48 protein-coding genes (1 of these 48 running past the window's edge) are annotated in these 57,671 nt (G+C 50.9%); 16 read left to right on the top strand and 32 right to left on the bottom strand.

Features of this window, described 5'->3' with window-relative positions:
• From M0R47_RS03975 to M0R47_RS03965, 3 genes are all read left to right on the top strand, one after another.
• Positions 1-3,782 carry the 3' portion of a hypothetical protein gene (locus tag M0R47_RS03975; protein ID WP_292550635.1) on the top strand. The gene continues 301 nt to the left of window position 1, outside the view, so only the last 3,782 of its 4,083 coding nucleotides appear in the window; its start codon lies beyond the left edge, outside the window; the stop codon is at positions 3,780-3,782.
• A 106-nt stretch (positions 3,783-3,888) separates the two neighbouring features.
• Positions 3,889-4,632 carry a methyltransferase gene (locus M0R47_RS03970; RefSeq protein ID WP_292550632.1) on the top strand — a complete coding sequence of 248 codons (744 nt, stop codon included), beginning with the start codon at positions 3,889-3,891 and terminating at the stop codon, positions 4,630-4,632.
• A gap of 288 nt (positions 4,633-4,920) precedes the next feature.
• Complete coding sequence (locus tag M0R47_RS03965) at positions 4,921-5,562, top strand: DedA family protein (RefSeq protein WP_292550629.1); 642 nt, start codon at positions 4,921-4,923, stop codon at positions 5,560-5,562.
• Positions 5,563-5,709: 147 nt separating this feature from the next.
• Here M0R47_RS03965 and M0R47_RS03960 read toward each other — a convergent pair whose 3' ends face one another.
• The 3 genes from M0R47_RS03960 to M0R47_RS03950 form a co-directional block, all read right to left on the bottom strand.
• Positions 5,710-6,105 carry a glycine zipper family protein gene (locus M0R47_RS03960; RefSeq protein WP_292550626.1) on the bottom strand — a complete coding sequence of 132 codons (396 nt, stop codon included), beginning with the start codon at positions 6,103-6,105 and terminating at the stop codon, positions 5,710-5,712.
• A gap of 174 nt (positions 6,106-6,279) precedes the next feature.
• Positions 6,280-8,763, bottom strand: a complete 2,484-nt coding sequence (locus M0R47_RS03955; RefSeq protein WP_292550624.1) for an FtsX-like permease family protein — start codon at positions 8,761-8,763, stop codon at positions 6,280-6,282.
• A 254-nt stretch (positions 8,764-9,017) separates the two neighbouring features.
• Entirely contained in the window at positions 9,018-9,806 is a 789-nt protein-coding gene (locus M0R47_RS03950) for an ABC transporter ATP-binding protein (RefSeq protein WP_292550621.1), read from the bottom strand.
• Position 9,807: 1 nt separating this feature from the next.
• Here M0R47_RS03950 and M0R47_RS03945 point away from each other — a divergent pair, with 1 nt between their 5' ends.
• Positions 9,808-10,410 carry an arylesterase gene (locus tag M0R47_RS03945; RefSeq protein ID WP_292550618.1) on the top strand — a complete coding sequence of 201 codons (603 nt, stop codon included), beginning with the start codon at positions 9,808-9,810 and terminating at the stop codon, positions 10,408-10,410.
• A gap of 28 nt (positions 10,411-10,438) precedes the next feature.
• Positions 10,439-10,867 carry a heme-binding protein gene (locus M0R47_RS03940; RefSeq protein WP_292550616.1) on the top strand — a complete coding sequence of 143 codons (429 nt, stop codon included), beginning with the start codon at positions 10,439-10,441 and terminating at the stop codon, positions 10,865-10,867.
• Between the two features lie 168 nt (positions 10,868-11,035).
• Here M0R47_RS03940 and M0R47_RS03935 read toward each other — a convergent pair whose 3' ends face one another.
• Both M0R47_RS03935 and M0R47_RS03930 read right to left on the bottom strand, forming a co-directional pair.
• Entirely contained in the window at positions 11,036-11,794 is a 759-nt protein-coding gene (locus M0R47_RS03935; RefSeq protein ID WP_292550613.1) for a hypothetical protein, read from the bottom strand.
• A gap of 28 nt (positions 11,795-11,822) precedes the next feature.
• Positions 11,823-12,125, bottom strand: a complete 303-nt coding sequence (locus M0R47_RS03930) for a hypothetical protein (RefSeq protein ID WP_292550610.1) — start codon at positions 12,123-12,125, stop codon at positions 11,823-11,825.
• Positions 12,126-12,338: 213 nt separating this feature from the next.
• On the opposite strand from M0R47_RS03930, the gene M0R47_RS03925 reads away from it, so the two are divergent.
• Positions 12,339-13,265 carry an SPFH domain-containing protein gene (locus tag M0R47_RS03925; protein WP_292550608.1) on the top strand — a complete coding sequence of 309 codons (927 nt, stop codon included), beginning with the start codon at positions 12,339-12,341 and terminating at the stop codon, positions 13,263-13,265.
• A 1-nt stretch (position 13,266) separates the two neighbouring features.
• Positions 13,267-13,716, top strand: a complete 450-nt coding sequence (locus tag M0R47_RS03920) for an NfeD family protein (protein ID WP_292550605.1) — start codon at positions 13,267-13,269, stop codon at positions 13,714-13,716.
• A gap of 79 nt (positions 13,717-13,795) precedes the next feature.
• Here the strand turns inward: M0R47_RS03920 and M0R47_RS03915 are convergent, their stop codons facing one another.
• The 4 genes from M0R47_RS03915 to M0R47_RS03900 all read right to left on the bottom strand — a co-directional run bounded on the left by M0R47_RS03915 (position 13,796) and on the right by M0R47_RS03900 (position 19,359).
• On the bottom strand, positions 13,796-15,163 hold the full coding sequence (locus tag M0R47_RS03915; protein ID WP_292550602.1) for a TolC family outer membrane protein: 1,368 nt from the start codon (positions 15,161-15,163) through the stop codon (positions 13,796-13,798).
• A 240-nt stretch (positions 15,164-15,403) separates the two neighbouring features.
• Positions 15,404-17,377: a DUF3488 and transglutaminase-like domain-containing protein gene (locus tag M0R47_RS03910; protein WP_292550600.1), complete on the bottom strand. Its 1,974-nt coding sequence runs from the start codon at positions 17,375-17,377 to the stop codon at positions 15,404-15,406.
• Positions 17,350-18,309: a DUF58 domain-containing protein gene (locus M0R47_RS03905; RefSeq protein ID WP_292550597.1), complete on the bottom strand. Its 960-nt coding sequence runs from the start codon at positions 18,307-18,309 to the stop codon at positions 17,350-17,352. Before M0R47_RS03905 ends, M0R47_RS03910 begins: the two co-directional genes overlap by 28 nt.
• Positions 18,310-18,453: 144 nt before the next feature.
• Complete coding sequence (locus M0R47_RS03900; RefSeq protein ID WP_292550594.1) at positions 18,454-19,359, bottom strand: MoxR family ATPase; 906 nt, start codon at positions 19,357-19,359, stop codon at positions 18,454-18,456.
• A gap of 103 nt (positions 19,360-19,462) precedes the next feature.
• Here M0R47_RS03900 and M0R47_RS03895 point away from each other — a divergent pair, with 103 nt between their 5' ends.
• From M0R47_RS03895 to M0R47_RS03885, 4 genes are all read left to right on the top strand, one after another.
• Positions 19,463-19,792: a TraR/DksA family transcriptional regulator gene (locus M0R47_RS03895; protein WP_292550591.1), complete on the top strand. Its 330-nt coding sequence runs from the start codon at positions 19,463-19,465 to the stop codon at positions 19,790-19,792.
• 226 nt (positions 19,793-20,018) lie between these two features.
• Complete coding sequence (locus tag M0R47_RS03890; RefSeq protein WP_292550588.1) at positions 20,019-20,522, top strand: OmpH family outer membrane protein; 504 nt, start codon at positions 20,019-20,021, stop codon at positions 20,520-20,522.
• A gap of 261 nt (positions 20,523-20,783) precedes the next feature.
• The gene (locus tag M0R47_RS21855) at positions 20,784-20,939 is read left to right on the top strand and encodes a cupin domain-containing protein (protein ID WP_366513164.1); all 156 of its coding nucleotides are present in this window, start codon (positions 20,784-20,786) and stop codon (positions 20,937-20,939) included.
• Positions 20,933-21,286, top strand: a complete 354-nt coding sequence (locus M0R47_RS03885; protein WP_292550585.1) for a cupin domain-containing protein — start codon at positions 20,933-20,935, stop codon at positions 21,284-21,286. The genes M0R47_RS21855 and M0R47_RS03885 overlap by 7 nt, the downstream gene beginning before the upstream one ends.
• Before the next feature lie 13 nt (positions 21,287-21,299).
• Here the strand turns inward: M0R47_RS03885 and M0R47_RS03880 are convergent, their stop codons facing one another.
• Entirely contained in the window at positions 21,300-22,655 is a 1,356-nt protein-coding gene (locus M0R47_RS03880) for a PepSY-associated TM helix domain-containing protein (protein ID WP_292550582.1), read from the bottom strand.
• A 349-nt stretch (positions 22,656-23,004) separates the two neighbouring features.
• Here M0R47_RS03880 and M0R47_RS03875 point away from each other — a divergent pair, with 349 nt between their 5' ends.
• Positions 23,005-25,272: a TonB-dependent receptor gene (locus tag M0R47_RS03875; protein WP_292550579.1), complete on the top strand. Its 2,268-nt coding sequence runs from the start codon at positions 23,005-23,007 to the stop codon at positions 25,270-25,272.
• 683 nt (positions 25,273-25,955) lie between these two features.
• Positions 25,956-28,847 (top strand): PAS domain S-box protein, encoded by a 2,892-nt coding sequence (locus M0R47_RS03870; protein WP_292550576.1) that lies wholly within the window; start codon positions 25,956-25,958, stop codon positions 28,845-28,847.
• Positions 28,848-29,045: 198 nt separating this feature from the next.
• Here M0R47_RS03870 and M0R47_RS03865 read toward each other — a convergent pair whose 3' ends face one another.
• The 4 genes from M0R47_RS03865 to M0R47_RS03850 form a co-directional block, all read right to left on the bottom strand.
• The gene (locus M0R47_RS03865; RefSeq protein ID WP_292550573.1) at positions 29,046-30,404 is read right to left on the bottom strand and encodes a L,D-transpeptidase family protein; all 1,359 of its coding nucleotides are present in this window, start codon (positions 30,402-30,404) and stop codon (positions 29,046-29,048) included.
• Positions 30,405-30,582: 178 nt separating this feature from the next.
• Positions 30,583-30,939 (bottom strand): hypothetical protein, encoded by a 357-nt coding sequence (locus M0R47_RS03860; RefSeq protein WP_292550571.1) that lies wholly within the window; start codon positions 30,937-30,939, stop codon positions 30,583-30,585.
• Between the two features lie 102 nt (positions 30,940-31,041).
• Positions 31,042-31,515, bottom strand: coding sequence for a nuclear transport factor 2 family protein (locus M0R47_RS03855; protein ID WP_292550568.1), 474 nt, complete (start codon positions 31,513-31,515; stop codon positions 31,042-31,044).
• A gap of 54 nt (positions 31,516-31,569) precedes the next feature.
• A complete protein-coding gene (locus tag M0R47_RS03850) occupies positions 31,570-32,379 on the bottom strand; it encodes a sulfite exporter TauE/SafE family protein (protein ID WP_292550565.1) in 810 nt (269 codons plus the stop codon).
• A 1,080-nt stretch (positions 32,380-33,459) separates the two neighbouring features.
• Between M0R47_RS03850 and M0R47_RS03845 the strand changes: the two genes are divergently transcribed.
• Complete coding sequence (locus tag M0R47_RS03845) at positions 33,460-34,338, top strand: hypothetical protein (protein WP_292550562.1); 879 nt, start codon at positions 33,460-33,462, stop codon at positions 34,336-34,338.
• Positions 34,339-34,494: 156 nt separating this feature from the next.
• Here the strand turns inward: M0R47_RS03845 and M0R47_RS03840 are convergent, their stop codons facing one another.
• The 4 genes from M0R47_RS03840 to M0R47_RS03825 all read right to left on the bottom strand — a co-directional run bounded on the left by M0R47_RS03840 (position 34,495) and on the right by M0R47_RS03825 (position 39,049).
• Entirely contained in the window at positions 34,495-34,947 is a 453-nt protein-coding gene (locus tag M0R47_RS03840) for a GNAT family N-acetyltransferase (RefSeq protein ID WP_292550559.1), read from the bottom strand.
• A gap of 1 nt (position 34,948) precedes the next feature.
• Positions 34,949-35,263, bottom strand: coding sequence for a DUF1778 domain-containing protein (locus M0R47_RS03835; protein WP_292550556.1), 315 nt, complete (start codon positions 35,261-35,263; stop codon positions 34,949-34,951).
• Positions 35,264-35,500: 237 nt separating this feature from the next.
• The gene (gene cysI, locus M0R47_RS03830; RefSeq protein WP_292550553.1) at positions 35,501-37,207 is read right to left on the bottom strand and encodes an assimilatory sulfite reductase (NADPH) hemoprotein subunit; all 1,707 of its coding nucleotides are present in this window, start codon (positions 37,205-37,207) and stop codon (positions 35,501-35,503) included.
• 60 nt (positions 37,208-37,267) lie between these two features.
• Positions 37,268-39,049: an assimilatory sulfite reductase (NADPH) flavoprotein subunit gene (locus M0R47_RS03825; RefSeq protein WP_292550550.1), complete on the bottom strand. Its 1,782-nt coding sequence runs from the start codon at positions 39,047-39,049 to the stop codon at positions 37,268-37,270.
• 525 nt (positions 39,050-39,574) lie between these two features.
• Here M0R47_RS03825 and ald point away from each other — a divergent pair.
• The gene (ald, locus tag M0R47_RS03820; protein WP_292550547.1) at positions 39,575-40,684 is read left to right on the top strand and encodes an alanine dehydrogenase; all 1,110 of its coding nucleotides are present in this window, start codon (positions 39,575-39,577) and stop codon (positions 40,682-40,684) included.
• On the opposite strand, the gene M0R47_RS03815 is transcribed toward ald, so the two are convergent.
• The gene (locus tag M0R47_RS03815; RefSeq protein ID WP_292550544.1) at positions 40,621-41,091 is read right to left on the bottom strand and encodes a hypothetical protein; all 471 of its coding nucleotides are present in this window, start codon (positions 41,089-41,091) and stop codon (positions 40,621-40,623) included. The two genes, ald and M0R47_RS03815, sit on opposite strands and share 64 nt — an antisense overlap.
• A 332-nt stretch (positions 41,092-41,423) precedes the next feature.
• Between M0R47_RS03815 and M0R47_RS03810 the strand changes: the two genes are divergently transcribed.
• Positions 41,424-42,623: a hypothetical protein gene (locus M0R47_RS03810; RefSeq protein WP_292550542.1), complete on the top strand. Its 1,200-nt coding sequence runs from the start codon at positions 41,424-41,426 to the stop codon at positions 42,621-42,623.
• 180 nt (positions 42,624-42,803) lie between these two features.
• Here the strand turns inward: M0R47_RS03810 and M0R47_RS03805 are convergent, their stop codons facing one another.
• The 13 genes from M0R47_RS03805 to M0R47_RS03745 all read right to left on the bottom strand — a co-directional run bounded on the left by M0R47_RS03805 (position 42,804) and on the right by M0R47_RS03745 (position 56,893).
• Positions 42,804-44,768, bottom strand: a complete 1,965-nt coding sequence (locus M0R47_RS03805; protein WP_292550540.1) for a family 2A encapsulin nanocompartment cargo protein cysteine desulfurase — start codon at positions 44,766-44,768, stop codon at positions 42,804-42,806.
• Positions 44,755-45,678 (bottom strand): family 2A encapsulin nanocompartment shell protein, encoded by a 924-nt coding sequence (locus tag M0R47_RS03800; RefSeq protein WP_292550536.1) that lies wholly within the window; start codon positions 45,676-45,678, stop codon positions 44,755-44,757. The genes M0R47_RS03805 and M0R47_RS03800 overlap by 14 nt, the downstream gene beginning before the upstream one ends.
• Positions 45,679-45,978: 300 nt before the next feature.
• Positions 45,979-46,914 (bottom strand): serine O-acetyltransferase EpsC, encoded by a 936-nt coding sequence (gene epsC, locus M0R47_RS03795; protein ID WP_292550532.1) that lies wholly within the window; start codon positions 46,912-46,914, stop codon positions 45,979-45,981.
• Positions 46,911-47,888, bottom strand: a complete 978-nt coding sequence (cysK, locus tag M0R47_RS03790) for a cysteine synthase A (RefSeq protein WP_292550529.1) — start codon at positions 47,886-47,888, stop codon at positions 46,911-46,913. The genes epsC and cysK overlap by 4 nt, the downstream gene beginning before the upstream one ends.
• Positions 47,889-48,238: 350 nt before the next feature.
• The gene (locus tag M0R47_RS03785) at positions 48,239-49,420 is read right to left on the bottom strand and encodes a sigma-54 dependent transcriptional regulator (RefSeq protein WP_292550527.1); all 1,182 of its coding nucleotides are present in this window, start codon (positions 49,418-49,420) and stop codon (positions 48,239-48,241) included.
• Positions 49,421-50,073: 653 nt separating this feature from the next.
• Positions 50,074-52,206: a TonB-dependent receptor gene (locus tag M0R47_RS03780; protein ID WP_292550525.1), complete on the bottom strand. Its 2,133-nt coding sequence runs from the start codon at positions 52,204-52,206 to the stop codon at positions 50,074-50,076.
• A gap of 90 nt (positions 52,207-52,296) precedes the next feature.
• Positions 52,297-52,854 (bottom strand): hypothetical protein, encoded by a 558-nt coding sequence (locus tag M0R47_RS03775; protein WP_292550523.1) that lies wholly within the window; start codon positions 52,852-52,854, stop codon positions 52,297-52,299.
• Positions 52,855-52,984: 130 nt separating this feature from the next.
• A complete protein-coding gene (locus tag M0R47_RS03770; RefSeq protein WP_292550522.1) occupies positions 52,985-53,458 on the bottom strand; it encodes a hypothetical protein in 474 nt (157 codons plus the stop codon).
• A gap of 41 nt (positions 53,459-53,499) precedes the next feature.
• The gene (locus M0R47_RS03765) at positions 53,500-53,994 is read right to left on the bottom strand and encodes a DUF6644 family protein (RefSeq protein ID WP_292550520.1); all 495 of its coding nucleotides are present in this window, start codon (positions 53,992-53,994) and stop codon (positions 53,500-53,502) included.
• A 107-nt stretch (positions 53,995-54,101) separates the two neighbouring features.
• Entirely contained in the window at positions 54,102-55,016 is a 915-nt protein-coding gene (locus tag M0R47_RS03760; protein WP_292550518.1) for a hypothetical protein, read from the bottom strand.
• Complete coding sequence (locus tag M0R47_RS03755; RefSeq protein ID WP_292550516.1) at positions 55,013-55,852, bottom strand: hypothetical protein; 840 nt, start codon at positions 55,850-55,852, stop codon at positions 55,013-55,015. The genes M0R47_RS03760 and M0R47_RS03755 overlap by 4 nt, the downstream gene beginning before the upstream one ends.
• Before the next feature lie 56 nt (positions 55,853-55,908).
• Entirely contained in the window at positions 55,909-56,343 is a 435-nt protein-coding gene (locus M0R47_RS03750) for a DUF6152 family protein (RefSeq protein ID WP_292550514.1), read from the bottom strand.
• 85 nt (positions 56,344-56,428) lie between these two features.
• The gene (locus tag M0R47_RS03745) at positions 56,429-56,893 is read right to left on the bottom strand and encodes a rhodanese-like domain-containing protein (protein ID WP_292550512.1); all 465 of its coding nucleotides are present in this window, start codon (positions 56,891-56,893) and stop codon (positions 56,429-56,431) included.
• Positions 56,894-57,671: the final 778 nt, after the last annotated feature.

The following is a 57,671-nucleotide window of genomic DNA, read 5'->3' as shown; positions in this document are numbered from 1 at the left end:
TTAATGTGACGGTTGATGACAAGACCGCGCTGGTCATGGATAGAAACGGCAGCCCCTCGATTAAACTGACGGCGGGCTTGCCGCACAAAATCAAAGGCGGATTCTTGTGGACTGCCATTCCTGATAACTTAAAGATACCCGACGATACCGGGCTGGTTGAGCTGCGTATTAACGGGACGGCAATACCGACCCCGGCCATTAAGGACGGGCAACTGTGGCTGAAAGAAAGCGAAACCGGCTTGAAAAAACCGGAAAACCTCCAAAACAACCTGGACATTCAGGTCTTTCGAAAAGTCATTGATGAAGTACCCGCACAAGTTTTAACCCGACTGATGCTGGACGTTTCCGGCGAGCAGCGTGAAGTAAAATTGCCCCGGCCTATTTTGGACGGTTTTATCCCGTTGAGTTTACAAAGCCCATTGCCCGCCCGACTGGAACCCGACGGACAATTATTGATGCAGCTGCGCCCCGGCCACTGGCAGATCGACATACTGGCGAGAAACACTAAAGAGCTGAATGCGCTCCCCGCTCCCAGGCTGGAGCTTGGGAGCGAGCAAGGCATCCAGTGGCCGGAATCGGAAATCTGGGTATTCGACGCCCGCCCCCAATTGCGGGTTGTTGAAATCGAACAGCTCAGCGCCATCGATCCCAATCAAACCAATTTGCCGGACGATTGGAAAAATCTCCCGGCTTATAAAATCAGTCAGGGCCAGTCCATGGGCTTTAAAACCATACGCCGGGGCGACCCGGAGCCCGAACCCAATCAACTCAATTTAACCAGAAAGCTGTGGCTGGATTTCGACGGCCAAGGCTACACCGTCAATGACATGATCAGCGGCACCATGACCCGCGGCTGGCGGCTGAATACCTTGCCGCAAACGCAATTGGGCAGAGTCACCTTAAACGGCAACAATCAATTTATTACCCAGGATAACTCCGGCAAGCAAGGCGTGGAAGTCAGAACCGGCTCGATAACACTGGACGCCGACAGCCGAATCACCGGCCCTGTTAATGCCGTCAGTGCGGTTGGTTGGGAACAGGATTTCCACAACGTCAGCGCCGAACTTAACCTGCCGCCGGGCTGGCGCTTGCTGGCGGCCGGCGGCGTTGACAATGTGCCTGACAGCTGGCTTTCTCGCTGGACATTGCTGGACTTGTTCCTGGTGCTAATTGCAGCTCTGGCGACAGGCCGGCTGTGGGCTCCCTATTGGGGCGCTCTCGCCCTGGTCACCCTGGTGCTGATCTGGCATGAGCCGGGCTCGCCGCATTTTGTCTGGCTGAACATTCTGGCCGCGACCGCCTTGATCAAGGTATTGCCGCAAGGCCGGTTTTTAAAATTCGTCAACTGGTATCGCTATGCTTTCTGGCTGGCGTTAATCATGCTCACCTTGCCCTTTATGGTGGCGCAGGTGCGCACCGGTCTTTATCCGCAACTGGAAAAACCCTGGCAAAGGGTCAATATGCAGGACCCCCAATATCACGTTATGACAGAAATGGAGGCTCCGACATCGGCACCAGCCCCTCAAATGAAGAGCGAGATGAGCGAACGCGCATTAAAAAGGTCTGTGCCATCCGATTCCTCATCGTCTTATGGTTATTCTGACGCAGCAATCGATTTTGAGCGCATCGACCCTAAAGCCAAGGTGCAAACCGGCCCCGGCTTGCCGCAATGGCAATGGCATAAAGTATTGCTGTCATGGAACGGTTCGGTTGATGCTCAGCAGCAGCTGCGCTTATGGTATTTAACGCCGACACAGACCATGCTGCTCAACTTCATCCGTACAGTTTTGGTTGCGGCGCTGGCCTTGTTGATGTTTGGCGCTTTTGAAAAATTGAAGTTTAAAAAGGCGCAGCCTTCGGCACCGCTGTTGCTGTGGTTTTTGCTGTTGCCTATGCTGTCCATGCCGTCGCAAAAAACCTATGCCGAAATTCCGGATAAAGCCGTTCTGGATGAATTGCGCAGCAAGCTGTTGGAGAAACCGGTGCCGCCGGACTGTTTACCCGGTTGCGCGCAAATTCCGCAGATGAAGATAACCATTAACGATAAGGAACTGGCGATCGCGCTACAGGTGCATGCCCAGCAATCCGTAGCCATTCCTTTACCCGCCGAATATGAACAATGGTTCCCCAATCATGTTTTTGTTGACGGCAAAATAGCGCCGGGGCTTTATCGCGATAACAACGGCTTGTGGCTTAACCTGAGCGAAGGAGAGCATCAGGTGGTACTGGGCGGGGCTGTGCCCATGTTAAGCAAGTTCACGCTGCCGTTGCCGTTAAAACCGAACTGGGTCAGCATTCAAAATACCGGCTGGCAGGTCATCGGCCTACAGGAGAACAGCGCGGTTGACGATCAACTGCAATTTAGCCGCATCAACCGGACCGAGCAGCAACGCACAGCCGAACTGGAACCCAGTACCTTGCCGCCGTTTGTCAGGATTGAACGTACCCTGCACCTGGGCCTGGACTGGCATGTGGTTACCCGCATCATCCGGATTTCACCGGCAAACTCCGCCGTGGTATTGGCCGTCCCCTTGCTGCCGGGCGAATCGGTCACTACGGCAGGCGTTCGGGTTAAAGAAGGCAAGGCTGAGGTTAATATCCCGGCTCAGCAAACCGAATTGCAATGGGAATCTACGCTGGATAAATCGGAAAAAATCGATTTTGTCGCGTCCGAAACAGAGCAATGGATAGAGGTGTTGAAGGCAGATGTAAGCCCCGTCTGGCATGTTGAAACGACCGGCATCGCGATGATTCACCTGAATAATGACGGGCAATGGCTGCCTGAATGGCATCCCTGGCCGGGCGAAAAAATTACCCTGCACATAACCCGGCCCACAGCGGTGGAAGGCCAAACCTTAACCATCGATAACAGCCGGTTAAGCATCAAGCCGGGGCAGCGTAACCAGGAAGCCGAATTGAATATCAGCCTGAGAAGTTCGCAAGGGTCGCAACACACGCTCATCCTGCCGGAAAAAGCCGTATTGCAAGCCGTTGCCATTAACGGACAGACCCAGCCGATCAGGCAGGATGGCAGAAAGCTCACGGTACCGATCAATCCCGGCAAACAGGATGTCTCAATCAGCTGGCGGGAAGCGGCCGGCATAACAGCGGCTATGCTCACACCACAGGTTGACTTGGGAATAGCGAGTGTCAACGCCAACCTGAATATCGGCTTGGGTCAGGATCGCTGGGTATTGTTTACGATGGGGCCGAAATTGGGGCCCGCGGTTTTATTTTGGGGCGTGCTGATCGTTATTGTTATGCTGTCTCTGGGCATGGGCAAAATCCGGCTGACACCGTTAAAAGCCCGGCACTGGTTCCTGTTATTGGTGGGGCTTAGCCAGATTCCCTTGGAATCGGCGGGCATTGTGATTGCATGGTTAATGCTGCTGGGCTGGCGCAAGACGCAGCCGGTTTCCGATGTCCACTATTTTAATATAGTGCAAGTTGCTATTGGCGTATTGACCGTGATATCGCTGGGCATGCTGTTTTTAGCGGTCGAACGGGGCTTGCTGGGATCGCCCGATATGCAGATTATCGGCAACCACTCCTCGGCATTCAACTTAAACTGGTATCAGGATAGAAGCCCGGCGATTTTGCCGGTTGCGACGCTGATTTCAGTGCCGCTAATCGCGTATCGGGTATTGATGCTGGCCTGGTCGCTCTGGCTGGCGGTGTCGTTGCTGAACTGGCTGAAATGGGGCTGGGAGTGTTTCTCAAGCAATGGGCTTTGGCATAAATCCGTAGCTAAAGAGATAATTGTTAAGCCTGAAGAAAAATAATTCACCACGAAGTCACGAAGCACACGAAGTTTTTTCACTACCTTAGCGTCTTCGTGTCTTCGTGGTCATTAATCAATTTGTTTCATTTTGGGTTCAATAAATCCCCATGTCCACCTTTAAGTTCCAGCAGTTTTCAGTATTGCAGAAACACTCCGGCATGAAAATATGCACCGATGCCGTGTTATTCGGCGCAATGGCTCCGGTCAATCCGGGCGACTGCGTGCTGGATGTCGGCACCGGCACCGGCGTGCTTGCGCTGATCGCAGCCCAGCTGGGCGCGGCGAAAGTCACCGCCGTGGAATTAACGCCGGAAGCGTTTAAAGAAGCCGACATCAATTTCAGCAACAGCCCATGGGCAAGCTGCCTTGAAGCCGTGCATCAGGATATCCAAAGCTTTGCCCTGACCGCCAACCGGCAATACGACCTGATCATCAGCAACCCGCCGTTTTTTGAAAACCACCTCAAAACCGTCGATACCTTAAGAAACATCGCCCGGCATACCGACCAACTGCCGTTTGCCGATTTGATCGGCATTGCAGGAAGCTTGTTATCCCCGCAAGGTTTATTTTATTTGCTGCTTCCCGCTCATGCAGCAGCAAAATTTTCAGCTCAGGCTTTGGAAGCGGGATTTTATTTGATCAAGCAAGCCGATTTTCGCGGCTATGCGCACAACGAAGCCAAGGTATCCGCGCTGACGTTCAGTCGCTGTAAAGCCGCAATGCCTATGGCAAGATTGCTGACTATCTATGAATCCCGCAACACTTATAGCCCAGATAGTGAAGCTTATTTGGCCGATTTTCTGCTGCGGTTTGCCAAAGACCAGCAGTCAAATCCAGAACATAAGACATGATTGAAAATAGGTGTAAAATCAATAGGCAGAGCCTGCGGGCTTTAATTTAATGATGGCATAGCGCACGCCTAAAAAGGCGCTTTAACCTTTATATGTTGGAAACCGGGCATCAATCAGATTATGATTATGTACCAGGACAGAATGCCTGGTTTTATTTAATGGTGGTTTATACATTTTTTCACACTCTTCATATCCGGTACTTTACCGGTTATTGACGACTTAGTTTCTAATCTGACGGCTGTACACATGATTGCAATTAACGCAGTACCTCAACGGAATTAAAACTTTATGGAAGAACTATTCATCGGCTGGCTGAAGGAATATGGCTACGTAATTTTGTTCCTGTGGAGCATATTGGAAGGAGAAATAGGCCTGATCATGGCTGGAATCATGTCGCATACCGGCGACATGCAATACTTCATGACGATTTTTGTGGCGGGTCTAGGCGGGTTTACTGGAGATCAAATCTACTTTTACATTGGCCGTTTCAATAAAGGCCTTATTCAGCGTAAGCTACATAGCCAGCGGCGTAAATTTGCGATTGCGCATTTGCTGTTAAAAAAATACGGTTGGCCCATTATTTTTATGCAGCGCTATATGTATGGCTTGCGGACCGTCATTCCCATGTCGATTGGCATTACCAAATATTCGGCAAAGAAATTTGCCTTGATTAACCTTATCAGCGCGTGGGTATGGGCCACTATTACGATAACCCCCGCTTATTTCTACGGTGAGGAAATATTAGGTTTATTGGCCGATGCTAAAGAGCACTGGTATTTTGCCCTGCCAATTGCCGGAGGATTTCTTTATGGAATTCATGCCTATTTCCAAAAACTGGAGCGGCATTTCTTGCAAAAACGAAGTAACCGTTTTTCAAATGATGAGAAACAGGAGCAGGCCAGCGAATCTCCGGAAGATATAGCTGCGTGACGGACACGCTTTTTATGCTCGACCTTTCCATGCTTAAAACAAGGACGGTTTAGGGTTTACCCATCCGCCGCTCCATCACCGGATATCATAATGTCGAGCGACAAAATATATCGCCCGACATTGGGTCAACTTTTGAATATAACCCGATTAGTTAACTACCCGATGTCCGCGGTTTCTCATACAGCTGGAATAGGCTCTTTTGTACGCGGATTCTGCATCAAGACCCTTATAAGCGCCACCGCCGATACCGCCCGTTGCCGCACCGATGGCTGCACCTGTTCCGGGGTTCCCCGTGATTGCACCTATTGCTGCGCCGCCAGCCGCGCCGATTAAACCGCCAACGCCGGCACCGATAGCGGTTTCTTTGGCAGTGCCGCTAGAGGCATGACTCGCCAAATCTTTACATTCGGCCATATCTTGATTGATGCGATAGGAATTAGGATCGTTATAGGCATCAACGGTTGGCGTCCATCCACCTTGGCTGTAGCAACCTGCGATTAATGTACTGCCTATTAAAACGATACTGGTGGTTAGTTTTTTCATATTGTTTGATTACCTTTCGGAGAAATTGATTTTTTACAGAATACTTCATTTTTTATGAATAAAGTATGAATACCATAGCACTATAATCGATTGAAATCATACAAACATTTCTAGCATAAGAGCTCAGACCCGTCAATCAAACGGGGACTGATGCTGGCTTGCAAAGTTTAAGCGTTATAACTCCCTTAAAACCTGAAGCGGGGATTTGTTAACCACATTTCTTACGCCCCAATAACCTGCAAAGCTGACAAATAAAACGCCGATCACCGGCACAATTCCCCATAAAGAATAATTAACATGATATTCCATATGCATGACATGGGTGTACAAGGCGTAGAGTATGGCTTCAGAAATAATGACTGCCAGCACGCCGGCAATCAAGCCGAGCAGGCTGAACTCGATAATGTGGGTCTTTCTTAAAAATAAGCGATTGGCGCCCAGCGTTCGCATCAATGCGCCCTCATGGATACGACTGTCCAAAGTCGCGTAAACAGCAGCGTACAATACCGTAAAGCCGGCCATCAGAGCAAAATACAGCAGGTAATTAATCGCTTCAGTCAATTGGCTCAGTATGGTTTGGAATTGACGTAAAATTAAATCGACTTCCAGAAGGGTGGTGCTGGGGTATTTTTTTATCAGTGCGTTTAAAAAGTCTTTTTGGTTTTCCGGCAGATAAAAACTGGTGAGAAAAGTGCTGGGAAACGCGTCCAGCGTACCGGGCGAGAAAATCATGTAAAAATTCGGCTTCATAGTATCCCACTGAAGTTGGCGAATACTGGTAACGGTGGACGTAAACTGCTGGCTGCCGACGGTAAAGGCCAACTGATCGCCCAGCTTGATTTTCAGGCTGTCGGCCAGTTTCTGTTCGACGGAGACCTGCCCGGCCTGAGCATCGATCCACCAGCTTCCGGCCGTAATTTTATTATCCTCCGGCAGCTCTTTAGTCCAGGTCAGGCTTAATTCCCGATGCGTGGCGCTTTCGCCCTGCGAATCTTTGCTGACGATTTGTTGCACCGGCGTGTTGTTAATGGCGACCAGTCGCCCTCTGACTACCGGATAAAACTGGCTGCCGTTGATTTGCTGCTGTTGCAGGTCTTGCTGAAAGCCTTGTTGCTGCTCGGGAAAAATATTCAGCGCGAAATGGTTGGGCGCATTGGCGGGCAGCTGTTTGTGCCAGTCATTGATCAGATCGGTACGCACAGTAAAACTGAGCACCATCGCCACCAACGTAATGCTGAAAGCCAGTATTTGGCCGACGCTGCCCCGAGTGTTTTTTAACAAACCCTGCAAGCCGAAACGCCAGGTCAAGCCAAGATGCGGCAATAATCTCCGGCTAAACCTTAGCAATGCATAAACCAGCAAACCGAGCAGCAGCAATGCCCCCATACCAATGCCGATAATGATCGCCGTCATTTTAAGATCATCGGTATAGCGCCAGATTAAAACGCCAATAATGCCGATTGCCAAGCCGTAAATCAGCCAAGCGCTGCTCGGCAAGGGTTCCAGTTCGCGGCGCAACACCCGTAAAGGCGAAACTTTTTTAAGGCGCAATAACGGCGGCAATGCGAAGCCCAACAACACAGCCATGCCGATGATAAATCCGAAAAAAACCGCCAACAAGCCGGGATCGGCGACCTGCTGAGGCAATAGCGACCTCAATAAATGAAACAGCCCCTGCTGCGCAAACCAGCCCAACAGGCAACCTATCGCGCTGGCCAATAAACCCAACACGACAAACTGGCTGCCGTAAAGCCAGAGTATTTCGTTCTGCTTGCAGCCAAGGCAGCGCAATATCGCGGTAGCGTTAAAGTGCCGTTCGGTATAGCGCCGGGTGGCCATCGCGATCGCCACGCCGGAAATCAAAATGACAACAATGCTGGATAAGCCCAGATAACGTTCCGCCCGTTCCAGCGCCGAGCCCAGCTCCGGGCGATCTTCATGGATGTCCATGATGCGCTGGGACGGATTCAGCTGCGGTTTGACCCAACGCCTGAACTCGGCTAAAGCTTTGCTGTCGCCGCTGAATTGAAAGAAATGACGCACCCGGCTGCCCGGTTGCAAAATGCCGGTCGCCTGCAAATCGTCGGCATTCATCATCACGCGCGGGGAGAAACTGTAAAAATCGCCGCGTTTGTCAGGTTCGTACGTAATGATATGGCTGACGGTCAGTTTTTTATCGCCCACGGTTAGCGCATCGCCAAGATTAACTTTAAGCGCCGACAGGACGCGCTTTTCAACCCAGGCGGTTCCGGGTTCCGGACCGGAGTGCACAGTGGCTTCAGTCGAATAGTCGGAGGTGGTGGTTTTTAAAAAACCGCGCAACGGATAAGCGGAACTGACCGCTTTAATGCCTGCCAGTAAAAGCTCGTCATGCTCAATCAACACACTGGAAAATTCGACCGTTTGCGCTTGCGCGAGGTTGAGCTGCGTTGCCTTGGACAGCCATTCGTCCGAAATAGGCGCCGGACCTGTGATCACCAAATCGGCGGCCAAAAATTCCGCCGCCTGGGTGGTCATGGTGCGTTGCAGCCGATCAGCAAACAGCGATATGGCCGTCGAGCTGGTGACGGCAATAATCAAAGCCAGTATCAGTATGGTCAACTCGCCGGAACGGCTGTCGCGCCATAACAGCCGGAGAGCTAAATTAAAACGTGTCATAAATGCGTCCATAAAATTAGTGCTTGGAATTTACCACGAAGACACGAAGAGCACGAAGTTATTGAGCATTTCTTAATGACTACAAACTTCAACCACCTGTATGGACGCAGACATCCAGAGTCTGTAAATGGCAAAATTTAGTGTAGGGCGGCCCTACTCAATTGAAAGGCGTGCATCGTCAGGAAAGCGTTACTCTTTAAACCTTCGTGCTCTTCGTGTCTTCGTGGTGAAAAACTCTTAACCATTGCACAACATCAATTAGCTACTATGCGCCCCGCATCGAGTTTAATGACACGCTGGCAGCGAGCCGCCAGGACTTGATCATGCGTCACCAAAATTAACGTCGTCTTGTTTTCCAGATTAAGCTCGAACAGCAAATCGATAATATGCGCCCCGGTTTTGCTGTCCAGATTGCCGGTCGGTTCATCGGCGAACAAAATCGAGGGCTTGGTCACAAAGGCCCTGGCCAGGGCTACGCGCTGCTGCTCGCCACCGGAAAGTTTCTGGGGCGTATGCGATAAGCGATGCGACAGACCGACTCTCTCCAATAACGCGGCAGCGGCAGCCTTGGCGTTTTTGTCGCCGCTTAATTCCAGCGGCAGCATCACGTTTTCCAGAGCGGTCAATCCCGGCAGCAACTGAAAGGACTGGAACACAAAGCCGATCAGCTCATTGCGCACCGCCGCCCTGCCGTCTTCGTCCATCGCCGTCAATAGTTTTCCGTTCAAACTGATAGTTCCGGCAGTCGGCGCATCCAATCCGGCCAGCAGGCTGATCAAGGTGGATTTACCCGACCCGGATTCGCCGACGATGGCAATACTTTCACCGGATTTGATTATCAAATCTATGGATGACAAGATATGTAATATTCCGTCGGACGTGGCTACCGATTTACTCAGGTTTTCCGTTACTATATCGCCGGGAAGATTTTGTATGTCGCAAGCTTCCCGGGAGCAGGCGCGGCGATCGCCAGTGATGGAATGCTGGTCGTCAGCCCGACGGAAAGATGTGCGACGACCATTGTTTAATGATTGAGTTTTCATAATGACCAGATTCTTATTTGCTGTGATTGTTTCGTTGGTGTCGATGACCGCTACGGCCAAATCCATTGTGGTATTGGGAGATAGTATCAGTGCCGGTTACGGAATTGAAGTCTCGCAAGGCTGGGTGGCGTTATTGCAAAAAAAACTGAACGAAAAAGGCGCGAGCCATATCGTCCACAATGAAAGCATCAGCGGCGATACCACGGCCGGGGGGTTAGCGCGAATAGACCGGGCCTTGACCTTACACAAGCCGGATATCGTCATCATTGAGCTGGGCGCTAATGACGGTTTGCGCGGTTTACCGCCGAAGTTGATAAAAAGCAACCTTGCCGAAATAGCCCGCCGCGCACAAAAAGCCGGAGCAAAAGTATTGCTGCTGGCTATGAAAATCCCTCCCAGTTACGGTAAGCGCTATACTGATCTTTTCGACAGCATCTACCCGCAATTAGCTAAGGAGCTGGGCGTTCCGTATGTACCTTTTATCATGGAAGATGTCGCACTGAATAAAGATATGATGCAAGCGGACCGCGTGCATCCGAACCACAAAGGGCAGCCGTTCATTGCCGATAGAGTATGGCCGCAGTTGCTGCCGCTATTAAAATAAAAAACCTTCAACAAGAAGAGAACACTAGATGAAATCTTTAACACTTGAAAAAGCCAACCTCATTATTAATGCGGCCATTAATAAAGCCCGTAAGTTAAACATGGAGCCGATTACCGTGGTAGTTTTGGATGCCTCCGGACATTTAAAAGCCATGCAACGGGAAGACGGCGCAACCGTGATCAGAGAACAGATTGCTACCGCGAAAGCCTGGGGCGCAGTCAGCATGGGCATATCGTCGCGCAGCTTGGCCGGGGTGGCGGAAAAAAGGCCCGATTTTATGAATGCCCTGTTAAATATGGCGGATGGAAAAATCATGCCGGTTCCGGGTGGCGTTCTGATCCGCGACACCAAAAACAATCTGATCGGCGCAGTCGGCATCAGCGGCGATATTTCCGATCAGGACGAGCGTTGCGCAATTGTCGGCATTGAAGCTGCGGGATTTATTGCGGGGGTTTGAAGCGGTCAAACTGCCTGAATATCTAAATATCCCTTTATAAAAGTCGGGATAGCCCAACGAAGGGCGGCAGTCGGTGCCTGTCTTGCTGTTGCTGGTCAAAACGCCGATACGCAACTATTTGCATATGCAAAGCTGGTTTTGGTGGAAGTATCTGAAAGTCTGAAAAAACTAGACCCGGTAACAAAAAAGTTTGGTCTTTCGCCTGTCTTCAATGCCGACTATCGACTCCGGTTCCCAATCCGGTATCGGAAAAGATGAAGAGATAAACAGACTGCCGGGGCGCATTTCGCGCCTGACTTTCCCGCTCAATTCGGCCATGACCGCCGGCGAAAGAAACGCAAACACCACCTCGTAATAAGCAAGATTGCAGCCCCATAAGCTGGCGCGTCTTGCCGTCGCATTCGGCAGCCTTCGGCAACGCCAGGCGGTAATCAGCCAAGGCAGCGGCGCGCATTCCCAGGCATCGACTGCCATAGCACGACGCTCTGCCAGCGGCACTGCCACTGAACCGATTCCGGCGCCAAGATCGGCGAACATACCGGCATTTTCGCGCTCAACAATCGCCGCTACCGCATCCGCTACGGCAGTAGAAGACAAAAACAGCGGCACATCGCCTTTAACGGTACCCCAAAACACCAAGGCCAGCAGCAGCGCAATCAGTAGATACAACCCGGGAGATAACTGCAAGGCGAGCATGGCGATTGCCATCGGCAGAAACAGTAAATGGATCGGCATCCACCAGTACGGCTGGCGAAACGCGCTGGACCATAAGGCAGCGGCAACGCCTTGTACCACCGCCAAGCGCCATGCGCCGTGAAACAGCGCAGGCGACATCCAGGCCAGAGTGATTGCAAACGCCAACCCCATCGCCTGTGCGGCAAAAGCTTTGAATAATGTTACCCAACCTGGTGCTTCGGCGATCTTCATTACGGTCAGGCCGGAAAATGTATCGGTATTAATTCTTCGGGGAATTTGGTTTGGACGCGGGAGCTTCAGGAACGGGTACTGGAGTCGGTGCGGCAGATGGATCCAAGGTTTTGGATACGGTTTCTTTGACAGCCTTTTCCTCTAAAGCTTTTTGCCGGTTGCCTTCGCCATAAAGCGTAGCGGCAACCATAAACAAGACGGTCGATATAATGAGAATTAAAAATCTGTCCGGTTTTTTCAAAAAGAACAAAGGCCATTTGGGCTTAATCATTCCAACTACAAAAAAAAGCAGGGTCCAGATCCCTGTGTGAAAAGCGATTTTTATCAGCATTATAATTACTCGTTAAACTTACATTTAGATAGTTTTATATTATTATTAGTTGAGCGGCCGTTTGCAACACGCACGGCGCTATTTTAGCGGTTTTACTTTGTCAGGGTCTGAATTGTTGGTCTCGGTTGTTCCAGTCGGCTGATATTTGCCGCATCCGCATTAAAACTCTCATCTATAGAGTTTTCATATACATAAAAATCAGGAGAAGGTTCCATGGGTGATTTTGCTTTAGCGTTATTAATTTTCGCCGTCTTGATGGTGTTTTTGAGCGTCAAATCGGTTCCGCAAGGCATGGAGTATACCGTCGAGCGCTTTGGTAAATATACCCGTACGCTGACGCCGGGCTTGGATTTCATCTGGCCGATTTTTGATCGCATCGGCCATAAGATGATTATGATGGAGCAGGTGATGGACGTGCCGTCACAGGAAGTGATTACCAAGGATAATGCGATGGTCACCGTGGACGGCGTGGTTTTCTACCAAGTCATGGACGCCGCCAAAGCCGCGTATGAAGTCAGCCAGCTGAGCTGGGCGATCCTGAATCTGGTGATGACCAATATCCGTACCGTCATGGGCTCGATGGACCTCGATGAACTGCTGTCGCGCCGCGATGACATCAATGCACGGCTGCTGGCCGTGGTCGACGATGCCACGACCCCGTGGGGCATCAAAGTCACCCGCATCGAAATCAAAGACATTGCTCCGCCCAAAGATCTGGTCGAAGCGATGGGTCGGCAAATGAAAGCCGAGCGGCTGAAACGCGCCTCGATTCTTGAGGCCGAAGGCTTACGGCAATCCGAGATTTTACGCGCGGAAGGTGCCCAGCAAGCGGCTATTTTGGAAGCGGAAGGCCGCAAAGAAGCATCCTATCGCGATGCCGATGCCCGTGAACGCTTGGCCCAAGCCGAAGCCAGAGCAACATTGATGGTGTCCGAGGCGATCGGCAAAGGCGACGTCCAAGCCATTAACTATTTTGTCGCGCAAAAATACATCGAAGCGTTAAAAGATATCGGCGCGGCTAACAACAGCAAACTGGTTTTCATGCCGCTCGATTCATCTAGCGTGATTGGCGCCATCGGCGGCATCAGCGAGCTGGCCAAAGAAGCCATAACCAATGCAGCGAACGCTAGAAAAAGCTGATATGAATGAACTAGAAGTTGTCTTTTGGAACTGGTGGGTACTCGCCCTTATTTTATTAATAATAGAACTACTGGCTCCGGGCTTTTTCTTTTTGTGGATGGCGGCCTCCGGTTTAGTCACCGGCTTGCTGTTATGGCTGATGCCTGCTCTCGACATCCAATTGCAGGTATCTATTTTTTCGGTACTGTCAGTTGTTGCGATCACCGTGTGGAAGCTTTACGGAAAAAACCACCCCACAGTCACAGACCATCCGTTATTAAACAAGCGCGGCCAGCAATATATCGGCCGGGTCTTTAGCCTGTACCAGCCGATAGAAAACGGCGAAGGCAAAATCAAGGTAGACGATTCCATCTGGAAAGTTCACGGCGAAGATTGCGATATCAACACCAGGGTAAAAGTCGTCGCGGTTCGCGGCACGGTGTTTGATGTGGAAAAGATTCGGGATGCCTGATTAAAATCGGCTTTGCGATTTATCAGGTGAATATCAATCCGTAAGCCGGGTTAAGTTAGCCACTGCAAATTTAACCGGTCTATTTTTCATGCCTTGAAGCGACGTTTGTTATCAATAACCGGTTTATTTGCTCCATGTCTTCTTGGGCCAGGCTGCTGGACGCTTGTTTCAGCTTCAAGGTATTCAGCAGATAATCATAGCGGGTGCGTGAATAATCCCGTTTAGCCCGATATAGATTTCTTTGCTCGTCCAGTACTTCAACGAGTGTCCGTACGCCGACTTCAAAACCGGCTTCAGTCGATTGCAGGGAAATCTCGGCGGAGCTGACTGCGGTTTTCAGCGCTTCTACGCGGCTAATGCTGGTAGTGATGCCCCGGTAAGCATCTTTGACCTGACGGTTTACCGCTCTTTTAGCGGCAGTTAATTGTTCTTTGGCCTGTTCATATTTATAACCGGCTTCCCGGGTTCTGGAATTGACCGCGCCGCCTTCAAACAACGGGACATTCAAGCGCAGACCGACAACTTCTGTCGATCCTCGCAAGCCAAAATTACTGGTCGTATCGTATTCGCCTATGGAAGCGGTCAAATCCAATTTCGGCAGATGTCCATTGCGCTGTAAATCAATCGATTTCCGGGCAAACTCCATTTGGTTAAAGGCTGAAATGATGCTGAAATTACCAACTTCCGCAGAACTGCTCCACACCGAGATATCATCCGGCTCCGGTCTGGCTAACGGAATCTTCTCGCCCAAGGCATTAAGCGTGATGTCTTGCTCGCCAATAATTTCCGCTAACGCTTCTTTTTGGTTATCGACATTATTGACCGCCTCGATTTCATTGGCGGTGGCGGTATCGAAAGCGGCTTGAGCCTGCTGGCTTTCGGTAATCCCGATAACGCCTATGGCAAATTGTTGTTTAGCCTGATCGAGCTGACGCGCAATCGCCTGTTTCTCCGAGCGGCTAAATTCAAGATTGTCCTCCGCAGATAAGACATTGAAATAAGCCTCAGCGATTTTAACCATCAGTTTTTGCAGCTCAGCCTGATAATCCGCCTCGGCTTGGGCAATTTGATTATCGGATTGGCTTAACTGTATCCAGTGTTCCCAGTGAAACAATGGCTGGGTCAGGTTGACATTAAAATAGTTGTCCGAGTAATTCTGTAAGCCCGCGCCTTGATAAGTAAACCTTTTGTTATTCAGACGATTTACAGTGCTATTACCTGTTGCCGAAACATTGGGCAGGAAATTTGCGATACTTTGATCTTTCGATTCACCAACGGCCAGCTGGCTGGCGTTCGCTTGTTTTAAAACCGGATCATTTTGCAACGCCAACTCATAGATTTCCAGCAAATCCTGAGCATATATAACAGGAGAAATCCCTGTTAAAAAAATAACAATAAAACCCGGTAAGTAATTGGACACAGCTCGCTTGATGATATGAATGAACATGCAATTTTATTTCCCGGGTTAGATGCATTTATAGCCTTATAAAGCCGTCACCTTGCATAGTTCGCAAGGTAAGCGGCACCACGGCGATTAAGCTTGAATTGGCTTCAAAAACACCATTATAGCAGGAGTTCAATTGAGAATTGCCGGGAAGGCTGGACCGGCTTGAGCTTTGGGTACGGGTGCAGCAGCGGCGGAAACCTGCTGTGCTGCCGAATCTTATCAAAGCTGAACAACTCGCCATCAGCCTTTAAATAAACCCACCAGCGTCTTGAGCTGCTGCAAATCTTCACTGCTTGCCGTCCGCCCATAACGCAGCTTGATAAATAGAGAGGTGATTTGATCTATCTGCTCCGTTTGTCCGGGCAGTCTTATTTTCACCCTTTCAGAAAAATCCTTAACCCCCTCGCCCGTGTCCCTGAACAACCCGTGCTTGGCGAGCTTTTTACAGAACCGGTTATAGGCCAGCAAGACCTTATCGGCGGCTTTCGGTTTTTGATAGAGCAGGAACCAGCAAAGCACGGCTGTTATCGATGCTATAACGGCTATCATCCAGTAAATCATGGCCTTAAGATCGTTGATGCCGAATGACGACAGGAAGTTGGACTGGCTCTTGTGGTCGTAATTGATGACCCAGCGTTGCCAGTTATAATCGACGTTACCCCAAAGTTGCCGGGCCTGTTTCAGCCAGTTGTAAGCGGGGCGCGGCAAATAATCATTTGCTGCCGTAATGCCGTAGGCGGTTTGCCGGTCCAGGTTAATCTCGCGCTCGATTCTTTCCGGCGCAATCGCGGCGGTCGGGTCAAACCGAACCCAGCCCCGATTCTCCAGCCAGACTTCTGCCCAGGCATGGGCGTCGGCTTGCCTGATTTCCAGAAAGTCGCCGACTTTGTTCAGTTCGCCGCCCTGATAGCCGGTCACGACGCGCGCCGGAATATGGGCGACGCGCATCAAATACACGAAGGCCGAGGCGTAATGGCTGCAAAACCCGTGTCGGGTTTTAAACAGAAAGCTCTCTATCGGGCTTTCTTCCATGACCGGCGGGGTTAAGGTGTAGTGAAAGTCTTCCTCCCTGAAATGGTTTAGCAGCTGGTTGATAAAGTTGTCGGGGGCACTATCAAAACCGTGTAACTGCCCGACCAGCTGCTTGATTTTATCCGACGGTTCGCCGGGCAGCTGTGTTGCTGATTTATATTCGCCAGGATTGATCGGGCCGGTGTTGTACTCGGGATAAGAGGTGACTTTATACTCGGCGCGTTTATCGGGGCTGTCTGAAGTAATGAGCTGGTAGCCGGCATTCAAGGTTAAAGGCGCGGGAAATTCTTGCGGCATATCCAGCGCAAACACCCAATTTTTATCCTGCGGTTCCATCAGCAGCGTGTATTGATAAGACATGCCGGTAACGGCAGGTTTGCCCGAGGGCTTCTGGAAAACCGCCTGAGTCCAACGCTTGCCGTCGGTGTAAGACAAAACCGGGCCGCGCCAATAGCGTTGCTGCGGCGGAGGGATTGGGCCTGCAAATTTCACCCGAAAAACCAGTTCGAAAGACTCGCCCAGATCGCTGATGGAACCGGGTTCCATGCTGTCGCTTAAGCCTGTTTTAGCGCTATGCGGCTCATTAAACAGCTTCCATTTCGGGGCTTCAATGCGAGGGAATAAAACAAACAATGCCACTGCAATCGGCAGGGCCTGAACGGTGATGATCAGTGCTGTTTTTACTGCCGCACGTGTTAGCGCTTTGCTGCTGTTGATATAAACCAGCGTTGCCAACAGCACGCAGCAAACCAGCAGGATATAGGCCGCCATCAATATGCTTTGTTCGTATAAGAACTGGGAGGCGGCGACGATAAAAGCCAGATAGTTGATCAGGTACAGGTCGCGCTCGGTTTTAATCTCCAACAATTTGAGTCCGAGGGCGGTAATAAACAGGTTGGTTCCGGCATCGCGCCCGAACAGGCCTTGATGCTGGCTATACAGCAGGCCGATTCCGGAAACGGCCAGTAACAAAATGACCCATTTGCCGGGCAGCCAATTGGGCTTCCAGACCCCGATAAAGCGCCAGCTGAGCAATAGGCTGAAAAAGCCGAATATGGCGGCCGGGATATGGTAAACGTGCGGAAATACAATCAGCCCGATCGAGGACAGTAGAAAGATTAAAATATTTTTGTCGAGTTCCGGTTTCATAATCGTCAAAACAGCGCCAGCGCTTCCAGGCATTTTCGATAATGCTCCAAGCCGTTATCGGGCGGCCATTTTACTCCGGGCAAGGCAAAGCCGTAACGGATTCCGGCCTGCTCCGCATCGACCACCCAGCGGCACAGCCGGCTTAAGCGTTCTTCGCTATCGTGTCCGGGCGCCTGGTCGTAATCCAGCCAGATTTCCTCTGATGATTGGTTGCCGTCGTATTGCTTGCTGAACACGCCCAAGCCCTTGGCGAATGCTTTCCAGTGGATGTGCTTGATGGAATCGCCGGACTGATATTGCTGCAAGCCGTAAAAGTCATCGGCGCCTTTTTGGCTAAGCCCCTGTTGAGTTGCTGCCGAAGGCGTTTTAGGGAAAGGCATTTCAACATGGGCCGGTTTCGGATAAACCAGCGCCTTAAGATTGAAGCGGATCGGCGACCAGGCGCGAAACAGGCCCAGTGGGTAAGTGCTGGACAGTGTAACCGTCCCCGCCTGGTGCCAGCCTCTTTTTTGGGTTAGCGAGTGAACCGTAACATGTGCCGTGCTTTGCGGCTGCATAGTCAGGCTTTGAGTATCTTGCAGCTTAATCTGTAACTGGTAGCGCTCCGTACCGGTCGGATTGTTAATGTGAATATCGAACCCTGCGGCCTCTCCGGCAAACACGGCGTTGCTGCGGCCTTGTTGCAGCACCAGTCCGGATAGCGCTTTGTAACTGTGCAAAATGGTGACGAAAAAAACGCTAGCCAGCAAGAAAGCCAGCATGTAAGCCAGGTTATTGTTATAAACAAAGGCGATCAGCATCAATAGAACGATCAGCAATACAAAGCCCAAGCCTCTCTGGGTGGGCAGAATAAAGATGCGCCGGTGATTTAACACCACAGGCGCATCGACCGCCTTTTCGCCTGACACAAACCGGCTGAGCCTAAAGCGTTCTTTTAAGGTGATTCCCAAGAAAGAGTATCCCATCAAGAATCCGATCCGTAAGAAAAAATAGGGTCCACGAAACTCACGAACGGCACGAAAAAAAACAGTAGAAAGAATCGTGTTATGGTTTTTTTCGTGCTTTTTATGTCTTTCGTGGACGATTCGTTTGGTGGATTCATTATTAGTTTAATGGATAGCCACGTTAGCCAAGATGGGCGCGACGATGGCTTCCGATTGGCTATTGCCGGCCCGCAGCCGATGCCCCGCGACGGCCGCCAGCACGGCTTGCAGGTCTTCCGGGATAACCGCATCGCGCTGATCCATGAACGCCCAGGCTTTGGCCGCGGTCAGCAGCGCCAAACCGGCTCGGGGCGACAAGCCGCAGTGATATTCGGATGACTCGCGGGTAAAGTTGATGATGCCCTGGCAATAATCCAGCAAGGCAGCCGATACATGAACCTCAGTGACCGCCTGCTGTATCCCCTGCAATTGTTCAGGCGGCAGTTTTACCGGCAGCGATTCGAACAGGCTGTGCCTGCTTTGCCCGGTCAGCAGTTGCCTTTCCGCCTGATAATCGGGGTAGCCCAGTTCGATGCGCATTAAGAAACGGTCCAGCTGAGACTCAGGCAACGGAAACGTGCCTATTTGATGGGAGGGGTTTTGCGTGGCAATCACAAAAAAAGGCTGGGGCAGCGGATAGGTTTTCCCTTCCACCGAAACCTGATGCTCCTCCATCGCTTCCAGTAAGGCACTTTGGGCTTTGGGCGTAGCCCGGTTTATTTCATCCGCCAATACCATCTGGTTAAAAACAGGGCCGGGATGAAACTTAAATTCGTGGTTTTTAGCGTCGAAAACGGAAGCGCCGATGATGTCGGCAGGCAAAATATCGCTGGTGAACTGAATCCGCTGATAATTTAAGCCCAGCAGTTTTGCCAATGTATGAGACAGCGTGGTTTTGCCGACGCCGGGAATATCCTCAATTAACAAATGGCCGCGGGCCAGCAGACAACAAAGCGCAAGCCGAACCTGCCGGGGCTTGCCGAGAATGACCTGATTAGCGGAATCTAAAAGCTGCTGAATTGCATTTTGCATGATGAGTGATAGGATGGTGTGTTATAAATTTATTGAATTTCACTTTATTATTATAAAGCAAGATTCAACTGCACACAGACCGAACCGAGAACAGAGATTTACTATGAAAGAATATGAAGAAGTACGAAACAGTTTAATTGATATGCTGGAAGATCTTGATGATCGCCTGGCTAAAATTACTCATGATGTTAAAGAACCTTTAGACAAAGACTCTGAAGAACAGGCGACCGAAATGGAGAATGCTGAAGTTCTGGATAGATTGGGCAATGCAGCCAGAACGGAAAGAGAAATGGTCAAGGAGGCTATCGCCAGAATAGATAAGGGCCAGTACGGATTGTGCCAAGTTTGCGGTAATCCTATCGCCAAAGAACGGTTAAAAGCCATACCTTTTTCCAGTATGTGCATAAAATGCGCCAGCCAGACAGGCTGTTAAGGAAATCTAAATAATCCGGTTATATGATGCCCATAAAGCAAGCGATTAGCCACCCAATAGCTTCACACATCTATATCGCTAAAACTTCTCAAGCTAAAATTAGAAATTACAATACAATTTGTTCAAATCTTTTGTTTAATAAGCTTACCCACCTTATAATCCAACAAAACTTCCAAGTTTTTTCCATTTCCTATTTATTTCACTACAACCAGAGACTTGTCTAACAATGAAAATGAAGATTGCCCTATTTTTAGGACTGTTACTTATTGCTAATGTCAGCTTTGCTGAAGATTTAAAAGTTGGTTTTGTCAATATTCCTGCCGTTCTTGAAAAAGCCCCCCAAGCTGAAAAAGCCAAGAAACGCCTGGAACAAGAGTTTTCTCCACGCGACAAGCAATTGGTTGCTCAACAAAAAGAAATTCAAAGCATGGACGAAAAATTGGCTCGTGATGGCGCCGTGATGGGGGCGTCAGCCAAAGCCAATATGGAAAAAGACATTCTGAACAAGAAAAGAGATGCAAAAAGAGCGCAACAAGAATTCAGCGAAGACTTTAATGTTCGTCGTAATGAAGAATTGGGCAAGTTGCAAAGCCGTATCGTTGAAGTTATCCGCGATATAGCCAAAACTCAAAACTTTGATTTGTTACTGACCGATGGCGTTATTTATGCCAACGACCAAATTGATGTGACTGCACAAGTTCAACAAAAGTTATCAGCTTTGCCAAACTGACCGGTTTTAACCGTCAGCCCTGAATGGGCTGACGGTACTTTAAGTCTCACAGTAAAGGCGACCGCTTTTACAACAAATAATCCCTCCCCTCCAAGCTCTTCCGGTCATTTTCCTATTAATCCGCAGCCAATCAGTAAAGGCGACCGCTTTTACAACAAATAATCCCTCCCCTCCAAGCTCTTCCGGTCATTTTCCTATTAATCCGCAGCCAATCGTGGATGCATTCATCACCTCATTACCCTTTGCATCAGGCAGAATAACATGAACAAGCGACAGCTCATCGAAAAGCTATCATTGGAACCTCATATTGAAGGCGGCTATTTTTCCAGAACCTACAGTTCCGACCTAAAAACCGATATGGCTGAGGGTTCGCAATCGAGGCGCCTGCTCTGCTGTCCTCTATTTTTTACATGCTGACTGACGACAGCCCGATTGGTCATTTGCATAAAAATAAATCGGATATCATCCATTACTTTCACGGCGGCTCCCCGTTAACTTATTTAATCCTGCATCCGGACGGCCATGTTGAGACCAGGATACTTGGCGATGATCTTGATAACGGTCAGCAACTGCAACTCATCGTCAAAGGGGGATGCTGGAAAGCAACCGAGCTAAAAACGGGCGAATTCGGCTTAATCAGCGAAGCGGTATCGCCTGGATTTGACTATGGCGATATGGAATTGGCGGAAGAGACCATCATAAAAAACCAGTTTCCTCAAGTATGGGATCAAGTCTCAAAATATGTCAGGCGAATCGGAGCATAAAGGTTTCTATTCTCTATTGCTCCCAGTCATTTTTCCCCAAACGTTTTTGCCGGCTCATTAGCGCCAAGCGCAGCCATTGCAACAGCGCGGCGCAGCCTTTGATAACCTGTGGCGCATAGTGTCTTGCCCTTTGCAGCAGCGAAACGGTGAATCTAAAAAGCGCTACACTGCCGCGATAGCCTTTTTCTTGCATCCGGAAAAACAGCGGCCGTAGCGCAGCAAAGTTCACATCCCTATCCTTGACCTTGCCGCGCCGGTGCAACCAGCCTAGCAAGCCACTAACATAAAGAACGAACAGCCCGATACCGCTAAGAAACCAGATGAACCGGGCTGTAGCGCCGAAAGCTTCGCCGGTATGCACAGGCCATATCCAGGTCGCAAAAGTTTGCCCCTGGGTAAACCCGGACGGGTCGCGCACCTCTTTGACCTGACCGCTCCATCTATCTACCCAGACCGTCGTGTAGGGATGCCGGCGATTGACTTCGCTGCCTTGACGCAAATTAATGCGATAAATCCCGCTGTCGCCGGCAGGCGTGGTAACCCGCCTGAGTTCGGCTTTGGGGAAAGGACCGCGGGCGACAAATTCCGCCGACTCCAGGCCGACCGGATGATTATTGGGGGTTGCCGTGCTGATGATATTGCGCCCGGTTTCGCCGTGTTCCATGCCCGACGAGCCGACCAGCGTTTCCAGTATCGAAGGGAAACTCAAGTTAATGCCGGTGAACGCCAGCAGCAACAAGACCGATACACTCAGCAGCCCGATCATGCGGTGCAGGTCGAAGGCAAGCCGTATCATACCGGCCTTATGGCGAATCCGTAATGCATCCGGAATTCCCCTGATACCCGGCCACCATAAGTAAAGACCGGTACCGACCGAAACCATCAGCAATAATCCCAACATGCCCACCGCATTCCAGCCGAAACGATCAACTCGAAGCTGAGTATGCAGGTCAAGCAGCCAGGTGGTCGCGGTTTGCCCCCAGAATCGGCTGGCAACGACTTCGGCGGTGTACGGGTTTACCGAGACCATCAGCGGCGCATACAGCTCGAAGAAGGTCTCTCTGGGCCTGTCGTACCAGACAGTGATCATGCCATGCGAAGACCTGGGCAGCTCCAACGTCCAGGAGCCGTAGCGGTTGGGATGTGCGGCCTGCACCGCCGCCATGATTTTATCCAACGACTGGCGCTTGCCCTCCGGCTGCTCGATGACCAACTCTGGATTCAGCAGCTCATCCAATTCTTCGCGGTAAACGCTGAGACTGCCAGTTAGCCCCATCAGCGCAAAAAAGAAGCCGGCGATTAATGCCAGATAAACATGAACCTTAATCCAGGTTGCTTGGTTGAGCAGGCGTTGAATGGGAAATTGCATGGCGTTGTTATGAGCGTAAAAACCATCATTATCCCATACGGAATTATTCGCGGTTTATTTTTGTCCGGCGCGCCAACGAATAAAATCGGCCTCATTAACCGCCTGGGCGTACTCAATGCGATTACAAAAAACAATAGGTGATATCACCTAGTCAATAAGTGATATCACCTGTTTTTACGAATCATCCCTACCTCAACCGCCCGCTAAAAAAGCTTGTCCGGTACCGCACAGGCCCTGCCAATACTAGCTTCGATCGCTCGAGCTCAAGGTCTATTCCGTTGTGGCACGGAAACTGCTTTTGTCTGTTGAATAACTTGTGTCACAACAAAGCATAATTACAGGAGAAATGATGCGCACACTACCCAAACTGATAGCAACCCTGCCGCTGACGATGGTCATGGGCTCTGCCCTGGCTGAAGAAAGTACTTTCACCGGCACCAACACTGTGGCGGTTAAGGCGCCTGATGCGCCGGCATCTACGGCTAAACCCGGTCAAAAAGGGGAAAGCGCAAAAAAGACAGACGAGCCGCTGGTTTTGGACATGTTGACCATCAAATCCCAAAAAGCCAATATCGACCAGCCGTTCGGCAGTTATCTCGACCACTCGCAAATCGCCCTGGCCAGAACCGCTACCAGCGATACCGCGCAAATGCTTAAAGGCACTCCGGGCATGAGCTTCTCAGGCGGCGGCGGCATTTCCAGCCGACCTATTATTCATGGTATGGCGGATGATCGCTTGCGGACCCAAGTCGATGGCATGAATTTGATCTCGGCTTGTGCTAATCATATGAATCCTGCGCTGTCGTATGTTTCTCCTTCCAGCGTAATGAGCGCCCAAGTGCTTGCCGGCATTACGCCGGTCAGTATGGGCGGCGACAGCATCGGCGGCACTATCCGCGTTAACTCGGCCGATCCGGAATTTGCCGAAGACGGCAAGGCGCCGTTGCTAAAAGGCCAAGCCTCGACCTTTTACCGCACTAACGGCGACGCGCGGGGAGGCAATATTGCCGCTTCGATTGCGAACGAACATGCCGAACTTAAGTACACCGGCTCAACAGTGCAGGCCCGTAATTACAAAGCCGGTGGAAATTTCACCACCCAAAATACCAAAAACGGCAATGACGTGGTGGCTTCTTCGGCCTATAAATCCGAGAACCAAGCCTTGTCATTGGCCTTGCGTGGCGGTGACCATCTTGCCGTCATCAAGGTCGGACAACAGAACATCCCTTATCAAGCCTTCCCCAACGTGCGCATGGACATGACCGGCGATGACAGCTGGTTCGCCAATGTCTTTACTAAAAGCAATTTTAACTGGGGTAATATTGAAACCCGCGCTTATCACGAGGACGCCCAGCACAAGATGAATTTCCTTGAAGATAAAAAGACTACGCCAACCCGCAGCATGCCTATGGATACGCATGGCGTTAACCAGGGCCTGTTAGTAAAAGCCAATATCGATATGACCGACAGGCACTTGCTGACGGTCGGCGGCGAATATCAGCGTTATCGTTTGGATGACTGGTGGGATCCGGTTCCGGGCAGCATGATGATGGGGCCGGGCACATTCTCGAATATCAATGGCGGCAAGCGCGACCGAGTCGATTTGTTTACCGAATGGGAAGGCCGCTGGAGCGATAAATGGCTGACCCAACTCGGCGCCCGCGTCGGCGCTGTGGAAATGAATGCCGGCAATGTTCAGGATTATCGAACCATGACCGTGGCGCAGAGAGCGGAGGCAACGGCGGTCAACAGCCAAAATAAAAAGCAGACCGACATCAATATTGATTGGACGGCATTGGCGCGTTATACCTACAACGACATGCAGACTTATGAACTGGGCGCCGCCCGGAAAACCCGTTCGCCTAATCTTTACGAGCGTTTCGCCTGGTCCCGCGGATCCATGGCGATGTTCATGAACAACTGGGTCGGGGACGCCAACGGCTATGTCGGCGACATTAATCTTAAACCCGAAGTCGCTCACACCCTCAGCGCCACCGCTAACTGGCATGATGCCGATCAGCAAGACTGGGAAACCAAAATCACGCCTTTTTATACCCATGTCGGAAACTATATCGATGCGAGACTTTGTCAGCCGGCTAATGGCGTAGCGTGCAACAGCCCGGCTATGGGTTTCAATATGTTGCAACTGGCCAACTTCGATGCCTACCTGTTCGGTGTCGATGTTTCCGGATCCAAGCGCTTATTCGAAGACGCAAAATACGGCAACTTCACCGGTAAAACCGTCTTGAATTATGTCAGGGGGAAGAACAACGATACCGGCGGCAACCTGTACCAACAGATGCCATTCAACGCGACGGTGGCCCTCGAACATCAACGCGGCGGCTGGGCGAATACGATTGAAACGCAAATCGTCGCGCCTAAAACCGACGTACAAGGCGTCCGCCTGGAGCCTAGAACCGCCGGCTTCGCATTGTTGAACCTGCGCAGCAGTTATACCTGGAAGCACTTGCGAATCGATGGCGGCATCGACAACCTGCTCGACAAGAACTACGCCTTGCCGTTAGGCGGTACCTATATAGGCGAAAGAAGCGTCCCGGGAACAGCGGTACCCGGCATGGGGCGCTCATTCAATATCGGCATGACTGTAAATTACTAGCCGGCCGCATAAGTTGCGTTAACGTTAAGCAGTTAACGCAACTTGCTTTATTACGATCAACGACTTACATTTTTTAACGGTATAGACACTCAATTACAGTGACGCCTTATAGGCAACGCTTAATGGCTGAAGCAGGTGAACACTCTTTTCCTGCGGAAATTTTTAGTCAACCGCGAGCGGCTGTATGAATACAGCCGCTCGCGGTTTTATCTTTTAAGGCATAAGCCAACAGACTAATGAGTCAGACAATGTTAAGTTTCAGACTTGCCCTCTGTTTTTTATGCGGCCGCATAGCATGGGAATTAGACTATCCTAAAAACCCTATTTCATGCTGCACCTGTCACCCTCCCCAGCAATTACTTGATTTTTTAGCATTAAACGCTTCGTTTCACGTGGCTATTGCCTATCATGAAGTTCCGTATTATTCTGCCCACATCCCGTCACAAATCTACTGATCATTTCGTCTTTCCCTTATGCCCATCTACTTTATCCATCTGTATAAAGGTTCTCCGGCTTTATTATTATCCGCATCAGGCATCTGCTGTCGATTATCGCAAGCCCTATATCTTTATACTGGCCGGGCGGTTCACTTAAGAATTTGCGGCAATTATTTCGCTTGCCTCTTGAGCACGGATACGATGGATTAACCTCATGCTTTTAGAATCTCCAAAAATAATAAAAAGATGAGATCGATAAAAACGCATTTAACCATCACGCTGTTATTGTTTATGTTGCTACCCACCGGGTTGATAGGCGCAACAACATACTGGCTCGTATATAACGGCATTAAAGAAAACCGCATCAAAGACGTCGGCTTTTTAGCCGAAGCGCGTCATGAAGAACTGCGCATGCGCTTGCACAGGGATGACCAGCGCGGAAAGGCTTTGCTGAATAGCTTGATATCTTGCCGCCACAGCGATGGAGGCATTAATGACTGCGCTCGCGCCAAAATGGAGCAGTTTGCCGCCATTAATCATGCCATCGGCTTTTCTTTCCATTCGGGAATCGAAAACGACTTTTCCTACGGCAGCAATGCCATATCGCCCGATAAGTTAAACCTGCCTTTACTACCCGGACAGATAGCGGCAATTTCTACGGTAAACGATGCGTCATTGTTTTCCATGATCGCTACCGACCCGGCGTCCGGCTTTAGTCTGGTGACCACCTATTCCGGACAGGAACTGCAAGAGATTTTTGTAACTTCCAGAGTGCAGGGACAATCAGGAGAAAATTTTCTGCTCGATAATCAGGGGCTTTTCATCACTCAGCCGCGCTATTCTTCTAAACAAGAGGCAATCGAGCCTATTTCAGTCTTGCCGATGCAGCAGTGTCTATATGTCGGAAGCGGCGAAATTCTCGGCCTTGATTATCGCGGCGCTTCCGTCATCCATGGTTTTCGGTCCGTACCGGAAATCGGGGGCGGATGCATTATGGCGCATATCGATCAGGCAGAGGCCTTTGCCCCCCTAAGACAGTTAGTTTTGGGCTTGGGCGCCCAGGCGTTCCTTTTCGCCTGCTCTGCCTGCTTAATGGCAAGAATCAGCAGCAGGAGCATGTCCAGATCCATTATTGCCCTGGCTGACATGGCGCGAGCTTTATCCCGGGGCGATTTTACGCAACGGATTCCCTCAACAAATTACCGCGAAACCTCCGAGTTGTCGGAGTTGTTCAATAACATGACCGGTCAACTGGATGTCACCCTCAGCCGGTTAAAAGCATCCGAACACGAACTGGAGGACAAGGTTGCTGAACTCCGCGAACGTCATAAAAAATACGATTCGGTCATTCAAACTATCAGTGACGGTTTCTGGCAAGTAAATAAAGAAGGCTGCCTGTTGGAGGTCAATCCGGCCTATGCCCATCTTTCCGGATATTCCGAGGCGGAATTGGTCGGCATGACGATCGCCGATCTGGAAGCGCAGGAATCGCCTGAACAAATAGCTCAACATATCCGCGCTGTTATGCTGTATGGAACAGATGTGTTTGAAACCCGGCACCGCCGCAAGGATGGGAGTCTGTGGAATGTTGAAGTCAGCACTTCTTTCATCAATGAAAATGGAGGCTATTTCGTCGCTTTTTTCAGGGACATCAGTGCGCGCAAAGAAATAGACGATAGGTTAAAAACCAGTGAAATGAAATTCCGCTCGATCATCGAGGCTTGCCCGGTGCCGATGGCGTTGCATGATGAAAAGTTAAACATCACCTTCCTGAACCCAGCCTTTGTGCAAGCCTTTGGTTACAGTGTAGTTGATATTCCCACGGTGGCGGACTGGTGGTCAAAAGCCTACCCGGATCCGGACTATCGATACTGGGTCGTAACTAACTGGCAAGCGATACTGGAGAAAGCCAAACAGGATCATGCCGAATTGTCATCTTTGGAAGTGGCTGTCCGCTGCAAGAATAACAGCGTTAAAACCGTTTTAGTCTCTACCGCTACGACTCATGCCGATTTTGCAGATGAACAGTTGATAATCCTGTACGACATTACCCTACGCAAGCAGATTGAAGCGAAATTTAACGCCATTTTTAATGCCTCGGTGGAAGGCCTTATCACCTATGACGAAGCCGGTCTCATCGTTTCGGCGAATGCCGCTGTAGAAACCATTTTCGGCTATCAACCGGAAGAGCTGATTGGCTGGAATACCAAGCAACTTATACGTTCGTCGTCAGATTCCGACGCACCTTATGCAGCAGAGCGTAGCGGCCAAATTCAGGAAGTTGAAGGCCTGCATAAAAACGGTTCGGTAGTGCCCCTGGATCTGTCCACCGCAGAGTATGCAATCGACAATAACCGCTTTTTCACCCATATCGTGCGCGACGTGAGTTCTCGCAAGCAACGGGAACAGCAGGACAAAGAACACCTGGACGAACTCGCCCATGTCACGCGCCTGGGGCTGATGGGCGAAATGGCGTCCGGCATCGCGCATGAAGTTAACCAGCCCCTGTCCGCGATTTCCAGCTACACGCAAGTCAGCTTGAACCTGATTAACACCGAATATCCCGATCTGGTAAAACTCATGGAGGTCTTGCACAAAACCCAGCAGCAGGCTTTACGGGCGGGACGGATCATTCATCGCATGAGGGAATTCGTCAAGTCTCATTCAATACATCGATTAAGTGCCGATATTAATGCGTTGATTTATGACACTGTCGGCTTATGCATTGCCGATCTTAAACAAAACGGCATAAGATTGACCTTTGAGCTGGAAAACAACCTGCCGACTGTCTGTGTAGATCATGTACAAATTGAGCAGGTCATTATAAACCTGCTGCGGAACAGTATTGATGCGTTAAGAAACTTACCCGCAGGACAACAACGGCTTCTGTCCATCCAAAGCTCGCTGACGCCCAATGACAGCATACAGATCAGGGTGAAGGACAACGGGCCGGGGCTTGACAAAGACCAGCAACAAAAGGTACTGACGCCTTTTTACACCACCAAAGCGGACGGCATGGGCATGGGACTCTCCATCAGTCGTTCGCTCGTCGAAGCCCATGATGGAGCGCTGCATTTCAATAGCCAACCCGGAAAAGGCACTACTTTTTATTTCACCCTACCCATACAGAAGCTTTAATCTACTTTGCCTGATAAACATCGATACGCGGTATGTTTTTCCGGCAACAACATAATGGATACAAAAGCCCGACGTTCAGGTTCCGACAGAAAATGCACTCATACCAGCACTCATCGTAACGCAACTGGTGAATGCCCATTGCGGCTTGTAACAGCGGAGCGAGCAATGCTGCCCCGCTTGGCTTAAAGGACCGGTCGCCTAATTCATTGAAGTTATGCGGGGCTTTAACGGCTCGCTATTGATTTCAAAATCCATTTTGATACGTTTTACGGCCGCGTTCATTTCTTTTTTATTCTTGAAAGGCCCGGCGATAACCTGATATTCATCATCTTTTGGGACTTTACGAGCCGGTATGATCGGCCCCTGATGATTAAGCATGGTTGCCAACTGTTGCGCCTTGGTTTCATCATTAAAACTGGCTACTAAAATGGACCAGTCGCTATCCTTTAGCTCCTCAACCACAGGCTGGTCATAGAACTGCTCCGGATGTCTCAGTTGCACAGCGCTTGCCGACATTTCCTCGACGTCAGGACTTTGCATCAGTATCGGCGTGGGAATGCCGTCCGAACGCTGGAGTATGCGCTCGACTTTTTCCCAATCGACCGCTACGCCTTTTTTGGCGCTGACTTCATGCAATTTCTTGACTACCTGTTTTTTCAGGCTGGCTTTCTGCTTTTCCCATTTCGGCAAGGGTTCGTGCGCTTCAAGATACAACATGTCCTGATGCCACGCGGTCAGGTAGGGCTGATGAATAATGCGCACCGGCATACCGACCGTTGCTTTTTTGAACAACACTTCAATATCTTCGGGATAAAGCTGCACGCAGCCATGGCTGATCTGCATGCCGATACCGTAAGGTTTGTTGGTGCCGTGGATTAAATAGCCGGGAAAACCCAGACGCATCGCATAAAGTCCCAGCGGGTTATCAGGCCCTGAGCGAACTACCTTGGGCAAGGTATCGCCTTTTTCGGCATGTTCGCGATGAATGGATTCCGGAACAGTCCAACTTGGGTTAGCGTCTTTGGCGACAATGCTGGTCTGCCCCATCGGCGTGTTCCAGCCCTGACGGCCAATGCCGACCGGATAGGTGTAGACTTTATTCGGCTGTTTCTTGGGATAATAAAACAGCCGCATGTTTGCCAGGTTCAGGGCGATGCCTTTATGAGGCGAATCGGGAAGTATAAATTGCACCGGCAATAAAACGCGGCTGCCCGGCTTGGGCGTCCAAGGAGAGACGGAGGAATTGGCTACGCTGATATCGTTATAGCCAAGGCCGAAATGCCGGGCAATATCCGGCAGGACATCATTTTCGCGGGTTTCAATGGCGGCAAGGGAGCCGACCATGTTTTCACCGTCAGGCAGTTCGAATTCGTGGGTAACGACGGCTTCCGGCTGAGGCTCGGGAAGCTCGATGGTTACCGTTTTTTCATCCTCGGGAAAAAATGACGTCAGGGTCTGACAGCCGCTAAGCAGCATTATCCCAAACGCCAAACCGAGTGACAGGGCTGACTTTTTAATTTTGGACGGGGCAATTCTGGAGGTTTCTAGGCTGGTCATAGAGGTAAGCGCGGATAGGGTTACAAACCCTAAGTATATCGAAGCGAAGATTAAAATATACCGCAGAGAACATTAAGAGTTGATTAAAATCGGGTTAACAGCATTGCGCCTACGGATGCCGAATCGCCGATTAGCCAACGCCGACGGCTGGCCATCGGCGTGTTTATCGTGCGCCTAATTACTCCTTAACCGGTCGGTCGGAAGCCAGGGCATTCCACCCGATTACAACCCTGTATACCATCAACACTACAGTGGCAATCAGGATAAAAATCCCGATACCCAGCTCAAAAGTCAGTCCGGACAAGGCAAAACCGGCCAGAGCTATCCAAGCGGTTTTGATCTGCCAGTCAAAATGGGACTCCAGGAAGGTTCCCTTGACTTTATCTCGCTTCATGAAGTTAATCGCCACTCCCACCAGCAACGGCAACCCGGCAAAGGCGAAGGCCAATACCTGGCAAAGATACACGGCCGTTGTCAGCCGCTTTAATGAGTGCAGTCTTTCAATGTCAGTTTGATCAGTCGAGCTTTCATTCATAACCACCTGCCTATTAATTTTTTCTATGACGTTAACTGCAAAAATACGCTTTATTACAGACAAAGCAACCGGCACCCAGCTCATTTTATGCTTTAAATAACCTCAAAGCCCAAGATCGGACAGACCTGGATGATTGTCGGGCCTCGGCCCCAGCGGCCAATGAAATTTACGCTCCGCCTCGTTAATCGGCAAGTCGTTGATACTGGCCAGGCGGCGTTGCATCAGGCCGCTTTGGTCAAACTCCCAATTTTCATTGCCGTACGAACGGAACCAGTTGCCCGAGTCATCATGCCACTCATAGGCAAAACGCACCGCAATGCGCGCCTCATGAAAAGCCCATAGCTCTTTTATAAGGCGGTAGTCCAATTCTTTAGCCCATTTTTGCTGAAGGAACTGCACAATCTGGTCGCGGCCGGTAAGAAATTGCGCCCGGTTACGCCATTGGCTATCGATGGTGTAAGCCAGCGCAATTTTTTCCGGGTCATGGGTATTCCATGCGTTTTCGGCGGCGCGTACTTTTTGCGCCGCCGTTTCGGCAGTGAATGGCGGCAGCGGTGGACGGATATTTTCAGTCATGTTCTGATCCTTATTATTTTTTGAGGGAACATGAAATGTAGTTTCTACAGGTTTTTATTGCAATACAAACTTAAAGCCGATCAACATCAGGATGCAAGCCAGGATCGGCCGCAAAAATCTTTCAGGAATCTTTGCGCTCAGGTGGCTGCCAATCCAGATGCCGGGTATAGAACCGATCAGCAAGCTTCCCAACAAAACCAGGTCCACATTGCCCAGACTGAGATGGCCCAGTCCCGCGACCGCCGTCAGCGGAATGGCATGCGCCAGATCCGTGCCGACGATTTTCAATGTCGTCATTCTCGGATAAAGAAACAACAGCGCGACAGTACCCAACGCACCGGCACCCACGGACGACAGCGTCACCAGGACGCCCAGCACCGCGCCGATCAATACGGTGGCCGGTATTTGCAGATGCTTGAAGCGCCCTGCATTCTCGGGGGTGCTGTGCTCATCATCGATAGGCTTAAGCTTTGCCGCCCGACTTAACAACACACTGCGCACTATCAACGAGAAAGCGGTCAGCAGCAGCGCAACACCCAGCGTAAACGTAATCGCTCCGGTGGTTTCCTTGCCGACTGCCATCAAATGCCTGAGTACATACAAAGTAGCCAATGCAAAAGGTATGCTGCCCAGCCCCAGCCAGCCGACGATTTTCCAGTCAACCGAACTGTGTTTGTTGTGATGCACCCACACGCCGCCGGTCTTGGTGATGGCCGCAAACAGAAGGTCCGTACCCACCGCAACGGCCGGCTTGAACCCGAACAGAAAAACCAGCAATGGCGTCATCAGCGATCCGCCACCCACGCCGGTCAAACCCACCAACAGTCCTACAGAAAGACCGGAAAAAGCATATGCCCAATTCATAAAAATTAGCCCTTGTTTTAATGCGTCTAAAAAGCTGTGCATTATAACAGGCGAGTAGCGCTATTTTTTAAGAGTTGCCATGCTGTGTTTATTTGACAATAAAACCCAGATCAAATCACTGAACTCCAGGCTGTCTATTATTAAGTTTATTCCCAAGCGTTTAAAACGCTTCCCACTCCCTCAAACCGGCTGTCGCCAATGACGCTTTAAGCCTGGTCGTCGGCGGGATTTTCCGCCACCGAACTATGCAGCGGGTTTCCCTATCGAAGCCATTCATGGATATACCTGTCATCATGCGTTAACAGATTGGTTCAGTATCCTGAACGTTAAGGATAAAAATCGGCGATAGTCATGCGGCTGTAAATAGTTTTATAAAAGTGAGCTGTCCGGTCAGGTCTTGCTCATAAATAGTGCAGAACTTGGCAGAGTTCCGTTACATAGTTTTACGGAATAAAAAGGATGCGGTCAGCAGACTGACCGCATAGAGGAGGATAAATAACTCTAATCCCCTTTAGGAGAGGGAGCGCATTCAAGAGTTGCATGCATTTTAATAACTAAACACAACCTTGAAAATGTGACCAATTGCCGCGCGACAATTTGTCTCTATGAATGGCATGATAATTGCTTAATATCCTGGTTTGCGCGATGGAAACGGCGCAGCTGCTGAGCTTAAGTAAGCTATGAAGTGCATGATCGGGTATTTCACATAAGAAATCAGGGCATATCACATAGACCCTATTGATCGAACGCATGAAGCCTCACAAGGACTTAAACGACTCTGTTGCGGGGATGTTTAGTTATCAATTTATTAGATACAACTATCGAATAATATCGTTTTATTAAAATAAACAATCCCCCTAAGCTATACCCAACCCCAAAGAACTGCCGGAAAAACAGTACGGCATGTTTACCATCATTTTTTATGTGTACCTCCTCTATACAAGGATTGTTGTTGGTGCGGGCTTCGGCCCGCCTTTTTTTAAACCGAAAGGTACAGATTTTTATCAATTGAACCCATTGCAGCCGGAAGCGAAAAACCCGCCGGTGGCTCAACCTTTATCAAACATGAGGAATAAGTTTATGCCGTTACAAAATTTAGTTGAATATTTTAATGACCGCTTCAGGCAAGAACACCGCTCAAGCTTTCGACCTTTTATTTTGGAAGAAGAAACAATCAGCGCGCTATTCGGTCAAATCAAAATAGGCAGTGTTTTTTCGCCAATACGTCTGGCACCGAGGCCCGCCGAAATCATCGGTCATGCCGCGAAACTCAAGGTCTCCACTCATGAGGTTCAATACCTGTATTCAGATGAAATTGAAAACCTGTTAAGTAACCATGCTCATCAGGCTAACGATTTTGAATCCATCATCAATTTCGACCGCTTATCCCGTACCGTGCATATGCTTAATTATCTGCCGATTACTCATTTGCAGGGTTCGTTATTCGTGGAAGTTGATCCGCGCCATATATTGGGTGTTAAACAGGATCATGGCGCCTATTTCGAGGAAGTCATTGCCCAGTGCGGACTGGAAACCAAAAATGTTGTCATCATTATGGCGGTAAACAGCCAATACGCCCGGCATTTTCAAGAGTTGGTTACCGGATTGGACAATTATCGGCACCGAGGTTATCAAATCGCGCTCAAGTTCGATTATGTCGCCCAGGAAAGTCAATCATTTGATCTGATTACCAAGTTATCCCCGAATTATGTCAGTTTATCGGCCAGGCAACTTGAACAGGTGCGCGACAGTAACATTTTTGAAAAATTAAGCGGCTTAAGGGAGCGGGTAACATTAGCAGGCGGCCAGAGCATCCTCCAGCAAATCGATCAGAAAAAGTCCGATCAGTTGGCTCGCAACGCCGGTTTCGACCTGGTGCAGGGCAGTTATTATGAGCGATATTCAGCACCGGTACTTAGGACGCAATTATCCGGCATCGAAGTCAGTGTCAGTGGCTAACCCTTAACTGATGTTGCGCACAGGACATATTTCTCCCGCTTGCCGCACCGAGTACCGGAATTTTCTCCAGAACAAATCGGCGGGATAGCCGATTCGCAAGCATAGCTTAACGAGCTTATAAGCTAGCGTAAATCTCCATTTTCTCAATCGTTTAGCTTAAGGAATATCAGCGATACGCAAGCACAGGATCAGCGGATCGCTAGGAAGAGCGGTGAATCCGTAACGGATGTAGAAATCCGACAATTTTATAGTCTTTGCGTCGACAAATAAGAAACTACCGCCAACTAGGCTAGAAACGGTTTTAACTCGCGTCATGGCATCAAGCAATAAACGTTCGCCATGACCTTTTTTCTGCTCTTCGAGCGATACGGCTAAACGGGCAAGCGTCATTGCCGGCACATTTAAAGGAAGGGCTTTTTTCATGTTTTGCGGCAATGCTTCCTTAAGTGTCAAACCGCGGATAGCAAGTGAGTAATAACCGATAACTACTGTAGGAGATTGGTCTTCCATCAGTACAAATGTACGGGATATATTTTTTTCCTGATGCTGCCGCGCAGTATTTTTCAGCCAGGCATCCAGCTCTTTAGTGCCGCAACTAAAATTTCTCAAATCATGTGATCGATCCAGAGTCCGTATTGAGAAACCCACTTTCTACCTCATTTTTATAGCGCTCAGAAGCCTTTGCCAAAACATTATTCGGAGATGATGGCTTCTCAAGCATTGTAAATAACATTGCAGCATCTTTGCGGGTCAAGCTGATTGTCGTCTCACGTTCAATCAGCTGCTCGGCCCTTTCCAGCGCGGTCTGAACCACAAACTGGTTCAGTGTTGCGCCAGTTAAATCTGCTGCCTCTTGCAATTTCTCTTGTATTGACAAAGAAACCCTTGCCGTAATACGGCCTCGTTCGATTGTTTTTTGCTGCATTTTTAATACCTTAAGTATTATTTCATCACGACATCTGTTTTAAGTAGCTGTGCCTTGTCTTTTTCAAGATTCGACCCGATGTCGTCTCTATGTTTAGTGGCTGAGGTGATCATTTATTACTCTTCTTTAGCATTCCCCTACTTGCTTTATAAAAATTTATTATACCTTTATGGTGCCATAATGACACCAAATTTTCTATGAGTTCATCTATAACTTTAAAAATTTCAGGATGAATGCTTACAAGTGAAAATCCCTGCCCGCCAAAACTTCCCTGACATAACCAGCTTTGATGACAAAATCGCCGAAGCGCTGCCCCGGCTCCCGTTCGCGGGCATAGCGTTGCAGAATCGGCGTTAATTCGGCAAGAATCTGTTCCTCGTTGATATTCTCGCGGTACAGTTTGTTCAGGCGCTGGCCGTAAAAGCCTGCGCCCAGATACAGGTTGTACTTGCCCGGCGCTTTGCCGATAAAACCGATTTCCCCGAGCACCGAGCGCGCGCAGCCGTTCGGGCAACCGGTCATGCGAATCAGGATCGGATCGTTTCCAAGCCCGGCCTGTTTGACGATCTTATCCAGTTTGTCGAGCAGCGACGGGAAGTAGCGCTCGCTTTCCGCCATGGCCAAACCGCAGGTCGGAAACGCCACGCAGGCCATCGAGTTCAGGCGCAGAGCGGTCTGATGACCTTTAGCCAACCGGTATTTTTCCAGCAGCGCATTAATGACCGGTTTGCGTTTACTGCTGACCTGCCCGATCATCAAATTCTGGTTGGCGGTGAGCCTGAAATCGCCGTCATGCACCTTGGCGATTTCACGCAACCCGGTCATCATCGGGTCAATCTCGGTGTCGAGTATGCGGCCGTTCTGGATAAACAGGGTGTAATGCCAGGTATCGTTAGCGCCTTCGACCCAGCCGTAACGGTCGCCGGAATGTTCGAATATATAAGGCCGGGGCGGCTCCAGGCTCCATCCCAGCCGCCGGTTCAGTTCAAACATTAGCCAGTCGATGCCCCGGTCCTCGATGGTATATTTAAAGCGGGCGTGTTTGCGCTGCGTCCTATCGCCGAAATCGTGCTGAATCGTGACGATTTCCTCGGCGACTTGCAGCGTCTTGCTCTTCGGGCAATAGCCGATCACGTCGGCCAGGCGCGGGTAAGTAGACGTCTCGCCGTGGGTCATGCTCAAGCCGCCGCCGACGGTGACGTTAAACCCGAGCAGATGGTTATCCTCGGCGATTGCGATAAAACCCAAATCGTTGGCAAACAGATCGACATCGTTGCTTGGCGGAATGGCGACCGCTATCTTGAATTTGCGCGGCAGGTAGTGCTTGCCGTAGATCGGCTCTTCGTCCTGCCGGCTTGAAGACAGCAGTTCTTCATCCAGCCAGATTTCATGATAAGCCGTCGTTCGGGGTAACAAATGCTCGCTGATGCGGCGGGCATACTCGTAGACTTCCTCGTGCAGCCGCGATTGCTGCGGATTGGGATTGCACATGACGTTGCGGTTCACGTCGCCGCAGGCGGCAATGGTATCGAGCAGCGCGGCGTTAATTTCCGCAATGGTCTTTTTCAGGTTGCGCTTGACGATGCCGTGCAGCTGGAAAGTCTGCCTGGAAGTCAGCCGGATGGTGTTATTGCACCAGGTGTTGGCGATGCGGTCCACTTCCAGCCATTGCGTCGGGGTGCACACCCCGCCGGGCAAGCGGATGCGCACCATAAACTGGTAGCGAGGCTCCAGTTTCTGCCTGCGGCGCTCGTCGCGCAAATCGCGGTCATCCTGTTGGTAAATGCCATGATATTTGCATAGCTGGGTGTCGTCTTCGCTTAGTGCGCCGGTCAATGGGTCTTGCAGGCTCTTGACCAGCGTGCCGCGAAGGTAATTACTGGCATCCTTGATCCGCTCGACTTCAGACTGTTTTGCCAATTGTTCCGGAGTGATATCGGTCATCGTTTCAACCTCATTTAACACATAAGTAAAACCTGGAAGGTCTAAATCAGTGAACCTCTTTCAATACACATCCCGTTGATAGCGTTTGGTCCTTTGCAGGTCCGCTATATAGTCTTCCGCATTGCCCGTACCGCTTTCGGCAGCAACAATGTTCAGCAATTCCTGATGCACATCATGCGCCATGCATTTTCCGTCGCCGCAGACATAAAGATGAGCTCCCTCCTGCAACCACGCGTACAGTTCCTTGCCGTGTTCGGCCATCAAATGATGAACATAGATTTTTTGTTCCTGATCGCGCGAGAAGGCGACATCCATGCGGGTCAGTAGCCCGCTTTTAAGATAGCGCAGCCATTCGGCCTGATACAGGAAATCGGTCTCGAAATGCTGGTCGCCGAAAAACAGCCAGTTTTTGCCCGGCGCGCCGATCGCTTCACGCTCTTCGACAAAGGCACGGAACGGCGCGATGCCGGTGCCGGGACCGATCATGATAATCGGCGTGTCGGGGTCGGCCGGAAGCTTAAAATTATTATTGCGGTCGATATAAACAGGGATAATCGTATCCCCATCAATGCGCTCGGCCAGATACGTCGAACCAACCCCTTTGCGATCCCGGCCATGCGACTGGTAACGTACCGCAGCCACGGTGATATGCACTTCGTCGGGATGCTGTTTCAGGCTGGAGGCAATCGAATATGCGCGGGGTGGCAGTTTGCGCAGGCAGCCGACAAACGCCTGCGGCGATAGCTCCCCGGATGGGAAGTCGGTTACCAGGTCAATCATTTCACGGCCATACAGATAGTCGTTCAGTTTTTGTTTGTCGTGCAGCAACTGATCCAGCTTCTGGTTATTGGCTAATAAGGCGTATTTTTGCATGACCGGCCGGGTAATGGCGGTAATTTCATAATGCCGGAACAGCGCGTCGTAAAGGAAGCCTTCCTTACCGTCATCCAGCGTAACCCATTCCGTACCGGCAAAATGCAGCGTCTGTAACAGGGCATCGATCACGTCGGGCGCATTGGTCGGATAAACGCCGAGCACATCGCCCGGCTCGTAACTCAGGCCGGAACCTTCCAGAGAAAATTCAAGATGGTGGGTTTCCTTCAGCGAACCCCGCCCGTTCAGCACGATGTTTTCCAGCAACAGCGCAGGAAACGGATGCTTACGCGAATAGACAGAGGAGCTTGCAACAGACGGCGGCGCGGACTCTGCGGTTTGAGAGTTGGCTTCCAGGCGCAGGGACAGTACATTCAACACCGCATCCATCCACGCTTCGGCGCTGGACTCGTAGTCCACATCGCAATCAACCCTGGGATGAATGCGCGTTGCCCCCAGTTCCTCCAAACGCCGGTCGAAATCAATGCCGGTTTTGCAGAAGAACTCGTAACCGGAATCGCCCAGACCCAGCACGGCAAAATGCATTTTCTTGAGCGACGGAGCGCGCTTGCTGAATAAATACTCGACCAATTCCCTGGCATTGTCAGGCGGCTCGCCTTCGCCGTAAGTGCTGACGATGACCAGCAGATTTTTCTCGGCCTTCAATTGCGGCAGTTTGTAATCGCCCATTTTTTTGACCGTTGTTTTTAAGCCGCGCCCGGCGGCCAGGCTGTGCAGTTGTTCGGCCAGCGTCTCACCGTTGCCGGTTTGTGAACCGACCAGAATGGTAATATCGGCAATATCGGCGGCGCTTGGGAGGGCTGGCAAATCCTTTGCAACCCGCCCGGTCACGTACCCCCCAACCCAGGCGGCCTGCTCCGGCGATAAAGTCGAAAAAAATTGTTGAAGCAGATAATATTGATCGTCGTTTAACGGCGTCTGGCTGCGTTCAGGTAATAATATCTGCATATAAATCCCCGGTTCTTGGGATGAGAGATAACGCGATATCGGCGGCTTTACTTCTCAGGCTACGCCAAGCCGTCCGGACCGGCAATACCGGCCATTACCTAGATTTCGGCAAAACAGCCGGCAAGCTGATTTAACCATCTGGGCCTCAGCAATTTTTGCTAATCAAGCGCCGTAGGGTACGAGACTGTGAAAGTATTATCCAAATTAGGCTAAAAACATTTTTCACCACGAAGGCACGAAGAACACGAAGAAAAACAATCGTTTTAATTCAGTGCATTGAAAACTTCGTGTTCTTCGTGCCGCCTAGAGGCGCCTACTTTTGGCTTCGTGGTGAATTCTTTAATTTTTTCTAAAAACGAATATTTTCACAGCCTCGTACCCGACCGGACTAACCGGGACAATCGACATTACGCTGTACTTAAAAAACCGCGCTAAATTATGCTACGCTCTTCTAAAGGGTATATAAATTTAAACGACAAGATTTTTTATTAACGCGTTTCCGTTCCACTAGCCAGGAGTCAAACCATGCTAATCGGCCTACCTAAAGAAATTAAGGACAACGAGAATCGAGTCGGCCTGACGCCAGGCTCAGTCAGGGCGTTAACGCGCCGGGGCCATCAGGTGCTGGTACAAAGCGGCGCCGGGGAAGGCAGCTCGCTTTCGGACGAAGAATACCGCTTGGCCGGAGCGCAAATCGTTCCCAACGCGGAAGATGCCTGGGCGGCGAACATGGTGGTCAAAGTCAAGGAACCGATTGCCTCGGAATATCCCTATCTGCGCCAGGACCTGTTGCTGTTCACCTACCTGCATCTGGCTTCCGATAAGCCGCTGACCGAAGCCCTGCTAACCAGCGGCACCACCGGCATCGCGTACGAGACCGTGCAGACCGAAGACGGCAGTTTGCCTTTGTTGATACCGATGAGCGAAGTGGCGGGGCGCATGGCGACCCAGGCCGGCGCCACTTATCTGCAAAAATCGCATGGCGGACGCGGCGTACTGATCGGCGGCGTGCCGGGCGTCGCACCCGCCAATGTCATCATTCTGGGCGGCGGCATCGTTGGCACCAACGCCGCTCGGGTAGCGGTCGGCCTGGGCGCGCAAGTCACGGTACTGGATATCAGCCATGCCCGCTTGAAATATCTGGACGACATTTACCGCGGCCAACTGCAAACCCGCATCAGCAACGAATCGACCATCGAAGAAGCCATCGAAACCGCCGATCTGGTCATCGGCGCGATTTTGATCCACGGCGGGCGAGCGCCCTGGCTGATTACCCGCGACATGCTGCCGACCATGCGCAAAGGCTCGGTAATCGTGGACGTGGCCGTCGACCAAGGCGGCTGCGTGGAAACCACGCGCCCGACGACTCACAGCCATCCGACTTATGTCGTCGACGACGTAGTGCATTATTGCGTTGCCAACATGCCGGGGGCCGTGCCGCGCACCAGCACCTTCGCGCTGAACAACCAAACGGCCAAGTACGCCCTGCAACTCGCCAACGAAGGCCTGGACGCCGTGCGTAAAGACAAGGCGCTGCAATACGGGCTCAACACCTATCGCGGGGCCGTGACCTATCCCGCCGTCGCGGAAGCGTTCGGTATGAAGCACACCGATCCGCTGCAGGCATTAAGGTAAATCTTGAGAATAAGCAGCGTTGTGCCGCTGATATCGGTGATTGTCAGATTGCCGTTGTCGATATGCAGCGTGAAATCCCGCACCGCTGCTTCAGCTCCATTTTGTGCAATCAACAGCAGCACAGATAGGCCAAGTTTTTTTAACATTATTTTTATTTCAATTGGTTGTCGTTTAGGAAAAGCCCACTGGAGATTAGGTCGCATAGAAGTGCAGCCATTCTCCGAGCGAGTTATTAGAGGCAAATACCACGCTACTAAATAGTCACTTAAAAACAATGAGATAAAAGAGGGCGAACTGGATTTTAGAAATACCAGTTCATATGCCATAGCGAGCTGCGACATATGAACTGTTTTGCAAAGACGTGCACCGGCAAGATGCGCCTGGGGCTGGTTTTTGATGACACGCACTATGTCTAATAAAACGATAAACTACAGATTCAACCTGTTAGTTTTGCATGTGTGCATAAGCGTACAGAATTAACTATCGCATTGCTCTATCTCTAATTTAGAAAAGAAGCAGTTTTTAAGCCTCTTCTGCTGACGATGTTCACCCATGCGAAGGAGGAACCGGAAAATCTGCACCCAAGGTTCGCATAACGCTTACCGGGCGCCGAGAATATTTCCTAAGCCCGCTCAATGCTGAAGTGACGTTGTGTAACGACTTAATCCTATGCAGGCTGACGAGCGGCAGTCACGAAAATAAAATTCGGTCATCCCGCAACAAAATGAGGAGTAATGACATGAAACTCAAACGTTTAATTGCTGCATTTTTTATTCTAGCGCTCAATTTCGCCATTATTGGGCGCGCTTATTCCGAACCCATTATTTTTGCCCAAGTCAACAATCCTACCGGGATAGTCGTTGACAATACAGGAAGCGTTTTCGTGCAATCCCAGCCCCTTCCGGAGTTTGGGGGCGGCGGGCTGCTTAAATTCGATGCCAATGGCAATTTGATGACCCAAAACAATCAATTAACCGGAAATTTTCGGCTCGCGCTGGACTCGGCCAGTAACATTATCTGGGCTCAGGAAATGAATGGAGTCTTGTATTCTGTCGATCCGGATACCCTGCTGGCACAGCCCGTCATCGACTTGAGAGCCTGGATAATGGGCAATATTCTCCAAAGCCAAGCATTTAACATACTTACAGGCATGCCGGATACGCTGGTCATGGTTAATCCGGTCTTTGGCGATATCGCCACATCGCAATCTGGGTCCGATCAACTGGATGTGCTGGTGACCGGATTGACGAATGCCAGCGGCGGAATGCCGTTTGTACTGCGCCTGAGCTTTAACAACGGAACGCTGCAAAACCCGCAGATTGTAGTGACCAGCCTACCGTCAGCGGTAGTTTTGCCGCCGCCGCTTGATACTTTTCCTTCCGGACTCGCCATCAATAGTGGAGGTACGGTACTGGCCCCGCTGCCTACAGAGCTTGATCCCAATAACGATGTTAAAGCAACGCAGTTATTTCTGTCGATCTTTGGCGCAGAGTTCCCTGCCACCGCCGATGCCTCAACCCCGAACTTTATTCCAGCGTTTGAAAGCAGGCCAGTCTTTGCAACCGGCATGACGGCATCCAATACCGACAACGGCTTTTTCGCGACAACCATTGCCAATGGTTTTGGCTGTGGCGCCGGGCCTGCTTTATTGCATTTTCCTTCAACACTGGATAGCGCGCATTGCATACTGGATCTTTCGAGCCTGGGGCTTACTAATACAGAACCCGCCGATATCGCCATCGATCCGAATAACCAGTTTCTCTACGTAACCATGCCCCAAGACGGCTCTGTGCTGCGTCTGGACCCGCCATCGCTACCCGTCGGCAATGCGCCTTTGCAACCCAGCGAAACATCGATGTTATTCGGCACTACGCCGTTGCCGCCCAGTGACACGTCGCCATTGTTCGGCACAGCGCCATTACCGCCCAGTGAACCCTAAGCATAATTGAAGCAGGCTGTTCCGACCTGCTTGGCAGGGAAGTTCGGCCCATCGGCTGACTATTTTAACGACGAAAGGCACGAAGTTGTTCTTCGTGCCTTTCGTGATGAGTAACGCGGGGATGCTGTTTCATGGAAATCACCTGAAGCCAGCTATAAGCGCCCGGTGATTTCCAGGTCGCTAAAAATGCTGACCGCTCTGAATCCTTCTGACGGTGCTAACCAAAAGGTCGACTTCCTGATGCGTATTGTAAAACGCCAGCGACGGGCGCACCGTGCTTTCCAAGCCAAAACGGCGCAAGATCGGTTGCGCGCAGTGGTGGCCGGTTCGCACCGCAATACCGGCGCGGTTTAATGCGACGCCGATATCCTGGTTGCTGTGCCCTTCCAATACAAACGACAACACGCTGGTTTTATTTGCAGCCGTGCCGATCAGGCGCAGGCCGGAGACGGTTCTTAACGCATCCATCGCATACACCAGCAACTCATGCTCGTAACGGGCGATATTGTCGATGCCGAGTTTCAGCACGTACTCCAGCGCGGCGCCCAGACCGACCGCATCGGCGATATTGCCGGTGCCGGCTTCAAAGCGGGCGGGGGCCGGCTGATAGGCGATCTGTTCAAACGTCACATCCGCTATCATGTTGCCGCCGCCCTGCCACGGCTGCATGGCCTCCAGCAGCTCAGCCTTGCCGTACAACACGCCAATGCCGGTCGGGGCGAATATCTTGTGCCCGGAGAACACGAACCAGTCGCAGTCCAGCGCCTGCACATCCACGCGCAAATGCGAAACCGACTGCGCGCCATCCAGCAACACGCGTGCGCCGACCCGATGCGCCATCTCGATCATTTCCCGAGCCGGCGTGACCGTGCCCAGCGCATTGGAAACCTGCGTGAACGCCACCAGCTTGGTGCGCGAATTCAGTAGCTTTTGATATTCGCCGAGCAAGATCTGGCCGTCGTCATCGACCGGCGCAACGCGCAATGTCGCGCCGGTTGCATCGCACAATTGTTTCCACGGCACGATATTGGCATGGTGCTCCAGCCAGGTAATCACGATCTCATCGCCGGCCTTGATGTGTTGACGGCCCCAGCTTTGCGCGACCAAATTGATCGCCTCGGTGGTGCCGCGCGCGAATACAATCTCCGAAGAAGACGGCGCATTCATGAACTTGGCAACGGTATCTCGCGCCTTTTCATAAGCGTCGGTGGACCGCGCCGCCAACTCGTGCGCCGCCCGGTGGATATTGGAATTCTCGTGTTCGTAAAAATACGAGATTCTATCGATAACCACCTGCGGCTTTTGGGTAGTCGCCGCGTTATCGAACCAGACCAGCGGCTGGCCGTTGACCCGCTCTTTCAGGATCGGAAAATCGCGGCGCACCGCCCGCACATCAAACGCCGGATGGGCGGACGCCAGGGCCGGAACTTGCGCATTAAAACCTCCGGTTTTCAGCTCATCCAGAAAATAAAATGACGAGTCCGAACCGGTGCTTGCCGGCGTAGCTGCCGATCCCCCGAACAGCTTTTGCAACTCGGCTTCGCCCGGCAGCCCATAGGCTTGAGGCGAAAGTCCCTCTATCAACGAGGCGTCAAAATCAGCCATGGAGGCGGCCAAACCGTAAGTTGCCGTCGAAATGGGATTGCCCTGCGAGCTAAGCGGAACACTGCCGGTAGCCGCCGAAGACGGCGCAGCAGGAATTGAACCGGCATCTGCCGTTCCGGGAACGTTGCTTCCTGACGGCACTCGCGAAACCAATAACTGTTGCAATTGCACGGCATCGGGCAGCCCGAAATCGTGCGGCAGAACACCCGCCAGCACGGACTCGTCCAAGCCTGCCAACGGCGATGCCGCCGGTGAAGACGGATTGCCGAGAACCGACCCCGTATCCAGGCTATCGGGAACACTCGCTAAGGACGGCTGACGCGGAGTCAGCAGCTTTTGGAGTTCCGCTTCATCAGGCAGGCCGAAACCTTGCGGTATAACGGACTTTGAAGCAACACCGCCCTGCACTGCCGAAGCGGCAAGGCCGATCCGCGAGCCGTCGCAAGGCAAGGCCGTAAACAGCTCATTGGCCAGTTTGGTCAATTGCGCTATGTCGGGCAATGATGCGTCTTGAGCAAAATCGCTGTTATTTGTATTCATGGTACTTGCCCACTTCGACATTCTCGAGCACGCCGAGCGCATCGTCAGTCAATACTGCCAGCGAGCAATACAGTGAGATCAAATAAGAGGCAATTGCTTTGTGATTGATGCCCATAAAGCGGACGGACAGACCCATGCTTAATTCGCCGGTCAGGTTAGGTTGATACAGACCGACCACGCCTTGACGGCTTTCACCGGTGCGTAGCAGCAAGATGTTGCTTTTGCCGTTGACCACTTTCAGCTTGTCGCATGGAATGATAGGAATACCGCGCCAGGTCAAAAACTGCGATCCGAACATGCTGACGGTAGCAGGCGGTACGCCGCGGCGGGTACATTCGCGGCCGAACGCGGCAATCGCTAATGGATGCGCCAGGAAGAAGCCGGGCTCTTTCCATATCTTGGAAATCAGTTCATCCATATCGTCAGGCGTCGGCGCGCCGGTACGCGGCTGTACTTTAAAACCTGGAGCTACATTGTTCAGCAAGCCGTATTCGGCATTGTTGATCAGCTCGCTTTCTTGGCGCTCTTTAATCGTTTCGATAGTCAAACGCAGCTGCTCGTGGATTTGATTGTGCGGGCTGCTGTATAAATCGGAAATACGGGTATGCACGTCGAGCACGGTATTGACCGCATTCAAGCGATATTCGCGTCCCCATTCCTCATAATCGACAAAGGTTTGCGGCAATTCTTTTTCGTCAAGGCTGGAGCAATCGACCAGCAGGCCGGTTTCGTTCTTGACCTTGTTGACCCGGTAGATACCGGCTTCCAGAGGTTTCCATTGCAGTAAATGAACCAACCACCTAGGAGTGATGGTTGACAGCATTGGGGCGGTTTTAGTCGCATTTGCCAGTGTACGCGCGGCAACGTCACCTAATGCGGTATGGGTTTGACCTTCATGAATATCGGACATGACTTTTTCCTGTTGTGGTTGGTGTAATTAGTTGTTGGCATACCTGCCGAAATGACGGATGTGCGCTGGTTCCCAAGCAGATATCCAGACCTTCCAGGTTTTAAAACCCTGGAAGGTCTAACCCGTAACGTTACGCAGAATGTTGGGCCTGTCCCGCTCGGAGGAGTGCAAGCTATGCTTGCAAAGCAGGCGGAGCCTGCACTCCAATTGAGAGAATACTGTTCCCACTCTATGGCATCGCCGCTTTTTTAAATTAATAAAACTCCTTCCCGTCTTAAGTCGAGTACAGTGCGTTTGAATTTATATCCCGCCCCCATCATGAAACAATTCGCTGCGCACATGCGCCTGGGTAATATTGCTGCCGGGCGGTACGCTATGGGTGAGCCAGACGTTGCCGCCGATGGTCGAACCGCAGCCAATGGTGATGCGTCCCAGAATCGTCGCGCCCGCGTAAATGACGACATCGTCCTCAACGATAGGGTGCCGGGCATTGCCTTTAACGAGGATGCCGTCATCGTCTTTTTGAAAACGTTTGGCGCCCAAGGTGACGGCCTGATACAGGCGGACATGCCGGCCGATGACGGCGGTCTCGCCGATGACCACACCGGTGCCGTGGTCGATAAAGAAACTGTCGCCGATCTGCGCGCCGGGATGAATATCAATGCCGGTGGCTGAATGGGCAATCTCGGCAATGATCCGAGCCACCAGCGGCGCGCCCAATTTATAAAGGTCATGGGCGAGCCGGTGATGAATAATCGCGGTAATGCCCGGATAACAAACCAGCACTTCGTCAGAGCTTCTTGCCGCCGGATCGCCTTCGTACGCGGCCAGGATATCGCTTTCGATCAGCGTCCTGACCTCAGGCAAGCGCGCGGCAAACTCGCGGGTAATAATGACCGCCTGCCGGTATATCTCATCAGCAGGCAGCTGTGCGGAAACAAATTGCAGTTCGCGGCGGATCTGCCTGAACAGCTCACGCAACAGGGTATCGAGCGTATGGCCGACAAAGTAATCGATGCCCTCGTCATCCAGGTCCGGCAGTCCCAGCCGGTTTGGAAACAACACCGAGCCCAGGCCGTCGAGAATCTTCTGCAATTCCTTGCGCGACGGCAGCTTGGGCGGCTTGTCGCGGCGCTGCCGGGTTTCCAATGACTGCACGCGTAAACGGCGCAATCTTGTCACCAGCTCATCGACGCCCCAGTCCGGCTTGATGGTTTGATAACTGAAATCGCTCATGCGGCAAAACCGCCCGCGTCGAAAACACCTTCGAACAAAGGTGAGCTCAAATAGCGCTCGCCGGAATCCGGCAGCACGACGACAATGGTTTTGCCTAGGTTTTCCGGACGCTTGGCGACACGCGCCGCGACAGCCACGGCAGCGCCAGAGGAAATGCCCGACAGTATGCCCTCTTCCCGTGCAAGACGGCGCGCGTAAGCGATGGCGTCTTCATTGCTGACCTGCTCGATGTCATCAACCAGCGACAGATCGAGCACATCGGGCACAAACCCCGCGCCGATGCCCTGAATTTTATGCGGGCTGGGCTTTAGCAGCTCGCCTGCACGATACTGGCTGAGCACCGGGCTCGCCTCAGGTTCAACCGCGATCGAGATAATAGCCTTGCGCTGGGTCTGCTTGATGTAGCGGGAAACCCCGGTAATCGTACCGCCGGTGCCGACGCCGGAAACCAGGATATCGACAGTGCCCCCAGTATCGTTCCATATCTCCGGCCCGGTGGTTTGCTCATGAATAGCCGGGTTCGCCGGATTTTTAAACTGTTGCAGCAAAACATACCGCTCGGGATCGGACACGGCGATTTCCTCGGCTTTCGCGATCGCGCCGCTCATGCCTTTTGCGCCTTCCGTCAGCACCAGTTTGGCGCCATAGGCAATCAATAACTTGCGGCGTTCCAGACTCATCGTGTCAGGCATCGTCAATGTCAACGGAATGTTCCGGGCCGCCGCGACAAACGCCAGCGCAATGCCGGTATTGCCGCTGGTCGGCTCGACGAGTTCCTTGCCGGGCCCCAGCAAGCCGCGGCGCTCGGCATCCCAAATCATCGCCGCGCCAATCCGGCATTTGACTGAATAAGCCGGATTGCGCCCTTCTATTTTTGCCAGCAGGGTGACCGGCGCGCCTTCAATGATGCGATTCAGCCGCACCAGCGGAGTTTGGCCGATGGAATGGGAATTGTCTTCGTACCAATGTGCCATAAAAATCTCCTGGAATTTCAATCGCTAAACTGTCTGGCAAGCGATGAACGAATAACGGTTAGCGAAATTTTGACCAAAAAAAAGCCAGTGGCCCCTAAGAATAAGAAAGGGACTCACTGGCTTCCGGTTGTCCGGTCAGCTTAATTTCGTTTTTTATAAAGTACTTTAAGTCGTTACGCTCTGTCAAGGCGCACAGATGCGTTCTCGGAATGTTTTAATTTCAAGTTAAGCATTTATTTAACCGATATATCGAGCTAATAATATCGTTTTATTTAAATTAATAACCCTACTATATCGACAGCGCGTCACCCTATTACGATCGATCAAAACAACCGGCAAACGCAACATAACTAAGTCAATCGATACAGGTTTTCCGGGTCTGCTTTCCTGATATTCCCGGCCCTTATAAGCTCCGCCTCTTTATATGCATCTGGCGATTTTTTCTGCCCATTCGGCAGCATGCCATATTGCCCCAACTTATGCCTGAGCACATTGCGGCTGATGTCCAACAAACGCGCGGTCTGAACCTGGTTTTCTTCGCAGAATTCAAAGGCAGTCCGGATCACCGTCTCTTCTATAATTTCAAATAGTTTGGGTGGCGCTTGCTCGCACAGGCGCTGCAAGGCGCTTTCCAAAGACGTGGTGGAAACCGATGGCCCTTGCTCCAAGGTTCTAACGCCGGATAGCTTGAAATCCTCAGGCCTTAAGCAATTACTTGGACAAACCAGAAGCGCACGGTGAATGGCATTTTCCAGCTCGCGAATATTGCCCGGCCAATCGTAATTCAATAAGGTCAATTCGGTTGCCGGCGACAACTTGAATTCACCATAGCCCAAGCGGTCGCCGTAAATTTTCAGAAAATGCCTTGCCAACGGCAGAATATCGCCGGGTCGTTCGCGTAAAGGACTTAGCTGAATAGTCGCAACATTGAAACGGTAATATAAATCGGCCCGAAAATGCGAAGCGGCAACGGCCTCTTCCAGATTGACGTTGGTTGCCGCGATGATTCTGACATCGACCGGCACAGGCTGCCTGGAACCTACTTTGACAACTTCCCGTTCCTGTAGCACACGCAGCAATTTGGCTTGCATGCTAAACGGCAAGTCCCCTACTTCATCGAGAAACAGGCTGCCTTTATTGGCGGTTTCGAACCAGCCCTCTTTACTCATTAAAGCCCCGGTAAAAGAGCCTTTTTCATGACCGAACAGTTCGCTCTCGATCAGGTTTTCACTCAACGCGGCGCAGTTTAAGGCCCCAAAAACTTTTTTGCTGCGTTTGCTAAGGGCATGAATATGCCTGGCGACCAGCTCTTTACCGGTTCCGGTTTCTCCGATAATAAGAACGGTTGCGTCGCTAGGTGCGATACGTTCGATCTGTTCCAGCAATCGTTTCGAAACAGGATCTTCAAAAACCAAAGCTGTCGCTCGCAGAGATAGCGCCAGCGAACGTGACTGCAATTCGTCAAATGCCAACAGCGTCGAGCCAGGTTCCGCTGGACTGTCGACAGAATTTCGACCTAAAAATGTATCCATAATGATGTGCTCGTTTGTTTTCCAAAAATTGATAGACCAACCCTTTTTCAGGATCGCTATTCAAATTTAAATAAAATCGCTGCAATTAAGTCAGGCAACAGAGCCGACAAGGTACTCTGTCAGCTATGAATCACATCGTAGGGTAATTGTTATTTTCAATAAAACGTTATTATTAGATTTATATATCTTTAAAAGTGATATAGGAATCACCGGCATGGAACTTCATCCGCCGATGGCTCGTTGGCGTGGCTTAGGAATGAGCTTGAAACAATTTGAACAACTCGAGATAAGTTTTCAGCGGGAGTGCAATCGGTTGGGTACTTGCGCTGGCAGGCGAAGCCTGCACTCCAGCTATTGGCAACTTGCTCAAGTTATTTTGTGCGCATTCCTTACTGGCTTTTGGTTATCCATTTAGCATCAATTGCATTTAATTCTTTTTGGCTCAATACCCTTAAAAACAGATTGGTCTGCACGGATTTACCGGCTCTAAACCTCAATGTTTTTGAGTAAGACAGGAATAGATCATTCCGTGAAAACTAATGTGTCACAGTGATGATCCTATTTCGTTTCCAGACAACAGAGATTCATCCGTTAATATTCATCAAACCTGTCTTAAGGCTCTGAATTTAGCGTAGCAAAATTATCAACTCAGATTAAAACCTCACCGAAGCGGCCAGTCTTACCATGCGAGGCTCCACCGGATGCTTGAGTATGCCGTCCACCCCCGCGGCGGCTTCACCCGGCAAACGTGACGTATAGGCATAAGCGGTGTCATTGCTTTTGGCGTCCAGCAGATTGAACAGGTCAAGCTCAAGTTTCAAATCCTTATGCTGATAGCCTAGGCCCCAGTTGACCAGCGTTGTGTCGCCTGCGGTCAGGCTGCCTGCATCATTCAGCGGAATGTCGCCGAAGTGGCGCAAACGCAAGGTCGAAAAGGTGTGAAAGGGGAGTTGCACTACCGCCCCGGCGCTGATCACCCGGCCGACCGAATTGGGGATATAGTTGGTCTCGCGCGGCACGCCGACATAATTCGCTTTTGAAAAAGCCAGGTCGGCATCCAGGGTCAGCCAGTCGGTTGCCTGGTAGTAGTTGCTCCATTCCACGCCGTGGCGCTCGCTGCGTCCGCTGGGTTCGGTGCTGCTGGCATCGCCGACGAAAATCAGTTCGGAATTGACTTGCATCCACCACAGCGCCACCGTGGAATTCAAGCCCGGAAAAAATGAGTTGCGCAGCCCGATTTCACCGCCGCGCGACCGTACCAATGGCGAGACCGAATCGGCCGAATCGCCGCTGACCGGGTTAACGCGCAAGGTCGCCCCGCGTGCGTCATTGGAGTGATGGCCGTAACCCAGATTTACAAACACTTCGTTATCAACCCAGGGGCCGAAAATCATGCTGAGTTTGGGACTCAGCAAAGCTGCATTTCGTTGCCCAGAATTGGCCGCGAGCGTGCGGCTTTCAACATTGATATCCAAAAAATCGGCGCGCAATCCTGAAATCGTGCGGAATTTTTCATGCCACCTGATCTGGTTTTTCAGGTAGGCCGCCACGCTGGTTTCGCTGATATCGTCCTTGCGCACGGTTTCGAAAATCCGGCGTTGTTCGGTGCGGTTTAACGCGGCGCCGATGACTTCATCGTGACGGATTTGCAGGCCCAAGCTGTTGTCAACGTTAAAGCCGAACCATTTGCCAAACCAGGTTTGCTCGCCGTTGCCGCCTGTGACCACGCGGCGCTCAGTCTGATGCACCTGGTCGCCCTGCACGAGGTTGTCAAGGAAGCCGGTCGGGTTGGAGTAAAGATTGAGATCGTAATAAACAACATAAGCATTAAAGTCGTTTTTATAGCTTTCGCCCCGGCTCCAGACGTTGCTGGACAGGCTGTACCGGTTACTGTCGCCGCCGTCAGAAGGGTCCATGCTGCCGTACAGGTCCAGCGTGCCGCTTTCGATAGCCCGCTCCGGAATCTGGTTGGTCGCGTTCCAACTGGAGTGATAGGCTTTGGCGTTGACCGACAAGCCCCAATCGGTGTTGTCCAGCGTGTAGCGCAACATGCCATTGTATTTGCCCAAGTCTTCCGGCTGCTGCCATACGCCGTCATAAGCGTTGAATTCACCCGCCGCCAACAAATCGCCCGAACCGATTTTTTTGGAATCGGCCAGAAGCGCGCGGTAATAGCCGAGCTCGCCGCCGGTAAATTTGAACAGTCCTTTGGGCAAATCATGCAGCGTGTGCATGCGCGAATAACCTGCGGAAGAAAAATCGCCGGCATCGGCGTAATACGGACCTTTGCCGTAGTCGACATGGTCGACCAGTTCGGGGATGACGCTGTTCAAGTCCAGATAACCTTGGCCATGCGCATGGCTGGGCATGTTCATCGGCACGCCGTCCAGCGCCACTGAAAAATCGGTGCCGTGGTCGAGGTTAAAGCCGCGCAAATAAAACTGGTTGGCTTTGCCTGAGCCGCTGTGCTGGGTTGCCAGTGCGCCGGGCACGACCTCAACCAGCTCACCGGCTCGCGCCAACGGGCGATAAGCCAGCTTCGCCTGCCCGACGACGCCTTGCGATGCCGAAGTGGCCACGGCTGAGGAATGGCTTGCTCGGCCTTTGACCTCTACCGTGTCCAAAAGCACGGCCTCTGCGTTATCTGCGGATAGTGCTTGCGATGCGTGTGCCGGAACAAAACCGGCGAGCAATACTGAGCTGACGATGAATTTTTGCACGAGTATCCTTTGGGCAATTGTCCCTGCATAATCCCTGTGGATGGGGCAATGCAAATACCTGTCCATGCGATTTTGCTTATATTATGTTTGCCACGATATCAGGGTTAGTTGAAGGTCAATTTTCAAGATTCCCTGCTTTTTGAAAAGCCTTACCTGTTATTTGGCTTTGTTCTGGTTCGGATACCAGTAACGCTGATGACACTGCTCGCAGGCCTCATCTATCCGTCCGCCCACGGCGACAAGTTCTGCGGAATTTTTCGCATCGATCGCGGCAAGAGCTTGTACACCGGAATCGTGCAGCGCATGCGCAAACTTCACATAGCTTTCCCTGTCGGCATCAAGCAATCGCTGAACTTCCTCCGGGCCTTCCTCGATCCCCGGATTCTCCGATTTCACGCCTTTGGCCGCTACCTGCCGCCCGTTGATAAGCAAAAGATTCGCCCCTTCTATCAGCGTAATGGCGTTGCGCCTGACTTCCTGCCACTCTTGATCGGTACGAGGCTGCTTATCTTCCGTACCGGTCTTGGTAATCGTCGTGCTAACCGAATTCCAAATGCCATCCGCGGAAGGATCAATCAGCGATAGCATGATGTCCTGAACGGTAGCGGTCGGCTTGAAGTAGCCTTCCTGCGTTGGTTCCTTGATCTCGTTAACACAGGCGACCAGACCTGGCAACAGCGCTATGACAAGTAGAACCAATGATTTTCGTTGCATTTCCAATCCTTAAAATAATGTGCTGATCGTCAGCCGCTGCTTGACCGTTGTGTTTGAAGAACGCAACCCCAACAGTAAAAAGCGCGGCCGACTTTTTCAGTTGCATATAGACAAATCGCTAAGCTATGAACTAAACAAATCCTATTGCCCGCCCGGCAAAGCCAATCCCGAACCATAAAGTAAGGGACAGCAATGCCGCACTTTTGGCAAATAACGGGGTCGGATAGGTCTGCTGAGTTGTTGTAAGAATTAACGCCAATTGGACTGTCACCGCCAAAAACAGCAGGCCGATTTTGGGCAAAAACATCGGATTGTTGTAATACATCACAGGGAAAGTTAAAAACAGGGACGTGCCGGAAAATACGGCAACGATTAATCCGCCTAACATGAACGGATAAAAAGCCTGAAAAACTTGCGCTACTGTTTGCTGTTTTAGCCCGACGCCCAGCAATCGGAGATTAATCACTACAAGAGGCGAAAGCAGCAGCAATAGCCCGAGCACGTGCACCACTTCAAACACGACGATAAAGTCGTGGTCTATCGACCTGAGAAAGGTGCTGACTGAAGAGTCTTGAATAGTATTGGCTATAGTATGGGTTGTCATAACGGTTATCTCGAATGGGTATTTAATGCGTTTTTAATTGCTCAGCCGCTCATATAAGGCGTCAAACGTCCGAAGATGGTCACGCCGCCCCATAAAATCAGCGATGCGCAAGCGGCAAACCTGATATCCAGCGGGGCTAATACCTGATCCAGCCAAGCCGATCCGCGCCGGACAGATTTGAGTTCGAACGACAACGCGTTAATCAGCGCAAAGAACATAAACAGCAGCTTTAGCTGAAAGCCGGAGTTGGCGAGCATTTTGGCGGCCTCAGCCCAAAATAAAAGTCCGCCTGATATGAAGGTCGTAACAAATCCGCCAAAAATGCAGGCTCTAAACTGCTGTAAAATCAGCGAAATGGGCACTTCCGGTAAAAATATGCCGAGCAAACGCAGATCAATAAAAAAAATCAATCCGAATGAAAGTGCCAGCCCCAACAAATGGATACCTTCTACAATCGGAAACATGTATTGAGACTCGCGCAGCGCTGTACCGAACTCCGAGTTTTCCAGTAATTGGGCAATTTCAATGAGTGTCATAATGAATACCTCTTGCTTGTTTAGTTAAACAGAGAACCGCCAAAAGCATGATGCAAACAAAAAGCGATGGCGGAACCCAATGGAATCAGCTGAATTCCCTGTCCGTGCTACTGAGATACAATTTTCTCGGTAATGTAGTTATCCGTATTTTTCTCGCCTTCAATACAGGCGTATTCCCATGCTTCAAAATCCGGCTCGTCCGTATTGGCACGAACCTGCTTTGAGGAAACCGTCCATGGCCGCGTGTAAACGCGTGGATCTTCATAGGTTGCCTGGTATTGGTAAGTGTTCGCATCGAGAAAGGTAAAGCGCTCCTGAATATGTACGCTGTCACTGGAGAAATCGCCTTCATTGCTCAATCGATGCTTGGCGTTGCTGTTGGTCACATCGACTATCAGGGTATTGCCTTCCCAATGTCCCCGGGAATCGGACATCCAGAGCTTGATGTTGCCCGGAATATGCGGCCGTCCGTCGAGCGGAATTATCCGCCTGTCCGCATCGCCGATGATGACCACGTAATTGGGGTATTGCCGAATCTCGGTGTTATGCCACCACTGCTGCCTCGATACGCCGCCCGGAAAACAGCGCGCCTGAGGATCAATGAACTCCTGGCTAACCGGATTGTTAAAATTGGCCTGGACATGCTGTTGCTTGGCACGCGCCCAAGGTTGGTAAGGCACTTGCCCGTCCGCCGGATCGATGATGCGACTGGGCTTTACAGGCCTTTTGGGGATTTTTCCATCCTTGTCGGGCTTGCCGTCCTGGCCATTGCGTGGATTGACCAATGAGTAAGTCCCTTGATTCGCCGGACGCCAAAAGCCCTGAACATCCGGTTGCCCGTCAGAAAGCTTGTTGGGAACCCACACAGCCGGTTTTTCAGCATGGTCTTTGTCTTCCGCAAAGCCGGGCTGCGCTATTAATGTGCATGACAGCAACACAGGAATCCACGCCCTTACAATATTAATTTGATAATTCACAATCGCCTCGCCTTTACCTTGAAAGGTTTTTAAATCTTGCTTCATGGATAGAACTTTTCGTAATCGAATGTGAAGCCGTAGTTTTCCAATAATTGAAAATCCTTTTCCTTGTGCCGATAGAGCGTCAGACTGATCGTCCAGGGTTTGGTAAACACCTTGGGATCTTCGATAACGGCTTCGTACTGAATATGATCCGGCCCGATGGGTTTATAACGTTCCACCACATGCAAGGCGTCGCTATGAAAATTCCCGGAACGGTCAAACCAGGTTTGGTCGTTAAAATGCGTCACGTCAACCACCAATGTATCGCCCTCCCAATGCCCGCGTGAATCGCCTATCCACCAGTCGATATGCCCTTCCGGATGCTTGGTGTCATTGGCGTGTATCGTGCGCACCGTTTGGCCGAACTCGTAAATAAAGGTCAATTGCTTGTCGGACTGAAAAATCTGGAACGGCTCCGGCGTGTAATTGGCCCGTGGAATGCCCGGCATGACGTATTTTCTGCGCGGGTCCAGCTCCGCCCGATTGTCGAAATTCTTTTTCTTTTGTTCCAGTGCCCAGGGTTGATAGGGAATTACATTGCCGACCACGACCCCCAAACCCGGCGGCGCATCCTTACGGGCCTGATGCGGCTCAAGATCCCAATCTGCTGTGCTTAAGGTTTGCCAGATCCCGGACAGATCCGGCTTTCCATCAGCCGTGCGCAGGATATCCGCAGTGGTGGTTGCAACGTTATCCTGCCCTTTGATGTGCGGAGCGCCGCAGCCCACCAAAGTCACAGAGGCTACAAAAATCGCTGCGCCTGAAAGTTGTTTAAACGCAGAAGCATAACTTGAGCGCTCAAATGTCTGCTTATCTTTATTACGGTTGATTATTCTCATAGTCTTTACGCAGGTTTTCTCGTATAGCCGCCGCTTTATGCTGAAACGGCGCGCTTTTAATTGCTTGCAGGTTTAGGAGGTTCCGGAGCACCGGTATTTTCAGAGCCGGCAAAAAAGTCACGACCATCCGGCAACTTTACCGTGCTGCCATTAGCTACCGGCTTTCCGCTTTTGGCCAGGTAACCGTTAACATAAACCTCGGCGCCTATCGGAAAATCGGTCTTGCGCAGACCGCGCCGCATCAGCGCATTGGGGCCGCCGAATTCAACCGCCCAATTGGTGACTTTGCCGGACTTATCCGCCACGTCGAGATAAATCCAGCCATGAGGATTGATCCATTCGATTTTCGTCAACGTGCCTTTCAGTTCGACGGGTTTGTTGGCATCAAACTCTGCCGCAAACGCATGATGAGCATAGGTCGGCGCTGAGGCGGCAAGCAATCCTCCGGCGAGTAGGCAAGCGCTTGCTGTTAGTTTTTGTTTAAATATCATCACAATTCACCAGACCGTTTTATCGGTTTTTAATGACTCAGCGAAAGCGCGATCGGGACAATCGCGCTGTACGGAATTGAAAGAATTAATGCGCTTTTTCAGCAGCCGGTTTCGGCGCAGGTATCTCGATTTTTGTCAAAGCGCCTCCTTCTGCCTCATAGTCCTGAGCGCCAACCGCGCCTGCCACTTTAAAACCTTTTTCAGCCAGCAAATCAGCAGTCTTGCCGGCACGTCCGGCATGGTTTGACACGGTTACAATCGAGCGATCTTTAGGAACAAACGCCAGTCTGTTCTCAAGGTCCTTGCTCTGTATGCTCAGATAAGCCGGAAAGCCGCCAATTTTGGTTAACTCATCGGGACGACGAACATCAATAATGACCAGTTGATCCGGCTTTGCCAGCAGTTCATCCAATTGCGCCCGGTTTAATTTGGGGGTTTTAGCCGTATAAGGATGCGCCTTGCCTCCGCCTGCTTTATCGTGCTCTGCGGCAAAAACCGTCGTTGCAGTAAAAGCCAGCATCAAAATCAATAATTTGCCTAGTTGTTTCACTTTTTACACTCACTTACCAAAGGAAATAGAAACGAACTGCTTACTCACAGATCGCCGGAAAATTTCGCACCGTGACGAATGGCTCAAAGCCTATTCTTCGCTGTACTTGTTGTAGTTATTGCAGTGTTCGTGCCAACAAGATGTGGTCAAAATAAAAAAACTGAAAATGGCCGACTTATTTTTTTATCTGCCTGATAATTAAATTGTTTTGTATGGGATACGTGCCGTCGCCTGCGTGATGACGATGCCGGTTTGGAAGGAATTTACCAATGAGTGCTGCTCAGGCAGCAGTAGGTAAACAAATGTTGTCGATGGAGCAGCATACGTTTTTTGTAATCACTCAGGATTTATGTAAACAGTGTGTCTTCAACCAAAACCCACGCGTATTAACTAGAGTTTATCCTTATTTTCCGCTAGAAATCGGAAGATAGACTGCCTCTAAAAATCACGTTTTTTATTAAACTTTATTTTTGTAATGAGTTGCTCAGGTCTTGAATATGACTCAGCAGCAAAGACTAAAAATTGCGAGTTGTAGGGACAGAATGGTAGAAAGCTCTTGCCTTATGTAGGCAAGTCATTTCAAGAACTTGGTATTAATCCAGAAGCAGACATAGAATCGATAGTATATAAATGCGTGATAGGCGAAGATCGGCCAAAGGACTAAACCGCTCACGCGGTATTGACGCTGCGATCATAAGCCTGTGGCTGGTTGAAAGAGCGTAACTGTTTCCTATGTTATGGAATGAGGCAATCCGCCTTGTTTCAAGATAGGAGCTGT

Source organism: Methylobacter sp. (assembly GCF_023227905.1).
Lineage (GTDB): Bacteria > Pseudomonadota > Gammaproteobacteria > Methylococcales > Methylomonadaceae > Methylobacter_A.
This window is presented reverse-complemented; position numbering and strand designations above follow the sequence as displayed.

Bases quoted from the DNA above. Each gene is read 5' to 3' on its own strand.
- M0R47_RS03970 (WP_292550632.1), top strand. From the start codon at position 3,889: ATGTCCACCTTTAAGTTCCAGCAGTTTTCAGTATTGCAGAAACACTCC.
- M0R47_RS03965 (WP_292550629.1), top strand. From the start codon at position 4,921: ATGGAAGAACTATTCATCGGCTGGCTGAAGGAATATGGCTACGTAATT.
- M0R47_RS03960 (WP_292550626.1), bottom strand. From the start codon at position 6,105: ATGAAAAAACTAACCACCAGTATCGTTTTAATAGGCAGTACATTAATC.
- M0R47_RS03955 (WP_292550624.1), bottom strand. From the start codon at position 8,763: ATGACACGTTTTAATTTAGCTCTCCGGCTGTTATGGCGCGACAGCCGT.
- M0R47_RS03950 (WP_292550621.1), bottom strand. From the start codon at position 9,806: ATGAAAACTCAATCATTAAACAATGGTCGTCGCACATCTTTCCGTCGG.
- M0R47_RS03945 (WP_292550618.1), top strand. From the start codon at position 9,808: ATGACCAGATTCTTATTTGCTGTGATTGTTTCGTTGGTGTCGATGACC.
- M0R47_RS03940 (WP_292550616.1), top strand. From the start codon at position 10,439: ATGAAATCTTTAACACTTGAAAAAGCCAACCTCATTATTAATGCGGCC.
- M0R47_RS03935 (WP_292550613.1), bottom strand. From the start codon at position 11,794: ATGAAGATCGCCGAAGCACCAGGTTGGGTAACATTATTCAAAGCTTTT.
- M0R47_RS03930 (WP_292550610.1), bottom strand. From the start codon at position 12,125: ATGCTGATAAAAATCGCTTTTCACACAGGGATCTGGACCCTGCTTTTT.
- M0R47_RS03925 (WP_292550608.1), top strand. From the start codon at position 12,339: ATGGGTGATTTTGCTTTAGCGTTATTAATTTTCGCCGTCTTGATGGTG.
- M0R47_RS03920 (WP_292550605.1), top strand. From the start codon at position 13,267: ATGAATGAACTAGAAGTTGTCTTTTGGAACTGGTGGGTACTCGCCCTT.
- M0R47_RS03915 (WP_292550602.1), bottom strand. From the start codon at position 15,163: ATGTTCATTCATATCATCAAGCGAGCTGTGTCCAATTACTTACCGGGT.
- M0R47_RS03910 (WP_292550600.1), bottom strand. From the start codon at position 17,377: ATGCCTGGAAGCGCTGGCGCTGTTTTGACGATTATGAAACCGGAACTC.
- M0R47_RS03905 (WP_292550597.1), bottom strand. From the start codon at position 18,309: ATGGGATACTCTTTCTTGGGAATCACCTTAAAAGAACGCTTTAGGCTC.
- M0R47_RS03900 (WP_292550594.1), bottom strand. From the start codon at position 19,359: ATGCAAAATGCAATTCAGCAGCTTTTAGATTCCGCTAATCAGGTCATT.
- M0R47_RS03895 (WP_292550591.1), top strand. From the start codon at position 19,463: ATGAAAGAATATGAAGAAGTACGAAACAGTTTAATTGATATGCTGGAA.
- M0R47_RS03890 (WP_292550588.1), top strand. From the start codon at position 20,019: ATGAAAATGAAGATTGCCCTATTTTTAGGACTGTTACTTATTGCTAAT.
- M0R47_RS21855 (WP_366513164.1), top strand. From the start codon at position 20,784: ATGAACAAGCGACAGCTCATCGAAAAGCTATCATTGGAACCTCATATT.
- M0R47_RS03885 (WP_292550585.1), top strand. From the start codon at position 20,933: ATGCTGACTGACGACAGCCCGATTGGTCATTTGCATAAAAATAAATCG.
- M0R47_RS03880 (WP_292550582.1), bottom strand. From the start codon at position 22,655: ATGCAATTTCCCATTCAACGCCTGCTCAACCAAGCAACCTGGATTAAG.
- M0R47_RS03875 (WP_292550579.1), top strand. From the start codon at position 23,005: ATGCGCACACTACCCAAACTGATAGCAACCCTGCCGCTGACGATGGTC.
- M0R47_RS03870 (WP_292550576.1), top strand. From the start codon at position 25,956: ATGAGATCGATAAAAACGCATTTAACCATCACGCTGTTATTGTTTATG.
- M0R47_RS03865 (WP_292550573.1), bottom strand. From the start codon at position 30,404: ATGACCAGCCTAGAAACCTCCAGAATTGCCCCGTCCAAAATTAAAAAG.
- M0R47_RS03860 (WP_292550571.1), bottom strand. From the start codon at position 30,939: ATGAATGAAAGCTCGACTGATCAAACTGACATTGAAAGACTGCACTCA.
- M0R47_RS03855 (WP_292550568.1), bottom strand. From the start codon at position 31,515: ATGACTGAAAATATCCGTCCACCGCTGCCGCCATTCACTGCCGAAACG.
- M0R47_RS03850 (WP_292550565.1), bottom strand. From the start codon at position 32,379: ATGAATTGGGCATATGCTTTTTCCGGTCTTTCTGTAGGACTGTTGGTG.
- M0R47_RS03845 (WP_292550562.1), top strand. From the start codon at position 33,460: ATGCCGTTACAAAATTTAGTTGAATATTTTAATGACCGCTTCAGGCAA.
- M0R47_RS03835 (WP_292550556.1), bottom strand. From the start codon at position 35,263: ATGCAGCAAAAAACAATCGAACGAGGCCGTATTACGGCAAGGGTTTCT.
- cysI (WP_292550553.1), bottom strand. From the start codon at position 37,207: ATGACCGATATCACTCCGGAACAATTGGCAAAACAGTCTGAAGTCGAG.
- M0R47_RS03825 (WP_292550550.1), bottom strand. From the start codon at position 39,049: ATGCAGATATTATTACCTGAACGCAGCCAGACGCCGTTAAACGACGAT.
- ald (WP_292550547.1), top strand. From the start codon at position 39,575: ATGCTAATCGGCCTACCTAAAGAAATTAAGGACAACGAGAATCGAGTC.
- M0R47_RS03810 (WP_292550542.1), top strand. From the start codon at position 41,424: ATGAAACTCAAACGTTTAATTGCTGCATTTTTTATTCTAGCGCTCAAT.
- M0R47_RS03805 (WP_292550540.1), bottom strand. From the start codon at position 44,768: ATGAATACAAATAACAGCGATTTTGCTCAAGACGCATCATTGCCCGAC.
- M0R47_RS03800 (WP_292550536.1), bottom strand. From the start codon at position 45,678: ATGTCCGATATTCATGAAGGTCAAACCCATACCGCATTAGGTGACGTT.
- epsC (WP_292550532.1), bottom strand. From the start codon at position 46,914: ATGAGCGATTTCAGTTATCAAACCATCAAGCCGGACTGGGGCGTCGAT.
- cysK (WP_292550529.1), bottom strand. From the start codon at position 47,888: ATGGCACATTGGTACGAAGACAATTCCCATTCCATCGGCCAAACTCCG.
- M0R47_RS03785 (WP_292550527.1), bottom strand. From the start codon at position 49,420: ATGGATACATTTTTAGGTCGAAATTCTGTCGACAGTCCAGCGGAACCT.
- M0R47_RS03780 (WP_292550525.1), bottom strand. From the start codon at position 52,206: ATGGACAGGTATTTGCATTGCCCCATCCACAGGGATTATGCAGGGACA.
- M0R47_RS03775 (WP_292550523.1), bottom strand. From the start codon at position 52,854: ATGCAACGAAAATCATTGGTTCTACTTGTCATAGCGCTGTTGCCAGGT.
- M0R47_RS03770 (WP_292550522.1), bottom strand. From the start codon at position 53,458: ATGACAACCCATACTATAGCCAATACTATTCAAGACTCTTCAGTCAGC.
- M0R47_RS03765 (WP_292550520.1), bottom strand. From the start codon at position 53,994: ATGACACTCATTGAAATTGCCCAATTACTGGAAAACTCGGAGTTCGGT.
- M0R47_RS03760 (WP_292550518.1), bottom strand. From the start codon at position 55,016: ATGAAGCAAGATTTAAAAACCTTTCAAGGTAAAGGCGAGGCGATTGTG.
- M0R47_RS03755 (WP_292550516.1), bottom strand. From the start codon at position 55,852: ATGAGAATAATCAACCGTAATAAAGATAAGCAGACATTTGAGCGCTCA.
- M0R47_RS03750 (WP_292550514.1), bottom strand. From the start codon at position 56,343: ATGATATTTAAACAAAAACTAACAGCAAGCGCTTGCCTACTCGCCGGA.